54 protein-coding genes and 1 riboswitch (1 of these 55 running past the window's edge) are annotated in these 53,057 nt (G+C 68.3%); of the genes, 33 read left to right on the plus strand and 21 right to left on the minus strand.

What is annotated here, in order from left to right:
* Positions 1-635, plus strand: the 3' end of a protein-coding gene (gene abc-f, locus ACI3KS_RS09030; protein ID WP_404917399.1) for a ribosomal protection-like ABC-F family protein. Its footprint begins 1,024 nt before the window's first position; the window shows 635 of its 1,659 coding nt (coding positions 1,025-1,659); its start codon lies off the left edge, out of view; it ends in the stop codon at positions 633-635.
* 61 nt (positions 636-696) lie between these two features.
* Entirely contained in the window at positions 697-1,338 is a 642-nt protein-coding gene (locus ACI3KS_RS09035) for a DUF1345 domain-containing protein (RefSeq protein ID WP_404917401.1), read from the plus strand.
* Positions 1,339-1,390: 52 nt separating this feature from the next.
* On the opposite strand, the gene ACI3KS_RS09040 is transcribed toward ACI3KS_RS09035, so the two are convergent.
* Positions 1,391-1,687, minus strand: coding sequence for a Fe-S cluster assembly protein HesB (locus tag ACI3KS_RS09040; protein ID WP_404917403.1), 297 nt, complete (start codon positions 1,685-1,687; stop codon positions 1,391-1,393).
* Between the two features lie 165 nt (positions 1,688-1,852).
* Here ACI3KS_RS09040 and ACI3KS_RS09045 point away from each other — a divergent pair, with 165 nt between their 5' ends.
* Positions 1,853-2,380, plus strand: coding sequence for a Dps family protein (locus ACI3KS_RS09045; RefSeq protein ID WP_404917405.1), 528 nt, complete (start codon positions 1,853-1,855; stop codon positions 2,378-2,380).
* Positions 2,381-2,425: 45 nt separating this feature from the next.
* Here ACI3KS_RS09045 and ACI3KS_RS09050 read toward each other — a convergent pair whose 3' ends face one another.
* Positions 2,426-2,923, minus strand: coding sequence for a DUF6328 family protein (locus tag ACI3KS_RS09050; RefSeq protein WP_404917407.1), 498 nt, complete (start codon positions 2,921-2,923; stop codon positions 2,426-2,428).
* 32 nt (positions 2,924-2,955) lie between these two features.
* Positions 2,956-3,540, minus strand: coding sequence for a 1-acyl-sn-glycerol-3-phosphate acyltransferase (locus ACI3KS_RS09055; protein ID WP_404917409.1), 585 nt, complete (start codon positions 3,538-3,540; stop codon positions 2,956-2,958).
* Positions 3,541-3,646: 106 nt separating this feature from the next.
* On the opposite strand from ACI3KS_RS09055, the gene ACI3KS_RS09060 reads away from it, so the two are divergent.
* Positions 3,647-3,790, plus strand: coding sequence for a hypothetical protein (locus ACI3KS_RS09060; RefSeq protein ID WP_404917411.1), 144 nt, complete (start codon positions 3,647-3,649; stop codon positions 3,788-3,790).
* A 27-nt stretch (positions 3,791-3,817) separates the two neighbouring features.
* Here ACI3KS_RS09060 and ACI3KS_RS09065 read toward each other — a convergent pair whose 3' ends face one another.
* The gene (locus ACI3KS_RS09065) at positions 3,818-5,293 is read right to left on the minus strand and encodes a DHA2 family efflux MFS transporter permease subunit (protein ID WP_404917413.1); all 1,476 of its coding nucleotides are present in this window, start codon (positions 5,291-5,293) and stop codon (positions 3,818-3,820) included.
* A 173-nt stretch (positions 5,294-5,466) separates the two neighbouring features.
* Between ACI3KS_RS09065 and ACI3KS_RS09070 the strand changes: the two genes are divergently transcribed.
* Positions 5,467-7,545, plus strand: a complete 2,079-nt coding sequence (locus ACI3KS_RS09070; protein ID WP_404917499.1) for an ABC transporter ATP-binding protein — start codon at positions 5,467-5,469, stop codon at positions 7,543-7,545.
* Between the two features lie 27 nt (positions 7,546-7,572).
* On the opposite strand, the gene ACI3KS_RS09075 is transcribed toward ACI3KS_RS09070, so the two are convergent.
* The 7 genes from ACI3KS_RS09075 to ACI3KS_RS09105 form a co-directional block, all read right to left on the minus strand.
* Positions 7,573-8,346, minus strand: coding sequence for an SDR family NAD(P)-dependent oxidoreductase (locus tag ACI3KS_RS09075; RefSeq protein ID WP_404917415.1), 774 nt, complete (start codon positions 8,344-8,346; stop codon positions 7,573-7,575).
* A gap of 23 nt (positions 8,347-8,369) precedes the next feature.
* The gene (locus ACI3KS_RS09080; RefSeq protein WP_404917417.1) at positions 8,370-9,314 is read right to left on the minus strand and encodes a glycosyltransferase family 2 protein; all 945 of its coding nucleotides are present in this window, start codon (positions 9,312-9,314) and stop codon (positions 8,370-8,372) included.
* 89 nt (positions 9,315-9,403) lie between these two features.
* Positions 9,404-10,525 carry a cysteine desulfurase family protein gene (locus tag ACI3KS_RS09085; RefSeq protein WP_404917419.1) on the minus strand — a complete coding sequence of 374 codons (1,122 nt, stop codon included), beginning with the start codon at positions 10,523-10,525 and terminating at the stop codon, positions 9,404-9,406.
* Positions 10,525-11,376 carry a carboxylating nicotinate-nucleotide diphosphorylase gene (gene nadC, locus ACI3KS_RS09090; protein ID WP_404917421.1) on the minus strand — a complete coding sequence of 284 codons (852 nt, stop codon included), beginning with the start codon at positions 11,374-11,376 and terminating at the stop codon, positions 10,525-10,527. Before nadC ends, ACI3KS_RS09085 begins: the two co-directional genes overlap by 1 nt.
* Entirely contained in the window at positions 11,376-12,869 is a 1,494-nt protein-coding gene (gene nadB / locus ACI3KS_RS09095) for an L-aspartate oxidase (RefSeq protein WP_404917423.1), read from the minus strand. The genes nadC and nadB overlap by 1 nt, the downstream gene beginning before the upstream one ends.
* Before the next feature lies 1 nt (position 12,870).
* Positions 12,871-14,232, minus strand: a complete 1,362-nt coding sequence (gene nadA / locus ACI3KS_RS09100) for a quinolinate synthase NadA (RefSeq protein WP_404917425.1) — start codon at positions 14,230-14,232, stop codon at positions 12,871-12,873.
* Positions 14,229-14,939, minus strand: coding sequence for an NrtR DNA-binding winged helix domain-containing protein (locus ACI3KS_RS09105; RefSeq protein ID WP_404917501.1), 711 nt, complete (start codon positions 14,937-14,939; stop codon positions 14,229-14,231). The genes nadA and ACI3KS_RS09105 overlap by 4 nt, the downstream gene beginning before the upstream one ends.
* Positions 14,940-15,161: 222 nt before the next feature.
* On the opposite strand from ACI3KS_RS09105, the gene ACI3KS_RS09110 reads away from it, so the two are divergent.
* The 11 genes from ACI3KS_RS09110 to ACI3KS_RS09160 all read left to right on the plus strand — a co-directional run bounded on the left by ACI3KS_RS09110 (position 15,162) and on the right by ACI3KS_RS09160 (position 29,211).
* Positions 15,162-16,502: an extracellular solute-binding protein gene (locus ACI3KS_RS09110; RefSeq protein WP_404917427.1), complete on the plus strand. Its 1,341-nt coding sequence runs from the start codon at positions 15,162-15,164 to the stop codon at positions 16,500-16,502.
* A gap of 57 nt (positions 16,503-16,559) precedes the next feature.
* Positions 16,560-17,519: a carbohydrate ABC transporter permease gene (locus tag ACI3KS_RS09115; protein WP_404917429.1), complete on the plus strand. Its 960-nt coding sequence runs from the start codon at positions 16,560-16,562 to the stop codon at positions 17,517-17,519.
* Positions 17,516-18,415: a carbohydrate ABC transporter permease gene (locus ACI3KS_RS09120; protein WP_404917431.1), complete on the plus strand. Its 900-nt coding sequence runs from the start codon at positions 17,516-17,518 to the stop codon at positions 18,413-18,415. The genes ACI3KS_RS09115 and ACI3KS_RS09120 overlap by 4 nt, the downstream gene beginning before the upstream one ends.
* Before the next feature lie 38 nt (positions 18,416-18,453).
* Positions 18,454-18,548: riboswitch (glycine riboswitch) on the plus strand.
* A 234-nt stretch (positions 18,549-18,782) separates the two neighbouring features.
* A complete protein-coding gene (gcvT, locus tag ACI3KS_RS09125) occupies positions 18,783-19,889 on the plus strand; it encodes a glycine cleavage system aminomethyltransferase GcvT (protein ID WP_404917433.1) in 1,107 nt (368 codons plus the stop codon).
* On the plus strand, positions 19,886-20,266 hold the full coding sequence (gene gcvH, locus ACI3KS_RS09130) for a glycine cleavage system protein GcvH (protein ID WP_404917435.1): 381 nt from the start codon (positions 19,886-19,888) through the stop codon (positions 20,264-20,266). Before gcvT ends, gcvH begins: the two co-directional genes overlap by 4 nt.
* A gap of 60 nt (positions 20,267-20,326) precedes the next feature.
* Complete coding sequence (gcvP, locus tag ACI3KS_RS09135) at positions 20,327-23,170, plus strand: aminomethyl-transferring glycine dehydrogenase (RefSeq protein WP_404917503.1); 2,844 nt, start codon at positions 20,327-20,329, stop codon at positions 23,168-23,170.
* Between the two features lie 208 nt (positions 23,171-23,378).
* The gene (locus ACI3KS_RS09140) at positions 23,379-25,016 is read left to right on the plus strand and encodes an ABC transporter substrate-binding protein (protein WP_404917437.1); all 1,638 of its coding nucleotides are present in this window, start codon (positions 23,379-23,381) and stop codon (positions 25,014-25,016) included.
* Positions 25,017-25,120: 104 nt separating this feature from the next.
* A complete protein-coding gene (locus ACI3KS_RS09145; protein WP_404917439.1) occupies positions 25,121-26,047 on the plus strand; it encodes an ABC transporter permease in 927 nt (308 codons plus the stop codon).
* Positions 26,040-26,981, plus strand: a complete 942-nt coding sequence (locus ACI3KS_RS09150) for an ABC transporter permease (protein ID WP_404917441.1) — start codon at positions 26,040-26,042, stop codon at positions 26,979-26,981. The genes ACI3KS_RS09145 and ACI3KS_RS09150 overlap by 8 nt, the downstream gene beginning before the upstream one ends.
* Entirely contained in the window at positions 26,978-28,657 is a 1,680-nt protein-coding gene (locus tag ACI3KS_RS09155) for a dipeptide ABC transporter ATP-binding protein (RefSeq protein ID WP_404917443.1), read from the plus strand. Before ACI3KS_RS09150 ends, ACI3KS_RS09155 begins: the two co-directional genes overlap by 4 nt.
* Entirely contained in the window at positions 28,654-29,211 is a 558-nt protein-coding gene (locus ACI3KS_RS09160; RefSeq protein WP_404917445.1) for a PH domain-containing protein, read from the plus strand. Before ACI3KS_RS09155 ends, ACI3KS_RS09160 begins: the two co-directional genes overlap by 4 nt.
* Before the next feature lie 66 nt (positions 29,212-29,277).
* Here the strand turns inward: ACI3KS_RS09160 and ACI3KS_RS09165 are convergent, their stop codons facing one another.
* Positions 29,278-30,063, minus strand: a complete 786-nt coding sequence (locus ACI3KS_RS09165) for a CPBP family intramembrane glutamic endopeptidase (RefSeq protein ID WP_404917447.1) — start codon at positions 30,061-30,063, stop codon at positions 29,278-29,280.
* Between the two features lie 124 nt (positions 30,064-30,187).
* Here ACI3KS_RS09165 and typA point away from each other — a divergent pair, with 124 nt between their 5' ends.
* Both typA and ACI3KS_RS09175 read left to right on the plus strand, forming a co-directional pair.
* Positions 30,188-32,101: a translational GTPase TypA gene (gene typA / locus ACI3KS_RS09170; protein WP_404917449.1), complete on the plus strand. Its 1,914-nt coding sequence runs from the start codon at positions 30,188-30,190 to the stop codon at positions 32,099-32,101.
* Positions 32,102-32,314: 213 nt separating this feature from the next.
* Positions 32,315-33,214, plus strand: coding sequence for a phospholipase (locus tag ACI3KS_RS09175; protein ID WP_404917451.1), 900 nt, complete (start codon positions 32,315-32,317; stop codon positions 33,212-33,214).
* Positions 33,215-33,333: 119 nt separating this feature from the next.
* Here ACI3KS_RS09175 and ACI3KS_RS09180 read toward each other — a convergent pair whose 3' ends face one another.
* Positions 33,334-33,882, minus strand: a complete 549-nt coding sequence (locus ACI3KS_RS09180) for a helix-turn-helix domain-containing protein (protein WP_404917453.1) — start codon at positions 33,880-33,882, stop codon at positions 33,334-33,336.
* A gap of 93 nt (positions 33,883-33,975) precedes the next feature.
* On the opposite strand from ACI3KS_RS09180, the gene ACI3KS_RS09185 reads away from it, so the two are divergent.
* The 6 genes from ACI3KS_RS09185 (at position 33,976) to ACI3KS_RS09210 (ending at position 38,344) form a co-directional block, all read left to right on the plus strand.
* Positions 33,976-34,677, plus strand: a complete 702-nt coding sequence (locus ACI3KS_RS09185; RefSeq protein ID WP_404917455.1) for an AzlC family ABC transporter permease — start codon at positions 33,976-33,978, stop codon at positions 34,675-34,677.
* Positions 34,674-34,988, plus strand: coding sequence for an AzlD domain-containing protein (locus ACI3KS_RS09190; protein ID WP_404917457.1), 315 nt, complete (start codon positions 34,674-34,676; stop codon positions 34,986-34,988). Before ACI3KS_RS09185 ends, ACI3KS_RS09190 begins: the two co-directional genes overlap by 4 nt.
* A gap of 38 nt (positions 34,989-35,026) precedes the next feature.
* A complete protein-coding gene (locus tag ACI3KS_RS09195) occupies positions 35,027-35,431 on the plus strand; it encodes a histidinol dehydrogenase (RefSeq protein ID WP_404917459.1) in 405 nt (134 codons plus the stop codon).
* A 9-nt stretch (positions 35,432-35,440) separates the two neighbouring features.
* Positions 35,441-35,761 carry a ferredoxin gene (gene fdxA, locus ACI3KS_RS09200; protein ID WP_404917461.1) on the plus strand — a complete coding sequence of 107 codons (321 nt, stop codon included), beginning with the start codon at positions 35,441-35,443 and terminating at the stop codon, positions 35,759-35,761.
* Between the two features lie 3 nt (positions 35,762-35,764).
* Entirely contained in the window at positions 35,765-36,877 is a 1,113-nt protein-coding gene (gene dapC / locus ACI3KS_RS09205; protein ID WP_404917463.1) for a succinyldiaminopimelate transaminase, read from the plus strand.
* 171 nt (positions 36,878-37,048) lie between these two features.
* On the plus strand, positions 37,049-38,344 hold the full coding sequence (locus ACI3KS_RS09210) for a citrate synthase (protein WP_404917465.1): 1,296 nt from the start codon (positions 37,049-37,051) through the stop codon (positions 38,342-38,344).
* Positions 38,345-38,445: 101 nt separating this feature from the next.
* On the opposite strand, the gene ACI3KS_RS09215 is transcribed toward ACI3KS_RS09210, so the two are convergent.
* Positions 38,446-39,843, minus strand: a complete 1,398-nt coding sequence (locus ACI3KS_RS09215) for a DEAD/DEAH box helicase (protein ID WP_404917467.1) — start codon at positions 39,841-39,843, stop codon at positions 38,446-38,448.
* A 245-nt stretch (positions 39,844-40,088) separates the two neighbouring features.
* Positions 40,089-41,036 (minus strand): 2,3,4,5-tetrahydropyridine-2,6-dicarboxylate N-succinyltransferase, encoded by a 948-nt coding sequence (dapD, locus tag ACI3KS_RS09220; protein WP_404917469.1) that lies wholly within the window; start codon positions 41,034-41,036, stop codon positions 40,089-40,091.
* Positions 41,037-41,099: 63 nt separating this feature from the next.
* Here dapD and dapE point away from each other — a divergent pair, with 63 nt between their 5' ends.
* The 3 genes from dapE to ACI3KS_RS09235 all read left to right on the plus strand — a co-directional run bounded on the left by dapE (position 41,100) and on the right by ACI3KS_RS09235 (position 43,641).
* Complete coding sequence (gene dapE / locus ACI3KS_RS09225; RefSeq protein ID WP_404917471.1) at positions 41,100-42,173, plus strand: succinyl-diaminopimelate desuccinylase; 1,074 nt, start codon at positions 41,100-41,102, stop codon at positions 42,171-42,173.
* Entirely contained in the window at positions 42,155-43,372 is a 1,218-nt protein-coding gene (locus ACI3KS_RS09230) for a hypothetical protein (protein WP_404917473.1), read from the plus strand. Before dapE ends, ACI3KS_RS09230 begins: the two co-directional genes overlap by 19 nt.
* A 95-nt stretch (positions 43,373-43,467) precedes the next feature.
* Positions 43,468-43,641 carry a DUF3117 domain-containing protein gene (locus tag ACI3KS_RS09235; protein WP_071328210.1) on the plus strand — a complete coding sequence of 58 codons (174 nt, stop codon included), beginning with the start codon at positions 43,468-43,470 and terminating at the stop codon, positions 43,639-43,641.
* A 67-nt stretch (positions 43,642-43,708) separates the two neighbouring features.
* Here ACI3KS_RS09235 and ACI3KS_RS09240 read toward each other — a convergent pair whose 3' ends face one another.
* A complete protein-coding gene (locus ACI3KS_RS09240) occupies positions 43,709-44,344 on the minus strand; it encodes an O-methyltransferase (RefSeq protein WP_404917476.1) in 636 nt (211 codons plus the stop codon).
* Positions 44,345-44,433: 89 nt separating this feature from the next.
* On the opposite strand from ACI3KS_RS09240, the gene ACI3KS_RS09245 reads away from it, so the two are divergent.
* Both ACI3KS_RS09245 and ACI3KS_RS09250 read left to right on the plus strand, forming a co-directional pair.
* Positions 44,434-44,826, plus strand: a complete 393-nt coding sequence (locus tag ACI3KS_RS09245) for a twin-arginine translocase TatA/TatE family subunit (protein ID WP_404917478.1) — start codon at positions 44,434-44,436, stop codon at positions 44,824-44,826.
* Positions 44,823-45,431 (plus strand): hypothetical protein, encoded by a 609-nt coding sequence (locus tag ACI3KS_RS09250; protein WP_404917480.1) that lies wholly within the window; start codon positions 44,823-44,825, stop codon positions 45,429-45,431. The genes ACI3KS_RS09245 and ACI3KS_RS09250 overlap by 4 nt, the downstream gene beginning before the upstream one ends.
* Here ACI3KS_RS09250 and ACI3KS_RS09255 read toward each other — a convergent pair.
* From ACI3KS_RS09255 to ACI3KS_RS09270, 4 genes are read right to left on the minus strand one after another with little or no spacing between them, the layout of a single operon-like run.
* Positions 45,424-45,900 (minus strand): YcxB family protein, encoded by a 477-nt coding sequence (locus ACI3KS_RS09255; RefSeq protein ID WP_404917482.1) that lies wholly within the window; start codon positions 45,898-45,900, stop codon positions 45,424-45,426. The two genes, ACI3KS_RS09250 and ACI3KS_RS09255, sit on opposite strands and share 8 nt — an antisense overlap.
* A gap of 3 nt (positions 45,901-45,903) precedes the next feature.
* Complete coding sequence (locus ACI3KS_RS09260; protein ID WP_404917484.1) at positions 45,904-47,022, minus strand: Mrp/NBP35 family ATP-binding protein; 1,119 nt, start codon at positions 47,020-47,022, stop codon at positions 45,904-45,906.
* Positions 47,019-47,546 carry a DUF1003 domain-containing protein gene (locus ACI3KS_RS09265; protein WP_404917486.1) on the minus strand — a complete coding sequence of 176 codons (528 nt, stop codon included), beginning with the start codon at positions 47,544-47,546 and terminating at the stop codon, positions 47,019-47,021. Before ACI3KS_RS09265 ends, ACI3KS_RS09260 begins: the two co-directional genes overlap by 4 nt.
* Positions 47,546-48,802, minus strand: a complete 1,257-nt coding sequence (locus ACI3KS_RS09270; protein WP_404917487.1) for a magnesium transporter MgtE N-terminal domain-containing protein — start codon at positions 48,800-48,802, stop codon at positions 47,546-47,548. The genes ACI3KS_RS09265 and ACI3KS_RS09270 overlap by 1 nt, the downstream gene beginning before the upstream one ends.
* An 86-nt stretch (positions 48,803-48,888) precedes the next feature.
* Between ACI3KS_RS09270 and ACI3KS_RS09275 the strand changes: the two genes are divergently transcribed.
* Genes ACI3KS_RS09275 through ACI3KS_RS09290 form a run of 4 tightly spaced genes read left to right on the plus strand, consistent with a single transcriptional unit; the run spans position 48,889 to position 52,671 of the window.
* Positions 48,889-49,614, plus strand: a complete 726-nt coding sequence (locus tag ACI3KS_RS09275; RefSeq protein ID WP_404917489.1) for a general stress protein — start codon at positions 48,889-48,891, stop codon at positions 49,612-49,614.
* On the plus strand, positions 49,614-50,315 hold the full coding sequence (locus ACI3KS_RS09280; protein WP_404917491.1) for an alpha/beta family hydrolase: 702 nt from the start codon (positions 49,614-49,616) through the stop codon (positions 50,313-50,315). Before ACI3KS_RS09275 ends, ACI3KS_RS09280 begins: the two co-directional genes overlap by 1 nt.
* A complete protein-coding gene (locus ACI3KS_RS09285; protein WP_404917493.1) occupies positions 50,312-51,508 on the plus strand; it encodes a MalY/PatB family protein in 1,197 nt (398 codons plus the stop codon). Before ACI3KS_RS09280 ends, ACI3KS_RS09285 begins: the two co-directional genes overlap by 4 nt.
* Complete coding sequence (locus ACI3KS_RS09290; RefSeq protein ID WP_404917495.1) at positions 51,505-52,671, plus strand: MalY/PatB family protein; 1,167 nt, start codon at positions 51,505-51,507, stop codon at positions 52,669-52,671. The genes ACI3KS_RS09285 and ACI3KS_RS09290 overlap by 4 nt, the downstream gene beginning before the upstream one ends.
* Before the next feature lie 20 nt (positions 52,672-52,691).
* Here the strand turns inward: ACI3KS_RS09290 and ACI3KS_RS09295 are convergent.
* The coding region (locus ACI3KS_RS09295; RefSeq protein WP_404917497.1) for a M24 family metallopeptidase at positions 52,692-53,057 on the minus strand (366 nt) is incomplete at its 5' end.

Genomic DNA, 53,057 nt, shown 5'->3' on the forward strand with positions numbered 1-53,057 from the left:
AGTTGGAGCTGTCGCTCGCCGCGGCCCCGCGTTCGAGCTCGGTCGTCTCGACGCTCAGCTCGGCCGTCTACCGCCAGGGCGGCTTCACCCTCGGTCCTGTCTCGATCCAGGTGAACGCCGGCGAGCGCATCGGCATCACCGGGCCGAACGGGGCGGGCAAGTCCACCCTGCTCCGCGCCCTTCTCGGCACCCAGACCCCCGATGAGGGGGCAGCCAGCCTCGGCGCCAGCGTGGAGGTCGGACAGATCGACCAAGCGCGATCGCTGTTCATCGGTGAGCGACCATTGGCCGAGGCATTCGAGGCCCTGGTGCCGGAGTTCACGACCGCCGACGTCCGCACGCTGCTCGCGAAGTTCGGCCTCCGCGCCGATCACGTCGGGCGCGCCGTCGACGAACTCTCCCCGGGGGAGCGGACCCGCGCCGCGCTGGCGCTGCTGCAGGCGCGAGGGACCAACGTCCTCGTGCTCGACGAGCCGACCAACCACCTCGATCTTCCGGCCATCGAGCAGCTGGAACAGGCGCTCGACAGCTACGACGGCACGCTGCTGCTGGTCACCCATGATCGGCGGATGCTCGAGACCGTGCGACTCGATCGCCAGTGGCGCGTCGAAGACGGACGGCTCGCCGAGATCTGATCGCCGAGCGATCACGGCCTGGCTGAGGGCTCCCGCCCCCGGGTCTCGATAGCATCCACCCATGTCCTCGGCATCCGTCCGCACGTTCGTCCGCCTGCGTGCCCTCCTCTCGATCGGCTGTGGAATCGCGGCCGGGATCGCCGTGGGCGCGATTTTCGGAGTCGCCGCCGGCGTCCTCACCGGCTGGGGGGTGTTCGCGCTCGTCAACGTGATCTGGGTCCTGGCGCTGATCTGGCGGATGGATGCCGAGGCGACGAGGCAGCATGCGACGCTGGAGGCGCCGGGACGACGAGTCGCGCGGCTCATCTCCATCGCCGGCAGCGTCGTCAGTCTGAGTGCGGTGCTCATCGTCATCATCCAGGCTCGGGACGCCCCTCGAGCAGAGGAATACGTACTCGCCGGGATCGCCGTGCTCAGCGTCGTCTCGTCGTGGGCGCTCATCCACACGGAGTACGTGCTGCGCTACGCCCGGATGTACTACGCGGACCCGGTCGGCGGCATCGACTTCAATCAGCAGGAGGATCCCGAGTACACCGACTTCGTGTACTTCTCCGTCGGCCTGGGAATGACCTATCAGGTGTCCGACACGAACATCACCCGGAACGAGTTCCGTCGCGTGGTGATCGCACAGACCTTGCTCGGTTACATGTTCGGCACGGTCATCCTGGCCTCGATCATCAACCTCGTCATCGGCCTGGGGTGAACTCCGAGCGGTGCCGTCGTCTCGGCGCGCGCCATCCGCTCTGCCGGTGCTGTCATTCCGTCTGCGGGAGCACCGAGAACGACACCGCTCCCGTCTCGTCGATGCCCGCGTCGAGGACTTTGTCGTCGAGGGCGACAGCCGCGTCCTCGTCGATGAAGAGTCTCGTTCCGGCGAGCTGGACGATCTGATCGAACGGCTCGGGATGGTCCGCCACCAGTACCGCCAGGCGTGCCCCGCCGGGAGCCGCGGCGTCGGTCGAATGGATGCGGAGCCCGGCTTCCGGCGCCTCGCTCTGTCGGCTGACCAGCGTCGTCACGATGGAGGTGGCGTTATCGGTGAGGGTGAGCACGGGGTGTCCTTCCTATCGGTTCACGTCGCGGTCGCGGCATGTCCGGGGCCACGATCCCCGCGGACAGAGCGGCGAGCCACCCCCTTGTGTCGTCGGCGATCACGTGTCAAGGCCCTCCGTCGCGACGCTGTCGTCGCCCTAGCGTGACGGACAGGAGGACACACCATGGCACAGAAGAACACGACCCCCCAGCGCACAGCGAAGAAGACACGTCAGCAGAACGCCGAGGCCGGCTTCACCGCCTCTGCGGCGTTGGGTGAAGCCCTGCAATCCGTTCTCGTCGACCTGCTGGAACTCGCGAGCCAGGGCAAGCAGGCGCACTGGAACGTCGTCGGACGCAACTTCCGCGACACGCATCGTCAGCTCGACGAGATCATCGACGACGCTCGTGTCTTCAGCGACACCGTCGCCGAGCGGATGCGAGCTCTGCACATCGTGCCCGACGGGCGCAGCAGCACGGTCGCGGCCTCGACATCGCTCCCCGCGTTCCCGACGGGCGAAGTGTCGACAGAGGAGACGATCGACCTCGTCACCGAGCGCCTCGAGGCGGCGGTGCAGACCCTGCGTGACGTGCACGACGGGGTCGATGAGGAAGACCCCACCTCCGCCGATGTGCTGCACGCGATCATCGAGCGCCTGGAGCAGTTCGCATGGATGGTGAGCGCGGAGAACCGCACCCCGGCCGGGCGTTGACGAGCCGGAGGGCGGGCGCCGCTCAGGGCCCGCCCTCCGGTCCGCTCAGGAGCTCGCGTCCATGTGGCGCACGGTTCGGGGGAGCCACAGCCAGAGCGCGACCACCGCGACCAACGACACCACGAGGGTGACGATCCCCGCAGCTCGCGTCGTCGTGAAGTCCACGATCAGGGTCATCGCCCCGGCCGTCAGGATCCCGATCACGAAGAGGTCGATCCGCACGATCTTCGCGGCGATCCGCACGAGTTCCGGTTTGCGGCGGCGCCCGAACAGCGCCCGGTGCATTCCGACGGGTGCGAGGGCCAGCACTGTGGCGATCGAGGCGATGACGACGAGTGAGACATAGAGAGCGTGCTGTACCTCATCGAGATCCTCGAACCGCTGTTGGAAGGCGACGGCCAGCAGGAACCCGGTGAGGATCTGTGTGCCCGTCTGCATGACACGCAGCTCCTGCATCAGTTCGTCCCAGTTGCGGTCCGCGCGCTCGTTGGGCGTCTCGTCGCGTCCGTCAGCGCGGTCGTCGACGGGGGAGGAGTTGCTCATCCTCCCAGTGTCGTGACCTCGTAGGGGCGCGTCTAGGGAGTTGACACGGGCGGGGGCTCATCGCGGAGCCGCGGCACGGTCCGCCGCTCCGGGCGCACGCCCGACTTATCCGCGTAGAACGCGCGGATGCGATCCATGTCGGCGCGCATGTCGCCGCTGAGATCGAATGTCGGCCCGAGTCCCGTGGTCATGGTCGTCCTGTCGACGTACCCGAGGGTCACCGGCATCCCGGTCTCCCGGGCGATGCGGTAGAAGCCGCTCTTCCAGTATTCGTTGCCGCCCCGGGTTCCGTCGGGAGTGACCACCAGGCCGAACACCGCACCGGAACGGACATCGCGCACGACATCGGCGACGACACGGGCCGGATCGTCCCGATCGACGGGGATGCCGCCGATTCGGCGCATGATCGGACCGCGCCACCCGCGGAACAGGCTCTTCTTGCCCAGCCAATGCACGTCGACCCCCAGGCGCCACGCGATCGCGAGCATGAGGACGAAGTCCCAGTTCGACGTATGCGGGGCGCCGATGAGTACGGTCGGTCGTGTCGGTGCCGGCTCGGAGACGAGCTTCCAACGGCTGAGCATCCAGAACGAGCGGGCGACGAGTCGAGGGAGCATCCGTTCACGATAAGGGAGAGACGCTGTCGATCGGCCGTGCGTGCGGTGCTGCAGGAGGGGCCCGCACAAGCGAGCCGCATGTGCCGCACAGGCGTACCATCGAAGGATGGCTGAGACACAGGACCCCACGGTGCAGGACACCCCGAGTGTGCTCGCACCGCTGCCGGGTGCGCTGAACCTCCTCGACGACGCCGCCGTCGGATACTGCAGCGGCGGCGTCTGCCACTTCCCCGCGCCGAAGACGCAGTAAGTAGAAGACGCCGCCGCAGCGGTGCGATCAGTGGCCGGCGTGCATGCCCGGCTCACCGCTCTCGTCAGGCTTGCGGACGAACGCGCTCAGCGCGACCGCGGCCAACGAGATGATCGCGGCGATGAGGAACGCCATCCGCGCACCGGGGGCACCGGCCGCCGCTGTCGTGAGACCTTCCTGCTCGCCGGCGTGCAGGATCGCCGAGTACGTGACGGTGAGGACCGCGACTCCGGCAGCGCCCCCGACCTGCTGCAGGGTGTTCAGCACCGCAGAGCCGTGCGAGTACAGAGAGCGGTCGAGGGAACCGAGCGACGCCGAGAACAACGGCGTGAACGACATCGCCAGTCCGACCGACATCGCGGCCTGCACGATCATGAGCACCCACCACACCGTGTGGTCGCCGACGGTCGAGTAGTAGAACAGCGCTGCCGACACGATGATCGTTCCGGGGACCAGGAGGGTACGCGTACCGCGCGCGTCGTACACCCGGCCCATGATCGGTCCGAGAAGTCCCATGAGCACGGATCCCGGAAGCAGGATCAGACCGGACTCGAGGGCGTTGAGGCCGACGACCTTCTGCAGGTACTGGGGCAGGAGCGTCAGCGTGCCGAACATCGACAGAGCCAGGATCGTCATGATGATGACCGCGAACGTGAAGTTGACGGAACGGAAGACGCGCAGATCGAGCAGGGCGTCGTCGACGCGCTGCAGTACGAGCTGACGCCAGACGAAGAGCCCGAGAGCCACGGCACCGACGACGAGCGAGATGATGCCGGTCAGCTCTCCGGAGCCGCCGTGGCTACCGAACTGGCTGAGACCGAACACGATGCCGCCGAAGCCGAGGGCGGCCAGTGGGATGGAGATGACGTCCAGGGGGACCTTGCGCGTCTCACCGAGGTTGGTCATCCACTTCGCACCCATCGCCAGGGCGACGATCGCGATCGGCAGGACGATCGCGAAGAGGGCGCGCCAGTTCAGCGTCTCGAGCACGGCACCCGCGAGCGTCGGGCCGATGGCGGGAGCGAGAGAGATCACGAGACCGACGCGGCCCATCATGCGGCCACGGGACTGGGCGGGAACGACGTTCATGATCGTCGTCATCAGCAGCGGCATCATGATGCCCGTGCCTGCGGCCTGTACGACGCGTCCCAGGAGGAGCACCTCGAAGCCCGGTGCCACGAGGGCGATCAGGGTTCCCGCCGAGAACAGCGTCATCGCCGCGATGAACACCTGGCGGGTCGTGAACCGCTGCAGGATGAACCCGGTCGTCGGGATGATGACGGCCATGGTCAGCATGAACGCGCTGGTCAGCCACTGGCCGAGCTCGGGTGGGATGCCGAGATCGTCGTTGAGATGCGGGATCGCGATGCCCATGGTCGTCTCGTTGAGGATCGCGACGAACGCGGCGACGAGGAGCAACCAGATCACCCGCATGTCGCTGCGGGGGATGAGACCGGAGGGAGCGGGGGTCGTCGGGATGGAGCCGGTTTCGACGGCAGACATGGGCGGCCTCCAGAAGGCAGGAAGAAGAAGAGATCGTGCGAGCGCACCAGAGTCATAAAGCGTAACGGGGGCATCGGACATTTCATTCCGGATTCCCAGGAATCCGCTCACAGCGGAGTCTCCGCGGACCGAGCTCGATGTCGTCACCCCTGAGTACGCTGGCGGGTATGAGCATGGGCCACGGAATGGGCGGGGGACCCCGCGGCGGAGGCGGTTTCCGCGGCGTGGACGAAGACGCCCAACGGCGGCAGAACGCCGAGGCTCCGAAGATCGCCGGCCTCGGGCGCCGTGTCGTCGATCTCTTCCGGGCCTACCGCTGGCGGATCCTCGTGACCGCCGTGCTCGTCGTCGTCGGCGCCGGCGTCGCCGTCGTACCGCCGCTCATCGTGCAGCGCATCTTCGACGACGCGCTCTTCCCTCTCGATGGCGGTGCTCCCGAACTCGGACTCCTTCTCGAACTCGTGATCGCGATGATCGCCCTGTTCCTGCTGTCGGCAGCACTCGGCGTCGCACAGACATGGCTCACATCGACCGTGGGCAACAGCGTCACCGGCGACCTGAGGGGCCGGCTGTTCGAGCACCTCCAGGCGATGGAGCTCGGCTTCTTCACCCGAACCAAGACGGGCGTCATCCAGTCCCGCCTGCAGAACGACGTGGGCGGGGTGTCCGGAGTCCTCACGAACACGGTCACGAGCATCCTCGGCAATGTCGTCACGGTGATCGCCTCGCTCGTCGCGATGATCCTGATCGACTGGCGCCTGACCCTGATCGCCGTCGTGCTCATGCCGTTCCTCATCCTCGTGCAACGACGCGTCGGACAGGTCAGGGCGCGCATCGCCGGCGAGACCCAGGAGTCGCTCTCGGAGCTCACCTCGATAACGCAGGAGACCCTGAGCGTGTCGGGGATGCTGCTGTCGAAGTCGTTCAACCGGCAGCGCACCGAGTCGGAGCGCTATCAGTCCGAGAACCGCAACCAGGTGCGCCTCCAGGTGCGCCGGGCCATGAGCGGCCAGGGGTTCTTCGCGGTCGTGCAGGTGATCATGGCGAGCGTGCCGGCGATCATCTACCTCGTCGCCGGGTATCTGGTCGCCGGGGGTACGGGCGCCATCACCGCGGGGACGATCGTCGCGTTCACCACCGTCCAGGCGAGGCTGCTCATGCCCCTGATGGGGCTCATGCGGGTCTCCCTCGACCTGCAGACCTCCTCGGCGCTGTTCGCGCGCATCTTCGAGTACCTGGATCTCGTGCCCGAGATCCAGGACGCACCCGACGCGATCACGGTCGCCGAGGCTCCGGGACCGCGCGGGCGCATCGAGTTCGATGAGGTCGTCTTCCGTTATCCGGATGCGTCGGACGAGGCTCGACCCACGCTGCAGGGGGTCTCCTTCGTCGCCGAGCCCGGTCAGCACGTCGCGTTCGTCGGACCCTCCGGCGCAGGCAAGACGACCGTGCTGTACCTGGCTCCCCGTCTGTACGAGGCGCACGGCGGCTCTGTGCGGTTCGCAGGCGCCGACGTGCGCACGCTGACGCAGGCGTCGATCATCGACCAGGTCGGCATCGTGTCGCAGGAGACCTATCTGTTCCACGCGACGATCCGCGAGAACCTCATGTACGCCAAGCCCGGGGCGACGGAGGAGGAGCTCATCGCCGCCTGTACGGCGGCGAACATCCACCACATCATCTCCGGGTTCCAGGACGGCTACGACACCGTCGTCGGCGAGCGCGGGTATCGGCTGTCCGGCGGTGAGAAGCAGCGCATCGCGATCGCCCGCGTGCTGCTCAAGGATCCACCGGTGCTGCTGCTCGACGAGGCGACCTCGGCGCTCGACACGGTGTCCGAACGGGTCGTGCAGGAGGCGCTCGATGAGGCCGCCAAGGGGCGGACCACTCTGACGATCGCACACCGTCTGTCGACGATCATGGGGGCCGACGTGATCCACGTGCTCGACGCCGGACGGATCGTCGAGTCGGGCACGCACGCCGAACTGCTCGCCCTGGGCGGTCTGTACGCCGAACTGGCTGCGCAGCAGGTCGCCGCCTCGCGGGTGCTCGAGACCGAGACCGAGATCGAGGAGGTCGTGACGGGAGGCCTTGCTGCGGCCTTCGCCGACCGCCGTGCGGACAGGGCGCCCGAAGGGTCAGCGGGAGCGGATGCCGTCGCCGCGCTCACCGCCACGGTGCCGCTGCTGGATTCCAACCGCCCCGACGAACGGGTGCACCCCGAAGAAGGGGCGCACCCCGGCGAGGCATGAGTTGGCAGGTGCGGCGCCTGAGCGAACTCAGTGCGCCGACATGCCGCCGTCGACGAACAGCGAGTGGCCGGTGACGTAGGCGGAGCCTGCACCGGCGAGGAACACCGCCGCGCCGGCGAAGTCGCTCGGCAGGCCGTTGCGACCGATCATGGTGCGTGCAGCGAGGGTCGCGATCTTCTCGGGGTCTTCCTGCAGCCGCGCGTTGAGCGGCGTCAGCACGAACCCGGGGACGAGCGTGTTGCTCGTGACGCCGGTGCCGCCCCAGGCCTCGGCCTCGGAGCGCATGAGCGACTCCACCGCGCCCTTCGAGGCGCCGTAGATGCCGCTGCCGACGAACGCCCTGTGGGCCTGTTGGGAGCTGATGTGGATGAGCCGTCCGTAGCCTCGTTCGGCCATACCGACGGCGTAGCGCTGCCCCAGCAGGAACGGCGCGAGCGCGTTGACCGTCATGGTCGCGTCCCAGTCGTCCTCCGTGATCTCGGCGAACGGAGGGCGGATGTTGATGCCGGCCGAGTTCACGAGGATGTCGGGAGCTCCGTAGGGTTCGGCCGCGGCATCCGCGACGGCGTGGATGCCGGCACGGGTGCTGAGGTCGCCGATGACACCGACGGCCCGGCATCCGGCATCCGTCAACTCCTCGACGGTCTGATTGACGCGATCGGCGCCGCGCGCGACGATCACGGTCGATGCTCCGGCCTTGGCGAGGGCCACGGCGATGCCGCGACCGATGCCCGAGCTTCCTCCGGTGACGACGGCGGTGCGGCCCTCGAGGGAGAAGAGGTCGGCGAGATACGAGTTCATGGTGCTCCTGACAGCGGGGACGCTCACCAGGCGAGGGCGTCGGCGAGAGTCGGATCGGGGTGGGCGTCGGCAAACTCGGGAAGTGCCCTGAGCTCTGCGACGAACGCCGCGACCTCCGCGGAGTAGGCGGGGTCCGGGTGGGTGCCGGCGATCTCCTGGAGCGGAGGCACATCCATCGCGAGGATGAGCTCCAGCCTAGCCCGCACCGCTGCGCTGGCCCCTGCATCATGCAGAGTGCGGATGCCACCGCGCAGAGCGCCGAGATAGTCGCGCAGCACCGGCAGCCGCGCCTTGCCCTGGGTGATCGACGTGCCGTCGGCGCGCAGGCGCCAATGCACCGCGACGTCGGGGATCACGTCGAACGCACGCGCGCCGGTGTACATCCGCTGTGCGACGAGCTGATCCTCATAGGCGACGCCCTCGGGAAAACGCAGATCGTCCCAGAATCCGGTCCTGCTCACCTTCGACCAGGCGACGATGTTGGACGAGGCGTGCGGGTGCTCGACGATGGTCGTCGCGAGGCGCTGAGGATCGGTCGCGGCGGCGACCCACGGCTGCACCCGGCCGGACACGTACGTCGTGCCGTCGAAGCGCGAGCGGACGTACGCGGCGGCGACGAAATCGCTCTGGGTCGTCTGCAGAGTGGTCAGGAACCGATCGAGAGCGGTCGGAGAGAGTTCGTCGTCGCCGTCGAGGAAGCCGAGGAACGGCGTGTCCACGAGCTCGAGCGCGGCGTTCCGGGCGGCACCCAGTCCGCGGGAGTCGGGGTGCCGGATCAGTCGAAAGCGCGAGTCCTCGCGAGCCGCGGCGAAGATCTCGGCGGTGTCGTCTGTCGAGCCGTCGTCGACGAGAATGGCGGTCCAGCGCTGCTCGGTCTGGTTTCGGAGTGAGTCGAGGGCGGCCGGTGCGAAGGCGGCGATGTCGCGTCCTGGCACGATGATCGTCACGAGTGGGGCGGATCCAGTCACGTGCCGAGTCTATGGTCGGGGGAGTCCTTGGGCTCGTCGCTCAGGAACCGGGTTCCCGTCGCTGAGGGAGCGGAGCGAGACGAAGGATGTCAGCCTGCGACGGAGCGCACGGCTTCGACCACGAGCGCGGCAAGGCGTTCCGGGGCGTCGTCGGGAAGGGGAGCGCGCCCGAACGTGAAGCGCACCGACGTCTGGGCGACCTCCGGAGGGATGCCGCACGCGAGCAGCACCTGCGAAGGCTCGTCACTCCCCGCCGCGCACGCGGATCCGCTGGACGAGACCACTCCGCGACGCTCCAGTTCCAGCAGCACCGCCTCGCCGCTCGTGCCCGCGAACGTGAAGCTGGCCGTTCCGGGAAGCCGGTGCACCGGGTCTCCGGTCAGCGACGCGCGGGGCACAGCACCGAGCACTGCGGCGATGAACCTCGCTGTCGACGCGCCGACACGTGCCGACATCGAGGTGCGTTCCGCTTCCGCCAGCTCAAGAGCCGTCGCGAGCGCGACCGCACCCGCGACGTTCTCGGTGCCCGAACGTCGGCCCCGCTCCTGTCCGCCACCGTGCAGCAGCGGTTCGAGGGGCACACGTCCACGGACCGCCAGTGCGCCGATGCCCTTCGGCGCGCCGAGCTTATGACCTGCGATCGCGACGGCATCCGCTCCCAGCCCTGCCAGCGGCAGCCAGCCCGCGGACTGCACCGCATCGACATGCAGGGGAGCGCGGGCGGTCGCCGCGGCGATCGCCGCGACGTCCTGCACCGTGCCGATCTCGTTGTTGGCATGCCCGAGCGCGACGAGCGCCGTATCGTCCCGGATCGCCGCGGCCACGGCATCCGCGGAGATCCGGCCGACGGCATCGACCGGCAGAGCCGACACCTCGAAGCCATGGAACCGCCGCAGATACTCCACGGACTCGAGGATCGACTCGTGCTCGATCGGCGAGACGACGAGATGGCGACGCCCGGACGCCAGCGCGATGCCCTTCACCGCCAGATTGTTCGCCTCGGTGCCACCGCCGGTGAAGACCACGTCTCCCGCGCGCATGCCGAGCACCCTGGCGACCCTCGCTCTGGCGTCGTCGAGCGCGCTCGCCGCAGCCTCGCCCACCGTGTGGTGGCTCGACGGGTTGCCGAAGACGCCGCTGAGATAAGGCATCATCGCCTCGAGCACCTCAGGACGGACGGGTGAGGTCGCGGCGTGGTCGAGGTACAGCATCAGTCGATCCGCACGTCCAGACCCAGATCGAGAGCGCGCGCCGAGTGCGTCAGCGCGCCCACCGAGATCACATCGACGCCCGTGGCGGCGATTGCGGCGACGGTGCCCAGGTCGACGCCCCCCGAGGCCTCGACCTGGGCGCGATCGCCGATGAGCTCCACGCCTGCTCGCAGGTCGTCGAGAGAGAAGTTGTCGAGCAGAACGGTGTGCGCTCCGCCATCGAGGACCGCGGAGATCTGGTCGAGGCGGTCGACCTCGACGACCACGTGCGTGGTGTGCGGCAGCCGCGACAGCGCCTCTCGGAGCGCGGTGCCGAGATCCACCCCTGAGCGCTGCAGGACCGCGAGGTGATTGTCCTTCGCCATCACGGCATCCGACAGCGAGTACCGATGATTGCGGCCGCCGCCCGATGCCACGGCATGCCGTTCGAACGCCCGCAGGCCCGGTGTGGTCTTGCGGGTGTCGGCGATGCGGGCGCTGGTTCCCTCGATCGCCCGCACGTACTGCGCGGTGACCGTCGCGATCCCGCTCATGCGCTGCGTGAAGTTCAGTGCGATCCGCTCGGCGGTGAGGATGCTGCGCGCAGAGCCGGACACCGATGCCAGCACATCGCCCTGCTCGAACTCGTCGCCGTCGCCGACGTGCACGTCGATCACGACCGCGGGATCCGTCAGTCTGAACGCCGCGGCGAACACATCCCCTCCGCTGAAGACGCCCGACTCGCGTGCGACGAGATCGGCGGTCGCTGTGGCGTCAGCAGGCAGCAAAGTCGTGCTGGTGAGGTCGCCCCACGGGGCGTCCTCTTCGAGGGCCGCGCCCACGACGCGGGTGACGATGGCGGTGGTGAGCATCAGACTCTCTCCAGTTCGGGGGCTTCGAGGTGGTGGGCGCCGACGCCGACCGAGCGGGTGAGCGCCGCCGTCGCCGTCGCGTCGGCCAGCAGCAGAAGGTTCGCGTCTTCGTGCTCCGCCGCGGACGCGGGGGCGGGGGCACCCGCACGCCAGGCGCGGAGCAGACCCCGTGCGTGCTCGAGCCCGCGAGTGGTGCGCAGCAGACCGACCTCGTCCCACATCAGTTGCTGCAGAGTTGCTCGAGTGAACACGGAGGCGGTCCCGTCGACGTCGCGATCCGAAGCGAGACGAGGGACGGTCGCCGACGGGACCTGCCCGTCGGCGACCGCAGGCCATGGTGCGCTCAGCGCAGCCGCGGCGCGCGCGCCGAAGACGGCTCCTTCGAGCAGCGAGTTGCTGGCGAGTCGGTTGGCGCCGTGGACGCCGGTGCGCGCGACCTCGCCGACCGCGAAGAGGCCGCGCAAGTTCGTGCGGCCGTGGAGATCCGTCGTGACGCCGCCCATCAGATAGTGTGCGGCCGGCGTGACCGGGATCGGCTCGACCGACCAGTCGAACCCCCGCGCGCGCGTCACGCGGTCGATGGTCGGGAATCGCTCGCGCAGCCGGTCGGCACCGAGCGCGGTCGCATCGAGCCGGACCGGACCTCCCTGCGCAGCCGAACGTCGCGCGATCGCTCTGGCGACGACGTCACGCGGCGCGAGTTCGCCGTCGGGATGCGAGTCGAACACGAATCGTCGGCCGTCGTCGTCGACCAGCGTCGCGCCCTCGCCGCGCACGGCTTCGGAGATGAGGAAAGCGGGGCCCGATGCGAGCACGGTCGGATGGAACTGCACGAACTCGAGGTCATCGACGCGGGCCCCCGCACGGATCGCCGCAGCGATGCCGTCGCCGGTGGCGCCGAGCGGGTTCGTCGTGTGCGCGTACAGCTGCCCCGCCCCGCCGCTTGCGAGCACGACGGCATCCGCCTGCAGCTCGCTCTCGACTCCGTCGCGCAGAAGACGGATGCCGTGCACCGCGCCCTCCGTGACCAGGAGGTCGACGAGGAACGCCTGCTCGATGATCGTGATCGTCGTCCCTCGCACGGCCGCGACGAGGGCGCGCGCGATCGCGGCGCCGGTGGCATCGCCACCGGAGTGCACGATCCGTGCGCGGCTGTGCGCGGCCTCGCGACCGAGCAGGAGCTCGCCGTCGGGGCTGCGATCGAAGGCCACCCCACGGGCGATCAGCTCGGCGATGCGTTCGGCGCCGTCGCGGACGAGCACATCGACGGCCGCGGGATCGGAGAGTCCTGCACCGGCATCCATCGTGTCCGCGGCGTGCCGTTCGCGGGAGTCCCCGGGGCCGTACACGCCGGCGACACCGCCCTGTGCGAGCGGAGTGCAGCCGTCGCCCAGAGCGGTCTTGGTCACGATCGTCACGTGCTCACCGGCCTCGTGCGCGTGCAGGGCAGCGGTGAGGCCGGCGATGCCGGAACCGACGATGACGACGTGCATGTCAGGCCCCCACCGCGACGGGCGGCTTGGCTGCCAGCATCCGCTCCAGGGCGACCCGCGCCGGTGCGGCGACGTCGTCGGAGACCGTGATCCGGTTCGGAGTGCGCCCGGCGACGAGCTCCTCGAGCACCCACGCGAGGTAGCCGGGGTGGATGCGGTACATGGTCGAGCACGGGCAGACGACCGGGTCGAGGCAGAAGATCTCGTGCTGTGGATACTGTGCGGCGAGCCGTCGGACCAGGTTGATCTCGGTGCCGATCGCGAAGGTCGCAGGCGTGGTGGCGGCGTCGATCGCCTTGCGGATGTAGTCGGTGGAGCCTGCTTCATCGGCGGCATCGACCACCTCCATCGGGCACTCGGGGTGCACGATCACGCGGACACCGGGGTGCTCGGCGCGTGCCTGGTCGATCTGCGCGACCGTGAAGCGGCGGTGCACCGAGCAGAATCCGTGCCACAGGATGACCTGCGCCTCGGCGAGGTCTTCGGCGGTCGAACCGCCGAGCGCCTTGCGCGGGTTCCACATCGGCATCCGCTCGAGCGGCACGCCCATCGCCTTGGCGGTGTTGCGTCCGAGGTGCTGATCGGGGAAGAACAGCACGCGGCGTCCGCGTGCGAAGGCCCACTCCAGCACGGTCGTCGCGTTCGACGAGGTGCACACGATGCCGCCGTGCCGGCCGACGAAGCCCTTGATCGCCGCAGAGGAGTTCATGTAGGTGACCGGGATCACGGGCACCCGACCCTCGTCATCCACCGCGTCCATGTCGCCGTAGATCTCGGCGAGCTGCTCCCAGCAGTCCTCCACCTGATCGATGTCGGCCATGTCCGCCATCGAACACCCGGCCGCGAGGTTCGGCAGGATCACCGCCTGGTCGGGGGTCGACAGCAGATCGGCCGTCTCGGCCATGAAGTGCACCCCGCAGAACACGATGGCCTCGGCATCCGTGCGCCCCTTCGCCGCGGTCGCGAGCTGGAAGGAGTCGCCGACGTAATCGGCGTGACGGACGACCTCCTCGCGCTGGTAGAAGTGCCCCATCACGACCACGCGATCGCCGAGTGCGAGCTTCGCGGCGCGGATGCGCGCGTCGAGCTCGGCCTCCTCCGCCTCGCGGTATTCGAGGGGCAGCTCGCCCTGGCGTGGGGATCCCGTCGGGATCACGTCGCCCATCGACGAACCGGGTCCGTAGCCGGGCCGCGTGTCGAAGTCCCAGGGGCCGACGGCGAGATCGGTGCTGCAGATCTCATCTGTCGACGCGCCGGTCACGATCGCCTGGAGCTGGTGATCGACGGAGGGGTCGATGCGGGGTGCTTCGGCAGGCTCAGCAACCCGGAGTGCAGGGGCAGAAACCCAGGTGGGAGGGGTCATCGGATGCTCGTTTCCTCGGGGCCGAGCGGGCCGCGATCGGCCAGCGCGACATCGGTGTTGTAGCGGTACAGACGTGCAGGGCGGTGGCTTCCGGTGCGGAAGTCATCGGTGGGGAGGAGGTTCCCCGACGTCTCGACCTGACGGCGGAAGTTCGCCGGGTCGAGGGTGCGCCCGAGGATGGCTTCGTAGGCCTCTCGGAGCTCGGCGAGCGTGAACTCGGCCGGGAGGAACCCGTGCGCGACGCGGCTGTAGCCGACCTTGTTGCGCAGGCGCCAGAGCGCGTAGTCGACGATCCGGGTGTGATCGAAGGCGAGCTCTGGCAGGGAGTCGATGTCGAACCAGCGCACGTTCTCGGGGGCGAGCCCGGATGCGCGATGCGCGGCGATCTGGGCGTCGACGTCGTCCTGACGCAGCAGCGCCCAATACACGATCGATACGACGCGGGTGGGGGAGCGGTCGACGGCCCCGAAGGCGTAGAGCTGCTCGAGGTAGCTGGGGGAGAGTCCCGTGGTCTCGGCCAGGGTCCGCGCGGCGGCATCGACCGGTGACTCTGCCGCGGTCAACCACCCGCCGGGAAGCGCCCATTGCTCGGCGAACGGCTCGCGGGTGCGCAGCACGAGAGGCAGCGCGAGCACGGGTGTGCCCGCCTCGGTGCGACGCAGTGTCAGGATGACGGTGGAGACGGCCACGCGGATGCTTTGAGTCATAAGTACCTTAACCTCCGAGTCCATCTTAGTGTCGTCCACACCTTTAGTGCGCATTCGGATCGCTGTGGCCGAAACGTTATGCACGCCCTCGCCGGAGCATTGTCACCCGGGGGTGAATTTGTTAGGTTACTGTCCTAACAAACCCCTCCCGGGGTTTGCACGGGTCCTCGACAGCCCGTATCCCCAGCCCTCCTGCACTGCAGCACCGAGAGGAACCACAGCATGATCCGATTTGGAAGGCGACCCGTCGCCCTCGCAGCACTCGCGGGGGCATCCGTCCTCGCGCTGACCCTGACGTCGTGCTCAGGTGACGGAGGAGGGGCTGGCGCGGCCGAGGCCACCGGCTTCGACACCGACGCCGCACAGGGCCAGGACATCACGTTCTGGGTCATGGGCGGTGACACACCCGACGAAGCGCGCGAGTACCTGGTCGACGCATACGCCGATGCGACCGGCGGCACGCTGACGATCGAACAGCAGGACTGGAGCGACGCGCTCACAAAGCTCACCAACCAGCTCCCGGATGCCGCGAACACTCCGGACGTCACCGAGATCGGCAACACGTGGTCGCCGACGTTCACCACCGCCGGCGCGTTCACCGATCTCAGCCCGATCTACGAGGATCTCGGCGGAGACAAGCTGCTTCCCTCGTTCGTCGAGGTCGGAGAGGTCGACGGCAAGCAGTACGCACTGCCCTATTACTTCGGTTCGCGCTACATCACGTACCGCAAGGACATCTGGACGGCCGCGGGCCTCGAGGTCCCGACGACCCTCGCCGAGTTCGGTGACTCGGTGAAGCAGCTGCGCACCGACGCGCAGTCGGGCTTCTACATCGGAGGCCAGGATTGGCGCAACGGCATCTCCTGGATCTTCGCGAACGGCGGCGAGCTCGCCGTCGAGGACGGCGGCACCTGGAAGTCCTCGCTCTCGGACCCGAAGTCCATCGAGGGACTCGAGCAGTTCCAGGACATCTTCGAGAACGCCTCGAACGCACCGGCGACGGAGGACGACTCGACTCCCTGGATCAACATCAACAACGACAAGAACGGGGCGGCGCCCACCGCCGCCACGATCATCGCTCCCGGCTGGGCGCACTGGTCGGTCGGCGACTACACCGGCGAGAACGACGAGGGCGCGGAGGTGCGCGAGTGGAACGACGCCACGTTCGGCGTCTTCCCGCTTCCGGGTGTCGAGGAAGGATCCGTCGCACCGGTGTTCGCGGGTGGCTCCAACGTCGCGATCTCGGCCAAGAGCGAGAACCAGGCGGGCGCCAAAGAGCTGATGCGGATCATCTTCTCCGACGACTACCAGGCACTGCTCGCGAAGAACGGCCTCGGCCCGGCCAACGTCGACTTCGTCGGCGACCTCGGTGACGACCAGTTCGCACAGGCGCTCGTCGACTCCGCCCTGGGGTCGAAGCTCACGCCCGCAGCGCCCGGTTGGGCGGCGGTCGAAGGGCAGAAGATCCTGGAGGAGTTCTTCGGCAAGGTCGCCGACGGCGGTGACGTGACCGAACTCGCGAAGGAGTACGACGCGAAGATCGACGCCATCATCAACGGCTGATCCATCGGCCCGGGGCGCACCTGCGCCCCGGGCCCCTTCTAGACAGGCATCAACGACATGGCCGGTTCCGTCGTCTCTCCTCCTCGCCGCCGCGGCGGCGTCTCCTCGCCCGAGGCCGCGGTGCGCCGCGCAAAGATCGCGCCCTACCTGCTCATCCTCGGCGCGGTGCTCGTGCTGCTGCTCGGCATGGGATACCCCGTGGTGTGGCAAGTCGTCACGTCGTTCCAGAAGTACGGAGCGATGCAGCAGCTGGGCGGCAAGGCTCCGGACTTCGTCTGGTTCGCCAACTACATCGCGATCGCTCAGAACGGCACATTCTGGGCGGTCACCGCCCGCTCGGTGGTCTTCTGCCTCGTGACGGCGTTCATCACGATCGTCGTCGGAGTGCTGCTCGCCCTGCTCATGACCAAGGTGCATGCGGTCGCGCGATTCGCGCTCCAGATCGCGCTCCTGCTCGCCTGGGCGATGCCCGTGATCGCCGCGATGACCGTGTTCATCTGGCTCTTCGACCGCCAGCGCGGCGTCGTGAACCATCTGCTCAGCCAGATCCCCGGCATCGACATGATCGGGTTCAACTGGATCGGGTCGACCCCTCTGCTGTTCTTCACCGTCGCGTCGATCATCATCGTGTGGATGTCGGTGCCGTTCGTCGCCTTCTCCGCCTATGCGGGGCTCACCCAGGTGAGCGGCGAGGTGCTCGAAGCCAGCCAGCTGGACGGTGCGGGAGCTCTGCAGCGATTCCGATTCATCATCTTCCCCGTGCTGAAACCGGTGATCGCGATCGTGCTGCTGCTGAACCTCATCTGGGATCTGCGCGTGTTCGCCCAGATCACTCTGCTGCAGGATGCCGGTCCCAAGTCGACCGACTACGACCTGCTCGGCACCTATATCTACAAGACCGGCGTCGCCGGCCTCGACTTCGGCGGCGGTGCCGCGATGTCGATCTTCGTGCTCACACTGACCATCGCCCTGAGCTGGTTCTACGTGCGGGGCCTCGTCAAGGAGGAGACCCGATGACCGCGCTCGCCACTCCCGTCCGTGCTCCCGAGAGGTCGGAGGCCCGGGGCACGACCCCGTCGCGCCGGCGCCCCCTCCGCATCGGGATGCTGCTGCTCAGCATCCTCGCCGTCGTGATCGCCGCGATCTGGGCCTTCCCCGTCTACTGGATGATCAACTCGTCGATGCTCTCGACAGCGACGCTGGAGTCGTCGACGCCGACGTTTGTTCCCATCGGCGGGTCGCTGTCGAACTTCGAGAAGGTCCTCAGCCCGTCGTTCTTCTCGGCGCTGGCCGTCAGCGTGGGGGTCACCCTGCTCTCGGTGGCCGTCTGTCTGACCTTCGCGTTCCTCGCCTCGATCGCGATCAGCCGCTTCCGGTTCCGGGGGAGGGTGTCGTTCATCGTCACGATCCTGCTCATTCAGATGCTTCCGGCCGAGGGGCTGTTCATCGCGCAGTACAAGATGATGTCGAGCCTGGGTCTGCTCAGCAACGTGCTGGGCCTGAGCATCCTCTACGTCGCGGCGGTCGTGCCGTTCACGATCTGGATGCTGCGCGGATTCGTCGCCGGCGTGCCCGCCGAGCTCGAAGAAGCGGCGATGATCGACGGCCTCAGCCGCACGCAGGCCTTCGTCCGCATCACCCTGCCCCTGCTCGCTCCGGGACTCGTGGCATCCGGTGTGTTCGCGTTCCTGCAGTGCTGGAACGAGTTCACCGTGGCCCTGGTCATCATGGAGAACAACCGCACGCTGCCGCTGTGGCTGCGCGGATTCGTGCAGCAGAGCGCGACCCAGGCGATCGACTGGGGACAGGTGATGGCGGCCTCGACCATCGTCGCGATCCCGGTGATCATCTTCTTCGTGATCGTGCAGGGACGCATGACCAGCGGCCTGGTGGCGGGTGCGGTGAAGGGCTGACGGCCGGTACACTGACAGCACAACCGAACACAGGCCGCACGACCCACGCGGGAGAGCTCCGGCGAATTCAGCCGGGCACCGAAGGAGCAAGCCTCCCCGCCAATCTCTCAGGTACGCGTACCGCGTGAGTCCGGCCACTCTGAAAAGCGATTTCAAGCAAAGCGAGAAATCGGGTTGAGCGAGGGCGTTCGCGCCCGAGTCGAAACCCCGGCGACCTGCACTCCGCGAGTCTCCACCTCGTCCGCCCACGGATCCGCCGACGGTGAAAGCCCGAGCATCCGGGCGAAGCTCTCAGGCCCATGACAGAGGGGGAGTTCCAGGGGACGGCGATCTCGTCGTTCCACCCGCCCACGCACGGGAGAACTCCATGTCCGATCAACGGTTCACACCACTCAGAGAGCGCCACGAGGCTCTCGGCGCCTCGTTCACCGACTTCGGCGGCTGGCAGATGCCGGTGCGCTACATCTCGGATCTCGCCGAGCACCACGCGGTGCGGCAGGCCGCCGGCATCTTCGACATCTCGCACATGGCCGAGTTCACCGTGCGCGGTGCGCAGGCCGGCGAGTTCCTCGACTACGCTCTCGCCGGGCGCCTGTCGGCGCTGGCTGTGGGCAAGGCGAAGTACTCGCTGCTTCTCGCCGAGACCGCCGGCATCATCGACGACGTCATCGTCTATCGCCTCGAGGACGACGACTTCCTCGTCATCTCCAACGCGGGGAACCGGGATGCCGTGCGCGAAGCGCTGCTCGCCCGGACCTCCGACTACGACGTCGTGATCACCGACGTGTCCGACGACTACGCGCTGATCGCCGTGCAGGGGCCGCAGGCCGAGACGATCCTCGCCGCGACCGCCGGCATCGGCGACGTCAGCATCCCGTGGAGCGAACAGCGCTACTACGCCTGGGCGACGGCGACCTATGCGGGCCGTCCGCTCCTGCTCGCGCGCACCGGCTACACCGGTGAGGACGGCTTCGAACTGCTCGTCACCGCGGCCGATGCCGCGACGCTCTGGGACCAGATCCTCGCGGCGGGTTCGCCCCTCGGTCTCATCCCGGCAGGGCTCGCGGCTCGCGACACGCTGCGCCTCGAGGCGGGGATGCCGCTGTACGGGCATGAGTTGACCCTCGACACCAAGCCCGCGCAGGCCGGCCTCGGACGTGTCGTCGTCACCGCGAAGGAGGAATTCGTCGGCAAGGACGCCGTCGAACCCGCAGCGGACGCCCCCGTGCTCGTCGGTCTGGTCGCCGAGGGCAAGCGCGCGGGACGCGCCGGCTACAGCGTCGTCGACGAGGGCGGAGCAGTGCTCGGCGAGATCACCAGCGGCGCGCTCAGCCCGACTCTCGGCCATCCGATCGCGATGGCCTACGTGACCCCCTCTTCCGCAGACGAGGGCGCCGCAGTATTCCTAGATGTGCGGGGGACCAGGATCCCCGCGACCGTGACCGCTCTGCCTTTCTACCGGAGGACCAAATGACCGACCTCAGCGCACTCACGTACACCGAAGAGCACGAGTGGATCGATGCCTCGGCGGGCTCCGTCGTGGCCATCGGGATCACCGACTACGCGGCCGAGAAGCTCGGCGACGTCGTGTTCGTCGAGCTCCCCGCCGTGGGCACCGAGATCACGGCGGGGTCCGTGGTCGGTGAGATCGAATCGACCAAGTCGGTCGGCGAACTGTACGCACCCGTCAGCGGCACGGTCGTCGAGATCAACGACGCCGTCGTCGACGACCCCTCGCTCGTCAACGCCGAGCCGTTCGCCGCCGGCTGGCTCATCAAGGTCTCGGTCACCGACGGTGCGCTCGATGGCCTGCTCGACCGTGACGCCTACGTCGCGCTGACGGAGGGCTGATCCCGAGTGGTCTCCTTCGCCGATCGTCACATCGGAACGCCCGAGTCCGCACAGCGGCAGATGCTCGAGGCTCTCGGCATCGCATCCGATACCCGCACCCCCGTCGATGCCCTCATGCGGCAGGCCGTGCCTGCGGCCATCTTCACGGAGGCGCGCACCGACAGCGTGATCCCGCGCGCCGCGAGCGAGACCGAAGCGCTTGCGGAGCTGCGTGCGCTCGCCTCACGCAACACGGTCAACCGTCCGATGATCGGCCTGGGCTACTACGGCACGATCACGCCCAGCGTGATCCAGCGGAACGTGCTCGAGAACCCCTCGTGGTACACCGCGTACACGCCCTACCAGCCAGAGATCTCCCAGGGTCGGCTCGAGGCGCTGATCAACTTCCAGACGATGGTCGCCGATCTCACGGGGCTGTCGACCGCGAACGCCTCGATGCTCGACGAGTCGACGGCCGTCGTCGAGGGGATGCTGCTCGCGCGCCGCGCCTCGAAGTCGGGGTCGAACATCTTCGCCGTCGACGCCGATGCGTTTCCGCAGACGCAGGCGCTGCTGAAGAGCCGGGCGGATGCCGTGGGCATCGAGCTCGTGACCGTCGATCTCGCGGGCGGCGCTGAGCTTCCCGCCGAGCTCTTCGGCGTGTTCATCCAGTACCCGGGAGCGTCCGGCCGGGTGTGGGACCCGACGGGCGCGATCGACGCCGCGCATCTCGCCGGCGGTCTCGCGGTCGTCGCGGCAGATCTGCTCGCGCTCACGCTGATCTCCTCGCCGGGGTCGCTCGGCGCCGATGTGGCGGTGGGCACGACCCAGCGCTTCGGCGTGCCGATGGGCTTCGGAGGACCGCACGCCGGCTACATGGCCGTGCGCGCGGGGCTCGAGCGTCAGCTGCCCGGCCGCCTCGTCGGAGTGTCGGTGGATGCCGATGGCAAGCCGGCCTACCGCCTGTCGCTGCAGACCCGCGAGCAGCACATCCGCCGGGAGAAGGCCACCTCGAACATCTGCACCGCTCAGGTGCTGCTCGCGGTCATGGCCGCGATGTACGCGGTGTACCACGGGCCCGACGGGCTAAAGGCGATCGCCGAGGAGACCGCCGGCAAGGCGGCGACGTTGGCGGCGTGGCTGCGCGAGGCCGATGTCGACGTCGCGGACGGCGCGTTCTTCGACACGATCGAGGTGCGCGTCCCGGGACGTGCGGATTCCGTCGTCGCCGCGGCGCACGCGTCGGGTCTGCTGCTGCGCGCGACGTCCGAGGACGTGGTCGGCGTGTCGATCGACGAGACGACGACTTACTCCGATCTCGTCGCGGTCGCTCATGTCTTCGGGGCAGCTCCCGCCGGCGGAGGGGTCGCATTCGGCAGGACCTGGTACTCGACGGGCCTGAAGGACTCGATGCGGGCCTGGGGCGCTCTGCGGCGCACGGACGAGTACCTCACCCACCCGGTCTTCCACGTGCATCGCAGTGAGACCGCCATGATGCGGTACCTGAAGAGCCTCGCCGACCGCGACTACGCGCTCGACCGCGGCATGATCCCACTGGGGTCGTGCACGATGAAGCTGAATGCCGCGACCGAGATGGCTGCGATCACGTGGCCCGAGTTCGCCGGCATCCATCCGTTCGCGCCTGCATCCGACGTCGGGGGCTATCTCGACCTGATCACCCAGCTCGAGGGCTGGTTGGCCGAGGTCACCGGGTACGACGCGGTCTCGCTGCAGCCGAACGCGGGTTCGCAGGGCGAGCTCGCCGGTCTCCTCGCGATCAGGGGCTACCACCTTGCGAACGGCGACGACCAGCGCACCGTCTGCCTGATCCCCTCGTCCGCACACGGCACGAATGCGGCCTCGGCCGTGCTCGCCGGGATGAGGGTCGTCGTGGTCGCCTGTGACGAACTCGGCAATGTCGACCTCGGCGATCTTCGCGCGAAGATCGACGCCCACGCGGCGGAGCTCTCGGCGCTCATGATCACGTACCCGTCGACGCACGGCGTGTACGAGCAGGACGTCGTCGAGATCACCTCTACCGTGCACGATGCGGGCGGTCAGGTCTACGTCGACGGAGCGAACCTCAACGCGCTGCTCGGCTACGCGCGCTTCGGCGACCTGGGCGGCGACGTCTCTCACCTCAACCTGCACAAGACCTTCGCGATCCCGCACGGCGGCGGCGGACCCGGTGTCGGTCCCGTCGCGGCCAAGGCCCACCTCGCGCCGTTCCTGCCCTCGCACCCTCTCGCGCAGCGCGCCGAGCACGCCGGGGGATACGTGTTCGAGGGCGGTCCGATCTCCGCGGCGCCTTATGGCTCGGCCGGCATCCTGCCGATCTCCTGGGCCTATGTGCGCATGATGGGCGCCGACGGCCTGCGCGACGCCACGGCCGCCGCCGTGCTCTCGGCGAACTACATCGCCACGCGTCTCGGCGAGCACTACCCGGTGCTCTACACGGGCGAGAACGGCCGGGTCGCGCATGAGTGCATCCTCGACCTGCGACCGCTCAAGGAGGCCACCGGCATCACGGTCGATGACGTCGCCAAGCGGCTCATCGACTACGGCTTCCACGCGCCGACGATGTCGTTCCCGGTCGCGGGAACGCTCATGGTCGAGCCGACGGAGTCGGAGGACCTCGGCGAGATCGAGCGCTTCATCGAGGCCATGATCATGATCAAGGCAGAAGCGGATGCCGTGGCGGCAGGTCGTTGGCCTGCCGATGACAACCCGCTGGTCGGCGCACCGCACACCGCGGTCTCGCTGATCGCGGGGGAGTGGACGCACGCGTACACCCGCGAGGAGGCCGCCTACCCGGTGCACGCCCTCATCGCAGGTAAGTACTGGCCTCCGGTGCGACGCATCGACCAGGCCTACGGCGACCGCAACCTCGTGTGCGCGTGCCCTCCGGTGGAGGCCTTCGCCTGACGTCACTCGATCTGTGAGCTGCACGGCGCCGTTCCTCCTCCTGGGGGGACGGCGCCGTCATGTTTCCGCCGGGGGTCAGTTAGATCGCAACTCAGTAACAGTTCATTCACTTTGTTCAGGCGGGTGCCGAACCCCGGGTTAGTCTCGACTATCCCTGCACGCTCGACGACGCGTGTGCAGATTGCTAGAACTCCCTGGGAGGAACAAAGTGAAGCGCAACAAGATCGCCCTTGCGGGCACCGCGCTGTTCGCGATCGGCGCCCTGGCGCTCGCGGGCTGCGCGAGCGGCGGAGGCAACGACTCGGGTGACTCGGGCAACGGCGGCGCAGTCGACGCCGATGCCATCATCACCACGAACGGCTCCGAGCCCGAGAACCCGCTGATCCCGACCAACACCAACGAGGTCGGCGGCGGAAAGATCCTCGACGAGATCTTCGCTGGGCTCATCTACTACGACGCCGACGGCGCTCCGGTCAACGACGTCGCTGAGTCGATCACGACCGAGGACCCGCAGAACCTGACCGTCAAGATCAAGGAAGGCCTGACCTTCACCGACGGCGAAGAGGTCACGGCCGACAACTTCATCAAGGCGTGGAACGAGGGTGCGAAGCTCTCCAACGGCCACCTGTCCAGCTACTTCTTCGAGGACATCGAGGGCTTCAGCTACGACGAGGACACCGAGCTTACGGGTCTGAAGCAGGTCGACGACTACACCTTCACGATCGCGCTGAACAAGCCGGCCTCCGACTTCGCACTGCGCCTGGGCTACTCGGCCTTCTATCCGCTGCCCGACGTGGCCTTCGAGGACATGGAAGCCTTCGGTCAGAACCCGATCGGCAACGGCCCGTACATGATCGACGGCGAGGACGCCTGGCAGCACGACGTGCAGATCGACCTGGTCCGCAACGACGACTACGAGGGTGGGCGCAAGGCGCAGAACGGTGGTCTGACGATCAAGTTCTACGCGACCCAGGAGGCCTCGTACGCCGACCTGCTGTCGAACGAGGTCGACGTCATCGACCAGATCCCGTCGAACTCGCTCGCGATCTTCGCTGACGAGCTCGGCGACCGCGCCGTGAACCAGCCGTCGGCCGTGTTCCAGTCGTTCACGATCGGCCAGTTCCTCCCGCACTTCTCGGGTGAAGAGGGCAAGCTGCGTCGCCAGGCGATCTCGATGGCGATCAACCGCGAGGAGATCACCAAGACGATCTTCTCCGACAGCCGCACGCCTGCGTCGGACTTCACGTCGCCGGTCATCGACGGCTGGTCGGACTCGGTCCCCGGCAGCGAGGTTCTCGCGTACGACCCCGAGAAGGCGAAGGAGCTGTGGGCCGAGGCCGACGCCATCTCGCCGTGGGAGGGTGACTTCAAGATCGCCTACAACGCCGACGGCGGGCACGACGCATGGGTCGACGCGGTGAGCAACAGCATCAAGAACACGCTCGGCATCGAGGCATCCGGCGACCCGTACCCGACTTTCCAGGATCTGCGCACCAAGGTCAACGACCGCACGATCACCACGGCAGCCCGTTCGGGTTGGCAGGCCGACTACCCGGGTCTGTACAACTTCCTCGGCCCGCTCTACGCGACCGGCGCAGGCTCCAACGACGGCGACTACTCGAACCCCGAGTTCGACGCCGCCATCGAGGCCGGCATCAGCAACCCCGACGCCGAGGCGCAGCTCGAGGACTTCACGAAGGCGCAGGAGATCCTCTTCCAGGACCTCCCCGCGATCCCGCTGTGGTACTCGAACGTGACCGGTGGCTTCAGCGAGAACGTCGACAACGTCACGTTCGGCTGGAACTCGGTTCCGCTGTACTACGAGATCACCAAGGCCGGCGAGTAAGATCTAGCGCGGTACTTCACCCATGAGGCGGTGACGATTCGTCGTCACCGCCTCATGGGCTGTCCGCATTATCTTCTTACTTCCCCTCAACGAAGGGACAGCGGATGCTCGGTTACATTCTGAGACGTCTTCTGCAGGTGATCCCGGTCTTCTTCGGAGCCACCCTGCTCATCTACTTCCTCGTGTTCGCCATGCCCGGCGACCCGATCCTCGCGCTGTTCGGCGACAAGACCCCGAACCCGGCGGTCGTCGAACAGCTGCGCGCGCAGTATCATCTCGACCAGCCGTTCCTGGTGCAGTACTGGTACTACATCACCGGCGTCTTCCAGGGAGACCTCGGCGACACGTTCTCCGGTCGGCCGGTGTCGGCAGTCCTTGCGGCGACGCTGCCCGTGACGGGCCGACTCGCCGTCATGGCGATCGCGATCGAGTTCACGCTGGCGATCATCATCGGCACGATCTCGGCCCTGCGCAAGGGCAAGATCTTCGACAACGTCGCGCTCATGATCGCCCTCGTCGCGATCGCGATCCCGATCTTCGTGATCTCGTTCCTCGCCCAGTACTTCCTGGCCATCCAGCTCGGCTGGTTCAAGCCGACGGTGGGAGCCGACAACGACTGGGGCGGTCTCTGGCTGCCCGCGATCGTTCTCGGCTTCAGCTTGTACGCGGTCAGCATGCGTCTGATGCGCAGCTCGGTCATCGACACGTTGAATCAGGACTGGGTGCGCACGGCCTACAGCAAGGGGCTCTCGCGTCGTCGCGTCATCCCCGTGCACGTGCTGCGCAACTCGCTGATCCCCGTGATCACGAACTCCGCCACGAACTTCGGTGTGCTGCTCGTCGGCGCGACCGTCACCGAGGGCATCTTCAACGTCCCCGGTGTCGGAAACACGCTGTTCCAGGCGATCAGCCGCGGAGAGGGACCCACGGTCGTCTCCTTCGTGACGGTGTTCGTCATCCTGTACGTGCTGGTGAACCTGCTCATCGACCTGCTCTACGGTCTGCTCGACCCGAGGATCCGCTATGCCTGAGCCCACGAATCCGAATCACTTCGTCGCCCCGGTCGACACGACGGCCATCGCTGTCGACGCCGTTCGTATCGCGGAGAAGCCCAGCAACCTATGGCGTGATGCGTGGAGAGATCTGCGCGGACGCCCCCTGTTCTGGTTCTCCGTCGTGCTCGCGGTGTTCTTCCTCGTGATGGCGGTCTGGCCGACGCTCTTCACTCAGGTCGACCCCCGTGCGTGTGTGCTGGCCGACAGCAACGGCGGACCGGCGGCCGGACACATCCTCGGCTTCACCTTCCAGGGGTGCGACATCTATGCGCGGATCATCTGGGGAGCGCAGACCTCGCTCTCGGTGGGGCTCATCGCCACGGCGATCTCCTCGCTGCTGGGACTGATCATGGGTGCGCTGGCCGGCTTCTACGGCGGCTGGCTCGACGGCCTGCTCTCGCGCGTCGGTGACATCTTCTTCGCGATCCCGTACATCCTCGCGGCGGTCGTCGTGATGACGGTCTTCCGCGACGGACGCACGGTGTGGACGCTCGCGTTCGCGATCGGCGCGTTCGCCTGGGCCTCCACGGCCCGGGTCGTCCGCGCCGAGGTGCTCCGCGTGCGGCAGGCTGACTTCGTCATGGCATCGCGTGCGCTCGGGCAGTCGAAGTTCAGCACCCTGCTGAACCACGTCATCCCGAACGCGATCGCGCCGCTGCTGGTGGTGTCGACCCTCGGCCTCGCTGCGGCGATCGTCGCCGAAGCGACGCTGTCGTTCCTCGGAGTCGGTCTCGGCAGCGACGTGATGTCGTGGGGTAATGACATCAGTAAGGCGCAGAGCTCGCTGCGAGTCGCCCCGATGGCTCTCATCTATCCGTCGATCGCCCTGACCCTCGCGGTCCTGGCTTTCGTGACCCTGGGTGAGCTCATCCGAGACGCCCTCGACCCGAAGGCGAGGGCCCGCCGATGAGCGACCGCGTCACAGAGCAGCAGCCGCTGCTCAGCATCCGCGATCTGAAGGTCGCGTTCCGCACGCAGGAGGGCCTCAGGGAGGTTCTGCACGGCGTCAGCTTCGACATCCTCCCGGGCGAGACCGTTGCGATCGTCGGCGAGTCGGGCTCGGGTAAGTCGACCACCGCGACGGCGATCGTCAACCTGCTGCCGGGCACCGGAACCGTCACCGGCGGCTCGATCACCCTCGAGGGTCGCGAGCTGACCACGCTCAGCCGCACCGCGATGGAGGGGGTGCGCGGCCGTGACATCGGCTTCGTGCCGCAGGACCCGATGTCGAACCTGAACCCCGTCTGGAGCATCGGCTTCCAGGTCAAGGAGGCGATCCGTGCGAACGGAATCGCCCAGGGTCGCCAGGCCGTCAAGGAGCGCGCCATCGAGGTGCTGAAGCAGGCGGGTCTCGCCGACGCCGAGCGCCGTCTGCACCAGTTCCCGCACCAGTTCTCCGGAGGCATGCGCCAGCGCGCGTTGATCGGGATCGGCCTCGCCGCCGACCCGAAGCTCCTGATCGCCGACGAGCCGACCTCGGCTCTCGACGTGACGGTGCAGCGCGTGATCCTCGATCACATGGCCTCGCTCACCCGGGACAAGGGCACCTCGGTGCTCCTGATCACCCACGACCTCGGCCTCGCCGCCGAGCGCGCGGACAAGATCATCGTCATGAACGGCGGCAACATCGTCGAAGCGGGGCCCAGCCGCGTGATCCTCGAGAATCCGCAGCACCCCTATACGCAGCGACTGGTGGCTGCGGCGCCCAGCGTCGCCTCGCAGCGGATCCAGGCCGTCGTCGAGGACCGGGGGATCGAGACCCTCGAGGATCTCGCCGACATCCCGCCGACGGTCCGCGTCTCGGAGCTCACCAAGGACTACAAGATCCGACAGGGTGGTTTCCGCAGCGAGGACTTCCGGGCGGTCGACAGCGTCTCGTTCGAGATCCCGAAGGGCAAGACGCTCGCACTGGTCGGTGAGTCCGGCTCTGGCAAGTCGACCGTGGCGAAGATGGTGCTCAAGCTCGAAGAGCCCACCAGTGGCACGATCGAGATCGACGGCAAGGACGTGTCGCGGCTGTCGACGGCCCAGTCGTTCGGACTGCGTCGTCGCATGCAGCCGGTCTTCCAGGACCCGTACGGCTCGCTCGATCCGCTGCGCAACATCGGCAACACCATCGCCGAGCCGCTGCAGATCCACGGCGTCGGCGACCGCGCCTCCCAGCGCGAGCGCGTGGAGGAGCTGCTCGACCAGGTCGCGCTGCCGCGCGTGCTGGCGACGCGGTATCCGAACGAGCTCTCGGGGGGTCAGCGTCAGCGCGTCGCGATCGCGCGTGCTCTTGCGCTCAAGCCTGACATCATCGTGCTCGATGAGGCCGTCTCGGCTCTCGACGTACTGGTGCAGGACCAGGTCCTGCAGCTGCTCGCCGAGCTGCAATCGGAGCTCGACCTCACCTACCTGTTCATCACGCACGACCTCGCGGTCGTCCGCGTGTCGAGCGACCTGGTGTGCGTGATGGAGAAGGGCCGCATCGTCGAGCAGGGAACCGTCGACGAGATCTTCGCCAATCCGCAGCAGGAGTACACCGAGCGACTGCTGCAGGCGATCCCTGGCGCATCGATCACCCTCGGCGGTCACGGCGCGTGACGGTCGAGTCCCGACCCGAGGCCGCACGGGTTCACCGTGCGACCTCGGGGACGCTGTCCTTCGCGCTGAGCGCGCTGCTCGTGGTCTTCCTCCTCGGCGATGTCGTCGTGCGGACGGGCTGGGGGCAGATGCTCCTGCTCGCCCCCTGGCTGCTCCTCGGGCTCTGGGTCGTCTACGAGGTCGCCTTCGTCTCGATGGTGCGCATCGACGCCGACGGCGCCCTGGTTCAGAACATGCTGCGTCGCACGTCGTTCGGATGGCGTCGGGTGCGCGACATCGACCTGCGGTGGCAGTTGGTCTTCAGCCTCGATGACGGCACGGAGCTCACCTCGTACGGAGGGCCGGCGAAGGCTCGTCCGCCGCGTCGGACGAGCGACGGAGCGGCGAGTGCCCCGACGGCGGTGCGGACGCTCACCGACATCCGCGACCGCTGGGAGGCGGCGCCCGCATCAGCGGATGCTGCGATCGCCCGCACCTGGGACATCCCGGCGCTGATCGCCCTCGTCGTCATCGTGCTGTGGGCTGCGGCATCCGTCGTCATCACGGCATCCTGAGTCCGCGCGGCATCCCGAGCCCGTCCCGAGTCCCGCCCGCGTCCTGACTCCGCCCGGCGGAGTGGCTCAGACGGGCAGTCCGAACAGCTCGGGCCAGGTCGCTGCGGCCCAGGGATAGCCGACGAACACGGTCGCATCGATCGCGAAGTGCGCGACGAGGAACGGCAGCAGTCGTCCTGAGCGCTGGAACAGCCAGCCGAACAGCAGCCCCATCGCGAAGTTGCCGATGAAGGCCCCTGGCCCCTGGTAGAGGTGATAGCTGGCGCGCAGCGCTGAGGTCGTGACGATGATCACCCACGGGCTCCAGCCCAGTTCGCGCAACCGGGCGAAGAGATAGCCGAGCACGACGAACTCCTCCTGCAGCGCGGCGCGTGCGGCACTGAGCAGCAGCACGGGCACGGTCCACCAGTAGGCGTCGAGACCCGCCGGGTTCACCGCGACGAACAGCCCGAGCGCGCGCCCGACCAGATACAGGCCGAGTCCGGGGATGCCGATCGCGAGGACGAGGAGCACTCCCTTCGCCGTGTCCCGGCCGAAGCGGGTGCCGTCGAGTCCCAGACGCCCCAGATGCGGACGCGAGGTCTGCCACAGCAGGAAGCAGACCAGCAGGACCGGCACGAGCGAGAAGCCGATCGACAGCACCTGGTAGATCAGGTCGAAGATCTCGCGGTCGCTGCGCGAGGGATTGAGCGTCGTGGTCTGATCGGCCAGCGGCGTGCTGTCGGTCAATCGGTACGCGAACTGGACGATCGCGTAGACCGCCGACTGCCCGAGGCCGAGCGCCAGGACGATGGCGATCTCCCAGCGGATACGCGATCGCGACGGGGCAGGGGAGGGAGCGAGGCCGGTCACGCCACCGATCGTACGGCCACTGGTCAAGAACACGCTGCGTGCGTACGGTATCCTGGAACGTCGGCCCTTTAGACAGGCTCAGGGGACCGCGCACCTTTCCCACCACCTGTTTAGGACCTCCTGCATGGCGCACGCCCTCCGTTCAGACCTCCGCAACGTCGCAATCGTCGCTCACGTCGACCACGGCAAGACCACTCTCGTCGACGCGATGCTCCGCCAGACCGGCTCGTTCGGCGAGCATGCTCACGTCGAGGAGCGCGCCATGGACTCCAACGATCTCGAGCGTGAGAAGGGCATCACGATCCTCGCCAAGAACACGGCGATCACCTACAAGGGTGCGCACGCCGATGGCAAGGAGATCACCATCAACGTGATCGACACCCCCGGCCACGCCGACTTCGGCGGTGAGGTCGAGCGCGGTCTCTCTATGGTCGACGGCGTCGTGCTGCTCGTCGACGCCTCGGAGGGCCCGCTGCCGCAGACCCGCTTCGTGCTGCGCAAGGCGCTCGAGGCCAAGCTGCCGGTCATCCTCCTCGTGAACAAGACCGACCGTCCCGACGCGCGGATCGCCGAGGTCGAGGAAGAGGCGCACGACCTGCTGCTCGGTCTCGCCTCCGACCTCGTCGACGACGTGCCCGACCTTGACGTCGACGCTCTGCTCGACGTGCCGGTCGTCTACGCCTCGGGGCGGGCCGGTGCCGCGTCCCGCAACCGCCCCGCCGACGGAGCCCTGCCCGACAACGACGATCTCGAGCCGCTGTTCGAGGCGATCCTCGAGCACGTCCCCGCTCCGGCATACGACGACGAGGCTCCGCTGCAGGCCTGGGTCACGAACCTCGACTCCAGCCCGTTCCTCGGCCGCCTCGCGCTGCTCCGCGTCTTCAACGGCACGCTCAAGAAGGGCCAGACCGTGGCCTGGGTGCGCTCCGACGGCACCACGAGCAACGCGCGCATCACCGAGCTCCTCAAGACCCGCGCCCTCGAGCGCTACCCCGCCGAAGAGGCCGGCCCCGGTGACATCGTCGCTATCGCCGGATTCGAGAACATCACCATCGGTGAGACGATCGCCGACCCCGAGGACGTCCGCCCGCTGCCGGCGATCACGGTCGACGACCCCGCCATCTCGATGACGATCGGCACGAACACCTCGCCGCTCATGGGCAAGGTCAAGGGCCACAAGCTCACCGCTCGCATGGTGAAGGACCGCCTCGACCGCGAGCTAATCGGTAACGTCTCGCTCAAGGTCGTCGACATCGGCCGTCCCGACGCCTGGGAGGTCCAGGGGCGAGGTGAACTCGCGCTCGCCATCCTCGTCGAGAACATGCGCCGTGAGGGCTTCGAGCTGACCGTGGGCAAGCCGCAGGTGGTCACGAAGAAGATCGACGGCAAGACCTACGAGCCCTTCGAGCACCTAACGATCGACACGCCGGAGGAGCACCTCGGCGCGATCACGCAGCTTCTCGCGAACCGCAAGGGCCGCATGGAGAACATGACGAACCACGGCACCGGCTGGGTGCGCATGGAGTTCATCGTCCCGTCGCGCGGCCTCATCGGCTTCCGCAGCGAGTTCCTCACCACGACGCGCGGAACCGGCATCGCCAATGCGATCTCCCACGGCTACGAGCCGTGGGCGGGCCAGATCACGACCCGTCAGAACGGATCGATCGTCGCCGACCGTCAGGGCGTCGTTACCCCGTTCGCGATGATCGCCCTGCAGGAGCGCATGTCGTTCTTCGTCCAGCCCACGCAAGAGGTCTACGAGGGCATGGTCATCGGTGAGAACTCGCGCGCCGACGACATGGACGTGAACATCACCAAGGAGAAGAAGCTCACCAACATGCGTTCGGCCACGGCCGACAACTTCGAGTCGATGACGCCTCCGCGCCTGCTGACGCTCGAGGAGAGCCTCGAGTTCGCCCGCGACGACGAATGCGTCGAGGTCACGCCCGAGTCCGTGCGCATCCGCAAGGTCATCCTCGACCAGACGGTCCGTGGCCGCGAGGCATCGCGCCTGAAGCGTCAGGACGCCAACGCCTGAGTGCTGGCTGAGAGGTCGCCCAGCGTGGCCTCCATGTGAAGGGTCCCGCATCGCCGATTCGGCGGTTGCGGGGCCCTTTTCTCATGGAACATCCAGGTGATCAGGATTTTCCATACAGGGTATCGATGCAGGATCGTTCACTTGCGCCCGGGGTCTGCTCCCGATGAGTCCCCTGAAAGGCGTACGACGACCCGAAAGTCGAATTCTCCTCACATGATCCATCACACCCGCGCGCTTCGGCGCGCCTCCGAAGCGGCATCCGCCCGCGCCGCCGTCACCGCCCGACGTCCGAAGATCATCTTCGGAGCGAGCGCCGCGGCCCTGCTCGGCATCACCCTCACGGTCGGCGTCATCAGCACCCCTGCCATCGGCGATGAGACGGCCGATCCGATCACCGCGGTCGCGCAGCTCGTCTCCGGCGATGCGGGGGAGGAACGATTCGCCGACCCGGCCGTCATCCCGCTCTCCGAGGCTGAGACGGCCATCACCGCTGCCGGTGATCTCAGTTCGACGGTGCTCGACTCCGGTCTCGACGTCGGTGATGTCGCCGTCGCGATCGACACCACGGAATTGCAGGACGAGGTCGAGGCGCTGCGCACGCGCTCCGAGCTGTCCAGCATCGCCCTGGTGATCCGCACCGCCTCGCTGCGCGAGAACACGCAGGACGTGGTCACGGAGACGGCTGCTCTGCAGACCGCGTTCACGGCGGCGCAGGAGAAGAAGGCCGCAGACGACGCCGCTCAGGCGGCAGCAGAGCAGGCCGCGGCCGAAGCCGCTGCGCAGGCGGCGGCGCTCGCGGCGGCCAACACGCCGGACGGTGCCCGCGCGACCGCCCAGCAGATGGCCGCAAGCGAGTACGGCTGGGGATCGGACCAGTTCTCGTGCCTGAACTCGCTGTGGAACAAGGAATCCGGCTGGAACTACCAGGCCTACAACCCGTCCGGTGCCACAGGCATCCCGCAGGCGCTTCCCGGCAGCAAGATGGCCTCCGCCGGCAGTGACTGGGAGACCAACGCCACCACGCAGATCGCCTGGGGCCTCGGCTACATCTCATCGGTCTACGGAACGCCCTGCAGTGCGTGGTCGCATTCGCAGGCCATGAACTGGTACTGAACGTCATCCCCACGGCACGATGGCCCTCTGCTCTATGCAGAGGGCCATCGTCGCGCTACCTGCTCGCTGTCGTGGCGTCGACCGGACTCTTCCTTCGCCTCGGGCGGCCGCTGACTGACTCAGCGCAGCTCGGAGATCAGCACCGCTCGGGTGCCGGGCTCGATCGCCTCGAAGATGTGCGGGACGTCCCCCGGATAGGTGAGGTAGTCGCCGGGTGCGAGCGTCTCGGGGCCGTCCAGCGGGCCGATGCGTCCCCGGCCCGAGATGAGCACGACATGTTCGACCGTACCGGGGTGATGCGGATCGGACAGGCGCGGATCTCCCGGCTCGGCCTGGATCAGGTAGACGTCGCGGCGTGCCCCCGGAGGACTGGCCGACAGCAGGGTGGCGCTGTAGGCGGATGCTGCCGATGGCACGCCCGCGAGATCGTCGGCGCGGATGAGCGTCGGAGAGTTGGCCTGCTGATCCACCAGTACGGCGAAGGGGACCCCCAGTGCCACCCCGAGAGCCCAGAGGGTCTCGACGCTCGGGTTGGCCGAGCCGCTCTCCAACTGCGACACCGTCGCCTTGGAGACGCCGGCGCGACGCGCGAGTTCCGACACCGACAGCGAGGCGGACTCGCGCTCACGTCGGAGCGTGCGAGCGATGCGGCTGCGGAGATCATCCATTCGTTTATCATGCCAAACGTTCGTTCGCTTGACTATCCGATCCGTCGCGTTCAGAATGATGATCATGCGTTCAGTGAATCGAACGGTGGAACGGTGACCGCCGGACGCGAGGTCTGGCGGGAAGCCCTCGGCGTCGTGCTCGCGACCAGTGCCTACGGCATCTCCTTCGGTGCGCTCGCCGTCGCGGCCGGCCTCGATGTCTGGCAGGCCTGCGTGCTCAGCCTGCTCATGTTCACCGGGGGATCCCAGTTCGCCTTCGTCGGCGTGTTCGCGGCCGGAGGTGTCGCGGCACTGCCCTCGGCGATCGCGTCTGCCGTGCTCCTCGGAGTGCGCAACATCGCATACGGCATGCGCATGTCGCCGATCATCGGCGGGGGAACCCTGCGGCGAGCGGCGGCCGCGCACTTCACGATCGACGAGTCGACCGCGGTGGCGATCGCCCAGGGCGATCCGAGGCTGCGCAGGCTCGGGTTCTGGATCACCGGGGTGGGCATCTTCGTCGGCTGGAACGCGACCACTCTGATCGGTGCCCTGGTGGGCGACGTGCTCGGCGATCCGAAGGTCTGGGGACTGGATGCCGCGGCAGCCGCGGCGTTCCTCGCGCTGCTCTGGCCGCGGCTGAAGCGGCGCCAGGCGATCGTCGTCGGCGCTGCGGCTGCGGTCGTCGCGGCATCCCTCACTCCCGTCCTCATGCCGGGGCTGCCGGTATTGGTCGCTGCGGGGGTGGCTGTCCTCGTCGGATGGTTCAACTGGTTCTCGGGACGGTCGGCGGCGGAATCCGAGGTGAGGGCATGACGCTGTGGGGTGCGATCCTGCTCGCCGCGGTGATCTGCCTCGGGATGAAGGCCGCGGGCTATCTCGTATCGCCGAAGGTGCTCGAGGCGCCACGCCCGGCGCGTATCTCCGATCTGCTGACCGTGGCGCTCCTCGCCGCCCTCGTCGCAGTGCAGACGCTGGGTTCCGGCCAGGCGATCCTCGTGGATGCGAGGGTGCCGGCGCTCCTGGTCGCTGCGGGACTGCTGTGGCTGCGCCAGTCCTTCCTCGTCGTCGTGTTCGCCGCCGCGCTGGTGGCAGCGCTCCTCCGGCTCACCGGCCTCGCGGCCTGACCCAGCAGCCTCATCGACCGCCCGCGTAGGATCGTGGGGTGAAGTGGGTCTCGAGAGCGCTGTCCTGGATCGCGGCGGCCGTTGTCGGCGGTGTGTTCGGCATTGCGGGAACGATCGCGCACAGCCTCACCTGGGGACCGATCCCCATCGGACTCATCGTCGGAACGATCGCGTGCGGTGCGATCCTCGTGGCGATCCGTTCGCTGACGCACGACCGCGCCGCGACCGTCGCCGCAGGCGCGGGCATGGTGGGGATGCTGCTGCTGATCTCGGGCGTCGGTCCGGGGGGATCCGTCGTCGTCGAGAACACACCGGCAGGGCAGATCTGGATCATCATCGTCGGCGCCCTGGTGCTCCTCGCCGTCGCCTGGCCACGACTGCGGCGGCTTCCCGCGAGTGCTCCGACCGCCCCGTCGGCATCCGATCAGGACCTGCCCGCGTAGACTTGCACCGTGACGTATGTGATCGCTCTTCCGTGTGTGGATGTCAAGGATCGTGCCTGCATCGACGAGTGCCCCGTTGACTGCATCTATGAGGGTGAGCGTTCGCTGTACATCCATCCGGACGAGTGCGTCGACTGCGGTGCGTGCGAGCCGGTGTGTCCTGTCGAGGCGATCTACTACGAGGACGACCTGCCGGATGAATGGCAGGACTACTACAAGGCCAACGTCGAGTTCTTCGACGAGATCGGCTCCCCCGGAGGAGCCGCGAAGGTCGGTGTCATCGCCCACGACCACCCGATCATCGCCGCGCTCCCTCCTCAGGGGGAATGACCGGTGAGTGTCCGAGACCTTGCGGACTACCCGTGGGACGCGGTCGTTCCGCTCAGGGAGCGAGCAGCGCAGCATCCTGACGGTCTCGTCGACCTGTCGATAGGCTCTCCGGTCGACCCGACGCCCGAGATTATCCGCCGCGCCCTCGCCGAGGCCACGGATGCGCATGCCTACCCGCAGACCGTCGGCACGCCGGCGCTGCGCGAGGCGATCGTCGACTGGTATGCGCGGCGTCGCGGCGTGCCGGATCTCACGGTCGACAACGTGATCCCGACGATCGGGTCGAAGGAGTTCGTCGCGCTCCTGCCGACGCTGCTCGGCCTCGGTGCCGGAGACATCGTGGTGCATCCGCGCGTCGCGTACCCGACATACGACGTCGGCGCCCGGGTCGCGGGTGCGACTCCGCTGCCCGCTGACGACCCCGCCGACTGGCCCGAGGGGACCAAGCTCGTCTGGATCAACTCGCCAGGGAACCCCGACGGGCGCACCTGGACCGTCGATGAGTTGCGCGCCGCGGTCGAACGCGCCCGCGAACTCGGTGCGGTGCTGGCCAGCGACGAGTGCTACGCGGAGCTCGGCTGGGACGGGGAGTGGGCGACCGAGCCCATTCCGTCGATCCTCGATCCGCGAGTGACCGGCGGCAGCCGGGCGAACCTCCTCAGCGTCTACTCGCTCAGCAAGCAGTCGAATCTCGCCGGGTACCGGGCCGCCTTCGTCGCAGGATGCGCGCGCATCGTCGGAGAGCTCCTCACCGCCCGCAAGCACCTGGGGCTGATGCCTCCGGCTCCCGTGCAGCAGGCGATGACGATCGCCCTGCGCGACGACGAGCACGTCCGTGCCCAGAAGGAGCTGTACCGGGAGCGCCGCGACCTGCTGCGACCGGCTGTCGAAGCGGCGGGGTTCCGGATCGACGGCTCCGAAGCAGGTCTCTATCTCTGGATCACCGAGGGGCGGGATGCCTGGGAGAGCATGGCGCGCCTCGCCGATCTCGGCATCCTCGCGGGGCCGGGGCCGTTCTACGGCGACAGCTCGACCGAGCACGTACGCCTGTCGCTGACCGCGCCCACCGAGCGCATCGCGGACGCGGCGCGGCGTCTCTCGGCATCCGCTTTGTAGGTTCGGTCACCCTGTGTCGCATCCTTTTGGCGGATGTCACAGTTGGCCTGCGCTCCTACTAGGCTGTAAAAGCGATTCGGTCGTGATCCGACCAGGCGCGTGATCCGACCAGGAGCATTGCGCCAGGACATCGCCACTTCCGGCTTGATCAACACTCTTGAGGAGGCCCGCGTGAGCGCAGGTGCAGAGCAGCCCGCAACGGCGAAGCTGACGATCGGTGAGACCACCGCAGAATTCCCCATCGTGCGCGGCACGGCCGGGCACGACAGTATCGACCTCTCCACCCTGACCCGCCAGACGGGCTACACGGGACTCGACTACGGCTTCGTGAACACGGCGTCGACGAAGTCCTCGATCACCTACATCGACGGCGATCAGGGCATCCTCCGCTACCGCGGCTACCCGATCGAGCAGCTCGCGGGCCACACCAGCTACCTCGAGGTGGCCTGGCTGCTCATCTACGGCGAGCTCCCCTCCGCATCGGAGCTGAGCGAGTTCGACGAGAAGATCCGTCGCCACACGCTGCTGCACGAGGACCTCAAGCGCTTCTTCTCCGCACTGCCGCACACCGCGCACCCGATGTCGGTGCTGTCGTCGGCCGTGGCGGCCCTCTCGACCTACTACGAAGGTCAGACCGACCCGCACAACCCCGAGCACGTCGAGCTCAACATGATCCGCATGCTCGCGAAGCTGCCGGTCATCGCGGCCTATGCGCACAAGAAGAGCGTCGGCCAGGCATTCCTGTATCCGGACAACTCGCTCGGGTTCGTCGAGAACTTCCTCAAGCTCAACTTCGGAGTCCACTCCGAGGAGTACGAGGTCAACCCGGTCATGTCGAAGGCGCTCGAACTGTTGCTGATCCTGCACGAGGACCACGAGCAGAACGCCTCCACCTCGACGGTGCGTCTGGTCGGTTCGACCGGTGCGAACCAGTTCGCCTCGGTCTCGGCCGGCATCCAGGCGCTCTCCGGCCCGCTGCACGGTGGAGCGAACGAGGCCGTGCTCACGATGCTCGGTCAGATCCGCGAGTCCGGTCAGAGCGTCTCCCGCTTCGTCGAGCGCGTGAAGAACAAAGAAGAGGGCGTGAAGCTGATGGGCTTCGGGCATCGGGTCTACAAGAACTACGACCCGCGCGCCAAGCTCGTCAAGGCCGCAGCCGACGACGTGCTGACCTCGCTCGGTGTCTCGGATCCGTTGCTCGACCTCGCCAAGGAACTCGAGGAGATCGCGCTCGAGGACGACTACTTCCGCGAGCGTCGCCTGTACCCGAACGTCGACTTCTACACCGGCGTCATCTACAAGGCGATGGGCTTCCCGACGCGTATGTTCACCGTGCTGTTCGCGATCGGACGCCTGCCGGGGTGGCTCGCCCAGTGGCGCGAGCTGCAGCTCGACCCGCAGACCAAGATCGGCCGCCCGCAGCAGCTGTACGTGGGCTCGCCGGAGCGCACCTTCCAGCGCGGCTGAGAGACCCTCGAAGACGAAGAGAGCGGATGCCGACCGGCATCCGCTCTCTTCGTCTGTCGCCGCCCACACGTCATGTGGCGTGCGGAAGAGCTGACGCCGGGTCAGCGCCCCTGGCCGCCGCGGCCACCCTGGGGGCGACCGCCGCGTGCACCGGGCTGACCCTGGCGGGCTCCGCCCTGAGACTGGCCGGCCGCAGCACCCTGGCCACCGCCGGAGCGGCGGCGGCGACGACGTGCCGGGGGCGTGGTCGCTCCGGCCTTCTCGCCACCGGCGGGGCGCTGCTTGGGTGCCTGACGCTGCGGCGCCTGGACGGGAGCGGGACGGACGTGCGGGGCACGCTCAGGGACGAGCTCGGTGACCGCATCGGCGGTGAGCGCCTCGAGCGGAGCGGTGATCGCCGCCTTGCGAAGCAGGTCCTTCACGTCGCGGCGCTGCTCGGGCAGCACGACGGTCACGACGGTTCCGGCGGCGCCGGCACGGGCCGTGCGTCCTGAGCGGTGCAGATACGCCTTGTGCTCCATGGGCGGGTCGACGTGGACGACGAGGTCGACGTTGTCGACGTGCACGCCGCGAGCGGCGACATCCGTCGCGACGAGCACACGCACGCCGCCGTCCTCCGGCGCGGACGAGAATGCGCCGAGGTTCCGCTCCCGCGCGTTCTGCGAGAGGTTGCCGTGCAGGTCGACCGCGGGGATGCCGGCAGCAGTGAGCTGCTTGGCGAGCTTCTTCGCCTGGTGCTTGGTACGCGTGAACAGGATGCGACGACCCGTGCCCGAGGCGAGATCGCGCACGAGGGTCGTCTTGTTCTCGGTCGAGTCGACCACGAGCACGCGGTGGGTCATCTCGCCGACCGGCACGCTGGCCTCGTCGACCTCGTGGCTCACCGGGTTCGAGAGGAACTTGCGGGCGAGCGAGTCGATGCCGCGGTCGAGGGTCGCGCTGAAGAGCAGGCGCTGCCCGCCGGCGGGGGTCGCCTGCAGGATGCGGGTGACGCCGGGGAGGAAACCGAGGTCCGCCATGTGGTCGGCCTCGTCGAGCACGCTGACCTCGATGGCGCTGAGCTTCACGATCTGCTGCTTCATGAGGTCTTCGAGGCGGCCGGGGCACGCGACGACGATGTCGACGCCACCGCGAAGCGCCTGCTCCTGCGGGCGCTGGCTGACCCCACCGAAGACGGTGGTCACCTTGAGGCCGGCAGCCTCGGCCAGCGGGGCGACCGTCGCGGCGATCTGCGTGGCGAGCTCGCGGGTAGGAGCGAGCACGAGTCCGCGCGGGAGACCGGCACGACGCCTGTGGCCGGACGCGGCGAGGCGGGCGACGAGGGGAAGCGCGAAGGCGATGGTCTTGCCGCTGCCGGTGCGACCGCGACCGAGCAGGTCGCGTCCGGCGAGCGAGTCGGGAAGCGTGTCGCGCTGGATCGCGAATGCTTCGGTCTTGCCCGAGGCGGACAGGACGGCGGCGAGTTCGGCGGGAACGCCGAGATCGAGGAAGGAAGGCATGGAGGCTCCGTGAGCGCGCACGTCGAGCGGCGCGCGGGTTTCGTGGTGGGGTGGGCGACGGCGCGGGAAGGGCGCATCGGTTCGCCGTTCGAAATGGCCAGGCGTTCGCTGGTTGTGGGAGCAGAGTGATGCTCGCTTCGGTCTTCGGAGACCCCGTTACGACGACGACGTTGCTCTGGCTGTGCAAGAGCAACGCCCCGAGTCTATCAGGGACTCGGGGCGTCGGCCGGGGAACGACTCAGGTTTCAGGCGTGCAGCGCCTCGTTGAGCGTCACCCCGACGCCCTTGCGCTGTACTGCTTCGACCGCGCCGCTGAGCGAGTTCCGGCGGAACAGCAGTCCGTTCTGCCCCGAGAGGTCTGCGCCCTTGACGACCTTGCGCGTGCCGTCCGCGGTGAGCGGCGAATCGGCGAGGACGATCTTGGTGCCGGCGGTGACGTAGAGCCCCGCCTCGACGACGCAGTCGTCGCCGAGCGAGATGCCGATGCCGGCGTTGGCGCCGAGCAGGGTGCGAGCGCCGATCGAGACGCGATGCGCGCCACCACCCGAGAGCGTGCCCATGATGGATGCTCCACCGCCGATGTCGCTGCCGTCGCCGACAACGACGCCCTGCGAGATGCGCCCCTCGACCATCGAGGCGCCGAGCGTGCCGGCGTTGAAGTTCACGAAGCCCTCGTGCATGACCGTGGTTCCGGGGGAGAGGTGCGCGCCGAGCCGCACACGAGAGGCATCCGCGATGCGGACGCCGGCGGGCTGGACGTAGTCGGTCAGCCGCGGGAACTTGTCGAGGCCCGCCACCTGGATGCCGGCGCGCTGGAGCTGCGGTCGCAGCCGGTTCGCGTCATCGGGGTGCACGGGACCGGCGTTCGTCCACGCGACGTTGGGAAGATGCCCGAAGATGCCGTCGAGGTTGAGGTTGTTGGGGCGCACCACCAGGTGCGACAGGGCATGCAGGCGCAGGTAGGCGTCGGCCGTCGACGCCGGTGCCGCGTCGAGATCGATCATGAGGTGGATGCTCTCGACGGTGACGTCCCGACGCTCGTCGGGGCCGATCAGATCCGCCAGTGCGGCGGAGGACGCCTGCGCAGCCGTCGGCTGGCCGACGCCCACCTCCGGGAACCATGCATCGAGGACGGTGCCGTTGCCGGCGATCGTCGTGAGACCAGTACCCCATACGGTGCGCGCATCAGTCATGCCTCCACGCTAGCGTTCTCGGCTGTGCCGGATCGGCATGTGTCGGCTGAGTAGGCTGAGCACATGGTGCTCGATCTGACCGTGTCCTCCGTCGACCTCACCCGCGCGATCTGCGACATCCCGAGCGTGTCGGGCGATGAGAAGACACTGGCGGATGCGATCGAACAGGCGGTCTCCGCCTGCCCGCACCTCGAAGTGCTCCGTCACGGCAACACCATCGTCGCCCGCACCGATCTCGGCCGCGCGCAGCGCGTCGCGATCGCAGGGCACATCGACACCGTGCCGATCAATGCGAACCTGCCGATCCGCGACGTGATCGTCGATGGAGAGCCGTATCTCTGGGGGCGCGGAACGGTCGACATGAAGGGCGGCACGGCCGTGCAGCTCAAGCTCGCCGCCGAGCTCACCGATCCCGTCGTCGACGTCACATGGATGTGGTACGACAACGAGGAGGTCGAAGCCTCGAAGAACGGCCTGGCACTGCTCGCCGCGGATCGTCCTGACCTCTTCGCCGCGGATTTCGCCATCCTCGGCGAACCCTCCAACGGCGAGGTCGAGGGCGGATGCAACGGCACGATGCGCGCCGTGGTGCGCACCCACGGGGTCCGGGCGCACGCCGCCCGTGCATGGGTGGGGGAGAACGCCATCCATCGCGCGGCTCCGATCCTCGCCCGTCTCGCCGAGTATCGGGCTCGCGAGGTCGAGGTCGACGGGCTTCTCTACCGCGAGAGTCTCAGCGCGGTCCGGATCTCCGGGGGTGTGGCCGGCAACGTCATCCCCGATGAGTGCGAGGTGGAGATCAACTACCGCTTCGCGCCGAGCAAGACGGCGGCCGATGCCGAAGCGCATCTGCGCGGTGTGCTCGCGGGCTTCGAGCTGGAGGTGACGGATGCCGCGGAGGGTGCACGGCCGGGGCTCGATGCGCCGATCGCGCGGCAGTTCGTCGACGCCGTGCGCGCCCAGCCCCGCCCCAAGTACGGATGGACGGATGTGGCCCGGTTCTCGGCGCTCGGCATCCCCGCCGTGAACTACGGGCCAGGCGACCCCCATCTCGCGCACCACGACGAGGAGCGCGTCGCGGTCGCGCAGATCGTCGCCGTCGAGGACGGGCTGCGCGCGTGGCTCACCTCGCGCTGAGCGCTGCACGACGCTGGGCGGGGCTTCCGCACGCGGCGCGCATCGCGATCATCTACATCGTCGCGCGTACGATCACCACGCTGTTCCTCATCGCCGCGGCATCCGCATCGACGTCGCTGTCGCGATTCGGCGCCGAACCCGGTCTCGCGTCGTTCGTGCTGGGCTGGGACGCGCAGTGGTACTGGACCGTCGCCGAGTACGGCTACCCGACCGAGCTGCCCCTGACCGATTCCGGAGAGGTCGCCGAGAACGCCTGGGCGTTCATGCCGGTTTTCGCATATGTCGCGAAGATCGTCGGCATGCCTTTCGGAGCCTGGGGGCCCGGCGCCTTCCTGATCTCGATCGTCGCCGGTTACTTCTCGTGTCTCGCGCTGCATCGTCTGCTGCGGGAACGGATCGGACGAGGAGCCGCGACCTGGGCCGTGGTCTTCTTCAGTGCCGGGCCCCTGGCAGCGATGTTCCAGGTCGGCTATGCCGAGTCCCTCTTCCTGCTGCTCCTGTTCCTCGCGCTCGATGCGGTCGCGCGTCGACGCTACGCCTGGCTGTACCTGTTGGTGCCGGTGATGGCGTTCACCCGGCCGGGGGTCCTCGCCTTCGCGCTCTATCTGGGACTGCACGGCATCCTGCGGTGGTGGCGCCGACGGGACGACCCGTTACCCTCCAGCCACGTCCTGCACATCGTCGCCGCGGGAGCCCTGGCCACCGTCTGCGGATTCGCGTGGCAGGTGATAGCGGCCGTCGCGACGGGCGATCCCGGTGCGTACCTGGCGACCGAGCTCTCCTGGAGGCGCAACTGGCTGGCGGGAGGCGTCGAGGGCTTCGTCCCGTTCGAGGGGTGGATTCAAGCGTCGCAGTTCTGGTTCGCGCAATGGGGGATGCCGCAGGCGTGGGGACCCGTCGCTGTCGTCCTGATCGTCGGCGGAGTCGTGGCGACGCTGCTGTGCTCGCGCTCGGTGCGCGCTCTGGGCGCCGATCTGCGCCTGTGGAGCGCGAGCTATCTGCTCTATCTGCTCGCTGTGTTCTTCCCGCAGTCGAGCACGTTCAGATTGCTGCTGCCGATCTCGCCCCTCTGGGGAGCGGTCGCCGTCCCTCGTTCCCGGCTGTGGAGGATCGGCGTGCTCGCCGCCTGTCTGCTCGGTCAATGGACGTGGATCCACGCCGTCTACGCGCTCGGGAACACGTTCTGGCAGGTTCCGTGAATGTAAATGATCGGTGCATTTCTTCACGCGCGACCACCCGCTCTCGGTGACTACCGATAAACTGGTGCCACACCACCGGAGGAAAAGGAGCCACGATGGCAGCGATGAAGCCGAGGACCGGAGACGGACCCATGGAGGCCGTGAAAGAAGGACGACTCATCATCGTGCGTGTTCCGCTCGAGGGCGGCGGTCGCCTGGTCGTCTCCGTGAACGACGCAGAGGCGAAGGAGCTCCACGACGTGCTCGGCGCGGTCGTGGCCCCGGCCTGACATCCAGACTCTGCAGAGAGGGCGGCGGATCCGAGGATCCGCCGCCCTCTCTGTGTATCCGAGTCGTTCAGTCCGCGTCGACGCTGATGAGCTGCAGCAGGCCTTCTCCGGAGGTCGACACCGTGGCCAGAACGGCCGACGACTCCTGGGTCTCCTGCACGAGCGACCGGAACGCTGACGTGATCTCGTCGCGCTGCACGGGATCGGCGACGCGTCCGCCCGCGAGAACCCGCGGCACGAGCACCATGCCGCCGGTGCGGACGAGCCGAAGCCCGTGCTCGACGTACTCGATCACGTTCTCGGCATCGGCGTCGATGAGCACGATGTCGTAGGAGGCCTCGTTCATGCGGGGGAGCACGTCAGCCGCACGCCCGGTGATGAAACGGGCGCGGGTGGCCGGAATGCGCGCCTCAGCGAATGCCTGACGGGCGGCCGCGAGGTGCTCCGGTTCGTTGTCGATCGAGGTGAGGACGGCGTGCGGCGCCCCACGCAGCAGCCACAGGCCTGACACCCCGGCACCCGTGCCGATCTCGACGATGGACCGTGCGGATGTGGCGGCGGCGAGCACGGCGATCTGCGATCCGACGGCGGGGCTGACCGGGGCGGCACCCAACTCCACAGCGTGCGCGCGGGCGCGGGCGATGGCGGCGGGTTCCACGATCGACTCACGGATGAATCGCGCGTTCGCGTCGTGCTCGCTCATGGCCTCGTTCTCCTGCCTGCGTTCGGGTCTTCACAAGGTTATGCGCTCGGCGGGCGACGGGACGGCAGGCGCGGCGGTAGCCTGGACAGATGCAACTCGGGATCTCATTCGAGAAGATTCTGCTGATCGGTCTGATCGCGGTTCTCATCGTCGGCCCCGACAAGCTGCCGAAGTACGCCGAGTCCTTCGCCAAACTCGTGAGACGGGCCGGGGAGATGCTCCGCGACACCAAGTCGCGCGTGCGGGAGGAGATGGGCCCCGAGATCGACGACGTCGACTGGCGAAAGCTCGACCCTCGTCAATACGATCCGCGTCGGATCATCCGGGATGCGCTGTTCGAGGATGCTGCGCCGGCCGCGGCGGCGACTGCAGCGGCGCGGACGGCCGCATCCGCCGCTGAACAGGCCCCGGCGCGGCCGAGGATCGTCCGCGAGGAGTTCTCGCGGAGCAGCCCGCCGCCTTTCGACGTCGAAGCGACGTGACCCTGGGCGCGGCGGCGCAGCGGCAGAAGGACCGGGTCGCGCTGGGCGCTGCGGCGTTGTCCGCGATCGCCGCGGCACTGGTCTGGATGCTCTGGGTCGTGCCCATCGCGGCGTCCGTCGAGCGCGCCGAGCCGCAGCCGATCGGCACGAGCGTCACGGTCGAGCTCGACGGCGGGCAGGCGGCCGGCATATGGGCGACGGGCCGTGCGGCCTGGCTGGGAACCGCCGAGTGCCTGGTGGTCGGCCCGGACGGATCGGAGCTGCCCCTCACCGCCGGGCCGTCCCTGAACTGGGAGGACACGCTCTGGTGGATCACGCCCCGCGCCGGTTTCGAACAGATCCTGCGGTTCACGTCGACGTCATCGGGGACCTACGAGGTGCGGTGCGCCGACGGGCTCGACACGTACGACGGCGAGTTCCTCGTCGCCGGCGACACATTCGGCGCAGGTGCGATCGGGCTGGGACGCGGCGGGTCGAGCGATTTCCCCATCGGTGCGATCCTCGCCTTCTGCGCCGTCGTGCTGCCGCTGTTCTCCGTGCTGATCGTGCCCGTCATCGCGCTGCGCAGGCTCCGCGACCGTCGCAGGTCCGGCCGACTCAACTGATCGACGCGCGCAGCGACACGATGTCGTCATCGCTCAGCAGCGCGCGCGGGACGGCGGTCGCCACCGATGCGTCGCGCACCTTGAAGAGCACGGCGTCGCGACCGACGCGCATGCTCTGGAAGGTGCTGTAGGGGATCTCCGAGGTGCGCGTCGCCGCACCGATGCGCAGCGCGGTCTCTCCGACGGACACCCAGACCCTCGACCCCGGCGGCATGGCCGCGCGCACGGCACGTCTAGCGTTCGCGACGGTCAACCACACCGCATATGCTCCGAGAGCGATCACCGCGTAGGGCAGCCATGCGGAGAGGGCGTCGGCCCCGGGGGCTCCGGCGCCGAGAAGACTCACTGCGAATGCGGCTGCGAGCACGACCCACATGACGAGCGCCCAGGGACGGGTCAGCGAGTAGATCGAGGCATCGCGCGCCATGCGTCGCAGCAGGCCCTCGTCGATCGTCAACGCGGCGTTCATCGATCAGGCGAGAGTCATCGGCAGCGAACGACCGGAGAGGCCGCGCCCCTGCGATGCGAGTGTGCGCGCCAGATCGCGGATCGCCGTGGCGGCGGCATCCGTCGGGTCCCCGAGGACGACAGGCATACCCGCGTCCCCGCCGATCCGCAGCGCGGGGCTGAGCGGGATCGAGGCGAGGAGGTCGACCGGAGCCTCGACCGAGAGGGCCTCGGCGACAGCGGCACCGCCTCCCGAGCCGAACAGGTCGATGACCGATCCATCCGGGAGGGCGTATGGTCCCATGTTCTCGATCACGCCGATCACGCGCTGTCCGGTCTGACGTGCCACGAGGCCGCTGCGGATGGCGACGTCCGCGGCCGCCGCCTGCGGCGTGGTCACCACGAGCACCTCGGCGTGGGGGAGCAGCTGCCCGATAGAGATCGCGATGTCACCGGTTCCCGGCGGCATGTCGATCAGAAGGATGTCGAGATCGCCGAAGAAGACGTCGGTGAGGAACTGCTGCACGGTGCGGTGGAGCATCGGTCCGCGCCAGGCGACGACGGCTTCGCCATCGCGGAGGAACATGCCGATCGAGACGGTCTTCACGCCGTGGGCGACCGGAGGGAGCATGAGGTCGTCGATGCGCGTGGGCTGCGTGCCGGGCGCGACTCCGAGCAGACCGGGAATCGAGAACCCGTGCACATCCGCATCGACGAGTCCGACCGAGAGCCCCTGCTCGGCGAGGGCGACCGCCAGGTTCGCCGTCACCGTCGATTTGCCGACACCGCCTTTGCCGCTCGAGACGAGAATGACCCTGGTCAGCGAGTCGGGACCGAACGGCATCTGCCGCGCGGGGCGGCCGTCGCGGAGCTTCTCGGTGAGGGCTTTGCGCTCGGTCGGGGTCATCACGCCGACCTCCACGTCGACCCCGGTGATCCCCGGGACCGATGCCGCCGCCGCGCGTACGTCGCTCTCGATCTTCGACGCTGCAGGGCAGCCCACGATCGTCAGCGAGATCGCAACGCGTGCATGCCCGCCGTCGACTCGCACCTCGCGCACCATGTCGAGGTCGCCGATGGGGCGACGCAGCTCAGGATCCGACACCGCCGACACGGCCGAGAGCACTGCATCAGACGCCGTCATGAGGCCTCGCCGCGGTCGTCGCCGCGATCCCGGTCGCCCTCGAGCTCGGCCAGGAGGGCCTTCAACTCGTGGCGCAGCACGTCACGGGTCACCGCCTGGGAGTTGCGCTCCTCGAGCGACATGCGCAGCGCGACGATCTCCCTCGCCAGGTACTCGGTGTCGGCGAGGTTCCGCTCGGCGCGCTGACGATCCTGCTCGATCTGCACCCGGTCACGGTCGTCCTGACGGTTCTGGGCGAGCAGGATCAGCGGCGCGGCGTACGACGCCTGCAGCGAGAGGATCAGAGTGAGCGCGGTGAAGCCCAGGGCTGCGGAGTCGAATCGCCACCAGCCGTTCTGCTCGGCGAGAATCGTGTATCCGATCCAGAGCACGCAGAACAGGGTGAGGATCGTGAGGAAGGTCGGGGTGCCCATCGCCCGCGCGATCCACTCGGTGAATCGTCCGAACCGGTCCCTCGAGGCCGGCCTCTGGCGTGTGGCACCGCGTCCGAGGGGAGCATCCAGGCGTGCACTGTTCTTCGCCATCAGCGCACCTCCGTCGGGGCGTCGCCGTCGTGCGATCGCCAGTCGTCGGGGAGCAGGTAGTCGAGCACGTCATCGACGCTGATCGCGCCGACGAGACGGTGCGCGGCGTCGATCACCGGCAAGGAGACGAGATCGTAGCTCGCGAGCATGCGGGCCACCTCGGCGGCGGATGCCGTCACCGGAACGGGCTCGAGGCTGTCGTCGACGATCGCGCCGAGCCGCTCGTGCGGCGGGTAGCGCAGCATCCGTTGGAAATGCACGACGCCCAGGAGTCGCCCCGTGGGCGTCTCGAACGGCGGGAGGGTCACGAAGACCGCGGCGGCCAGAGCGGGGTGCAACTCGTGCCGTCTGATCAGGGCGAGCGCCTCGGCGACGGTCGCATCGGCGGAGAGGATGATCGGCTCCGGCGTCATCAGGCCGCCGGCCGTGTCAGGGCCGTAGCGCAGCAGGTTCCTGACGTCCTCGGCCTCTTCCGGCTCCATCAGCTCGAGCAGGTGCTCCAGCCGGGTGGGCGGGAGCTGCGCGAGGAGGTCTGCGGCGTCGTCGGGCTCCATCTGATCGAGCACGTCTGCGGCGCGCTCGTCTCCGAGCCGGTCGAGGATGTGGACCTGATCGTCTTCGGGCATCTCTTCGAGCGCGTCGGCGAGCCGGTCGTCCGGCAGTTCCTCGGCGACCTCGAGGAGGCGTTTCTGTGGGAGATCGAGAAGGGTGTTCGCGAGGTCGGCGGCATGAAGCTCGGCATAGGAGGCGACGAGCTGCTCCGCGGACTGCGCCTCGCCTGCGACTCTCTGATCGGAGACCTCGTTCCACGCGGCGAACGTCGTCGGCCCCTTCGCGAACGGCGAGGCGCTGGTCTTCGGCCGACGCAGGAAGAGCTGGCTGATCGCCCACTCACCGAGCCGGTTCGGTTCGATCGCCACGTCTTCGATCACGGCAGAGCCGCTGCCGTCGACGAGTTCCACCCGCCTGCCGAGGAGCTCCGCGAGCACTCTCACCTCGCCCGCGCGTGGCGAGAAGCGGCGGACGTTGATGAGACCGGTGCTGATCACCTGGCCGGCGCGGATCGAGGTGACCCGCCCGATCGACAGGAAGACCTGACGTCGACCGGGGATCTCGACCACGAGGCCGATCACCCGCGGAGCCGCGGTACTTCGATACACGATGACGACGTCCCGGACTTTGCCGAGCCGGTCGCCCACGGGGTCGAAGACGGCGCACCCGGCGAGGCGCGCGGCGAATACCCGTTGTGTGCTCACCTCTCCAGCGTAGTGCGCGGCCCCTGAGCGCAGAGGGCGTCCGGCGCGCACAGCCCGCGCAGGAAACAGCGTGGAAGAATGGCGGGATGAGCATGTTGAACCGCCCAGCGGCGAGCAGCGAGACCGGCGAGGTGGTCGCGTCGATGCGCGACTACGAGAGCGCGCAGAAGGCGGTCTCGAAGCTGATCTCCGAAGACGTCCCGGCGCGCGAGATCGCGATCGTCGGTCAGGGCGTGCGCACGGTCGAGCGGGTCACCGGTCGCCTGGGTTACGCCGCCGCCGCTCGCTCCGGCGCGATCAACGGCGTGCTCATCGGCTTCTTCCTGTCGGCGATCCTCGTTCTGGGCAATCCCGAGGTGCCGATGCAGCTCTTCATCGGCGTGGTCTTCATCGGCGTCGCGCTCGGAATGATCCTCAGCCTCGCGACGTACGCCATCGTGCGACGTCGCCGAGACTTCGCGAGCGTCACCCAGTTCGCGGCCGACCACTACGAGGTCACGGTGCTGCCCGCCTCGGCGGCGAAGGCGCGCAAGGCCCTCGGCGCAGCCGTGCGGCAGACCACCGTCGTGCGCCCTCCGGTGAACCTCGATGAGCCGCCGCGGTACGGTGAGCGGCTGCCGGTCGGCGGCGCGCCGCAGGCCGCGCCGGTCGCGGAGCCGGTGATCCCGCCACGCCCCGCAGACCCGGTGCCCGCGGAGAACCCGGTTCCTGCGGAGCCGCCGGCCCACGCGGCGGAGCAGTCCGCCGAGGCCCCGCCCGAAACCGATGCCGCAGAGCCGGATGCCGCGGAGAAGCCCGCAGAGAACTCCTGATGGCGCAGGCCGTCACGATCGAGGTCGAACTCCCGAGCGGCAGCGCACGCCTGTCGGGCGACTGGGTCCAGGGCGGCCGAGACGACACGATCGTCATCGCCCACGGCGCCGGCGCCGGCAAGAACCACCCATTCCTCGTCGGTTTCGCGGATGCATTGAACGAGGAGGGCTTCTCCACGCTTCGCTTCAACTTCGCGTATGTGGAGCAGGGACGACGGATGCCGGGACCGGCGGCGCACGCGATCGCGGCCTGGTCGGCCGTGATCGGGTCCGCGCGCGCCCGGGTCCCCTCCGCCCGCGTCTGGGCGGCGGGGAAGTCTTACGGCGGGCGTATGGCGTCGATGGCAGTGTCCCAGGGGCTCCTCGTCGACGGCCTGATCTACCTCGGTTATCCGCTGCACGCGCCCGGCAAGCCCGAGAAGCCGCGCGCCGAGCATCTGCCGGCCATCCGGGTGCCGCAGCTCTTCCTGGAGGGGACGAACGACCCGTTCATCCAGCCGCTCTCGCAGTTCGACGAGGTCGTTGCCACCTGTCGGGATGCGCGGGTCGAGTGGGTCGACGGCGGAGGACACAGCTTCGAGGTGAAGGGGCGCACACGCGCAGCATCCGATGTCGGTGCCGATCTGGCGCCTGTGGTGGCGGAGTTCGTCGACGCGGCCGGGCGCCGCACGGATGAGTCGACCGAAGAGGAGAAGGCATGAGCATCGCGGAGGACTTCGACAGGATCGGGATCGAGCGGCTCCGCGAGGTCGGCAGCGTCAAGTGGTCGATGTTCCCCGACACGATCGGCGCGTTCGTGGCGGAGATGGACTTCGGCACGTCTCCGGCGATCGAGGCGGCTCTGCGACGGTCGATCGACGACAGCCTCTTCGGATATCTTCCCGCCCGGCTCGCTGAGGACATGTCGGCGGCGTGCGCGCGGTGGCAGGAGAGCCGTTACGGGTGGCGCGTATCGGCCGATCGGGTCAAGCCGGTGCCGGACGTGCTGGCGGCGCTGCGCGCCACGATCGACCACTATTCGGCTCCGGGATCGAAGGTCATCGTGCCGACACCCGCCTACATGCCGTTCCTCAGTGTGCCGAAGATGCACGATCGCGAGATCATCGAGGTCCCCATGCTCGTGGAGCAGGGGCGGTACGTCCTCGATCTCGAGGGCATCGATCGGGCCTTCCGCGACGGCGGCGGGCTGCTTCTGCTGTGCAACCCCGGAAATCCCGTCGGACGGGTCTTCGACCGGGACGAACTGGTGAGGGTCAGCGAGATCGTCGCGGCCCATGACGGCCGCGTGTTCGCCGATGAGATCCACGCGCCGCTCGTCTTCTCTCCGCACCGGCACATCCCGTACGCGAGCCTCAGCGAGGTCACGGCAGGGCACACCATCACCGCGACGTCGGCCTCGAAAGCATGGAACATCCCCGGCCTGAAGGCTGCGCAGGTCATCCTCTCGAACGACGACGATGCCGAGGTCTGGGCCCGCCCCGAGGTCTCGTGGAACGAGCACGGCGTCAGCAACATGGGCGTCGTCGCGACCATCGCCGCGTACGACGAGAGCGGCTCCTGGCTCGACGAGACGATCGGGTACATCGATGGCAACCGCCGGATGCTGGGCGAACTGCTCGCCGAACTGATCCCCGGAATGGGCTACTCGGCTCCGGAAGGCACGTACATCGCCTGGCTCGATGCGCGTGCGCTGGAGATCGAGGGCTCGCCCGCTGAATTCCTCCGGGAGCACGCAGCGGTCTCACTCACCGACGGCCGCTCCTGCGGCGTCGCAGGGGCAGGCTTCCTGCGCTTCATCCTCGCCACTCCGCGGCCCATCCTCGAACGGGCCGTACGGCAGATCGCTGCAGCTCTCGACAGGAGGGGCTCGTCCTCGGAGAGGGCCGTGCGGTGAGCAGCGGGCACGAGTACGACAGCATCACCGTTGAACAACTGAGGGCGTCCGGCCGGTACAAGTGGACGACGTACCCGGACGCGATCGGGGCGTTCATCGCGGAGATGGACTTCGGACTCGCGCCCGAGATCGCGGAGGTGTTCACCCCTCCGCTCGATCTGCTGATGGGGTATCCGACCCCGGCGATCGTCGACGCGATGGCCGAGGCCTGCGCCCGCTGGCAGCGTGACGCCTATGGATGGGACGTGCCGGCGACGAGCATCCGTCCGGTCGGCGACGTGCTCATCGCCATGCGTGCGGCCATCGATCACTTCAGCGCGCCCGGATCGAAGATCATCCTGCCGACGCCGGCGTACATGCCGTTCCTGAAGATCCCGCCCATGCACGACCGCGAGATCGTCGAGGTCCCGATGCTCGTCGAGGACGGACGGTACGTCTTCGACATGGAAGGACTGGATCGCGCCTTCGCCGACGGCGGAGGGATGCTCATCCTCTGCAACCCGCACAACCCGACCGGGCGCGTGCACACGAGGGAGGAGCTGCTCGCGGTCTCGGAGATCGTGGAGCGGCACGGCGGGCGCGTCTTCTCGGATGAGATCCACGCCCCGCTCGTGTTCGCCCCGCACCGTCACGTGCCTTATGCGAGCATCAGCGCAGTGACCGCCGCGCACACCGTCACCGCCACCAGCGCGTCGAAGGCATGGAACCTCCCGGGGCTCAAAGCCGCGCAGGTGATCCTCACGAACGAGGCGGATGCCGCGGTCTGGGCGACCCCGGTCGTCACGCGCAACGAACTCCTCGCGAGCAACCCGGGGATCATCGCCAACACCGCGGCCTACGACCGCGCCAGGGACTGGCTCGCCGACACCCATGCGTATCTCGAGCGCAACCGCGCGCTGCTGAAGCGACTGCTCGACGAGCTCATCCCCGGCATCGGCTATGAGCCGGGCGAGGGCACCTACATCGCCTGGCTGGACGCGCGCCCGCTCGGGATCGAGGAATCGCCGGCGGACTTCTTCCGCGAGCACGCCGGAGTAGCCCTCACCGACGGCACCGCGTGCGGCGCGGTCGGCGAGGGATTCCTTCGATTCATCCTGGCGACTCCGGCTCCGATCATCGAGCAGGCCGTGCGCCGGATGGCCGACGCACTCGCCCGGCGCTGAGGGCTACTGGCGGAGCCGGCTCAGGCCCGCTGAACCCGGGCGATCCAGGCCTCGACCTCGTCTGCCGTGCGCGGGATACCCGCGGAGAGGTTCACCGGGCCGTCCTCGGTCATGAGGATGTCGTCTTCGATGCGCACCCCGATGCCGCGGTACTCGACGGGCACCGTGAGATCGTCGATCTGGAAGTACAGGCCGGGCTCGATCGTGAACACCATGCCCGGCTCGAGCAGTCCGTCGTAGTACATCTCGCGTCGGGCCTGGGCGCAGTCGTGCACGTCGATGCCGAGGTGGTGCGAGGTGCCGTGCACCATGTAGCGGCGGTGCTGGCCACCGGCATCCGCATCCAGTGCCTCCTCGGCGGTGACCGGGAGCAGACCCCACTCGGC

Origin of the sequence: Microbacterium sp. ZW T5_45, assembly GCF_044987415.1 — a bacterium.
Taxonomy (GTDB): Bacteria; Actinomycetota; Actinomycetes; order Actinomycetales; family Microbacteriaceae; genus Microbacterium.

What these genes read in the sequence shown, in the direction of transcription:
- ACI3KS_RS09075 (WP_404917415.1), bottom strand. Translation starts at nt 8,346, where the DNA reads ATGAACTCGTATCTCGCCGACCTCTTCTCCCTCGAGGGCCGCACCGCC.
- ACI3KS_RS09085 (WP_404917419.1), bottom strand. Translation starts at nt 10,525, where the DNA reads ATGCTGTACCTCGACCACGCCGCGACCTCACCCGTCCGTCCTGAGGTG.
- ACI3KS_RS09260 (WP_404917484.1), bottom strand. Translation starts at nt 47,022, where the DNA reads ATGACGGCGTCTGATGCAGTGCTCTCGGCCGTGTCGGCGGTGTCGGAT.
- ACI3KS_RS09215 (WP_404917467.1), bottom strand. Translation starts at nt 39,843, where the DNA reads ATGCCTTCCTTCCTCGATCTCGGCGTTCCCGCCGAACTCGCCGCCGTC.
- ACI3KS_RS09120 (WP_404917431.1), top strand. Translation starts at nt 17,516, where the DNA reads ATGACCGCGCTCGCCACTCCCGTCCGTGCTCCCGAGAGGTCGGAGGCC.
- ACI3KS_RS09065 (WP_404917413.1), bottom strand. Translation starts at nt 5,293, where the DNA reads ATGTCTGCCGTCGAAACCGGCTCCATCCCGACGACCCCCGCTCCCTCC.
- ACI3KS_RS09145 (WP_404917439.1), top strand. Translation starts at nt 25,121, where the DNA reads ATGCTCGGTTACATTCTGAGACGTCTTCTGCAGGTGATCCCGGTCTTC.
- gcvT (WP_404917433.1), top strand. Translation starts at nt 18,783, where the DNA reads ATGTCCGATCAACGGTTCACACCACTCAGAGAGCGCCACGAGGCTCTC.
- ACI3KS_RS09115 (WP_404917429.1), top strand. Translation starts at nt 16,560, where the DNA reads ATGGCCGGTTCCGTCGTCTCTCCTCCTCGCCGCCGCGGCGGCGTCTCC.
- ACI3KS_RS09055 (WP_404917409.1), bottom strand. Translation starts at nt 3,540, where the DNA reads ATGCTCCCTCGACTCGTCGCCCGCTCGTTCTGGATGCTCAGCCGTTGG.
- gcvP (WP_404917503.1), top strand. Translation starts at nt 20,327, where the DNA reads ATGCTCGAGGCTCTCGGCATCGCATCCGATACCCGCACCCCCGTCGAT.
- ACI3KS_RS09255 (WP_404917482.1), bottom strand. Translation starts at nt 45,900, where the DNA reads ATGAACGCCGCGTTGACGATCGACGAGGGCCTGCTGCGACGCATGGCG.
- ACI3KS_RS09240 (WP_404917476.1), bottom strand. Translation starts at nt 44,344, where the DNA reads ATGAGCGAGCACGACGCGAACGCGCGATTCATCCGTGAGTCGATCGTG.
- dapE (WP_404917471.1), top strand. Translation starts at nt 41,100, where the DNA reads ATGGTGCTCGATCTGACCGTGTCCTCCGTCGACCTCACCCGCGCGATC.
- ACI3KS_RS09280 (WP_404917491.1), top strand. Translation starts at nt 49,614, where the DNA reads ATGGCGCAGGCCGTCACGATCGAGGTCGAACTCCCGAGCGGCAGCGCA.
- ACI3KS_RS09110 (WP_404917427.1), top strand. Translation starts at nt 15,162, where the DNA reads ATGATCCGATTTGGAAGGCGACCCGTCGCCCTCGCAGCACTCGCGGGG.
- nadA (WP_404917425.1), bottom strand. Translation starts at nt 14,232, where the DNA reads ATGACCCCTCCCACCTGGGTTTCTGCCCCTGCACTCCGGGTTGCTGAG.
- ACI3KS_RS09235 (WP_071328210.1), top strand. Translation starts at nt 43,468, where the DNA reads ATGGCAGCGATGAAGCCGAGGACCGGAGACGGACCCATGGAGGCCGTG.
- nadC (WP_404917421.1), bottom strand. Translation starts at nt 11,376, where the DNA reads ATGCTCACCACCGCCATCGTCACCCGCGTCGTGGGCGCGGCCCTCGAA.
- ACI3KS_RS09045 (WP_404917405.1), top strand. Translation starts at nt 1,853, where the DNA reads ATGGCACAGAAGAACACGACCCCCCAGCGCACAGCGAAGAAGACACGT.
- ACI3KS_RS09190 (WP_404917457.1), top strand. Translation starts at nt 34,674, where the DNA reads ATGACGCTGTGGGGTGCGATCCTGCTCGCCGCGGTGATCTGCCTCGGG.
- ACI3KS_RS09175 (WP_404917451.1), top strand. Translation starts at nt 32,315, where the DNA reads ATGATCCATCACACCCGCGCGCTTCGGCGCGCCTCCGAAGCGGCATCC.
- ACI3KS_RS09050 (WP_404917407.1), bottom strand. Translation starts at nt 2,923, where the DNA reads ATGAGCAACTCCTCCCCCGTCGACGACCGCGCTGACGGACGCGACGAG.
- gcvH (WP_404917435.1), top strand. Translation starts at nt 19,886, where the DNA reads ATGACCGACCTCAGCGCACTCACGTACACCGAAGAGCACGAGTGGATC.
- dapD (WP_404917469.1), bottom strand. Translation starts at nt 41,036, where the DNA reads ATGACTGATGCGCGCACCGTATGGGGTACTGGTCTCACGACGATCGCC.
- ACI3KS_RS09035 (WP_404917401.1), top strand. Translation starts at nt 697, where the DNA reads ATGTCCTCGGCATCCGTCCGCACGTTCGTCCGCCTGCGTGCCCTCCTC.
- ACI3KS_RS09245 (WP_404917478.1), top strand. Translation starts at nt 44,434, where the DNA reads ATGCAACTCGGGATCTCATTCGAGAAGATTCTGCTGATCGGTCTGATC.
- ACI3KS_RS09285 (WP_404917493.1), top strand. Translation starts at nt 50,312, where the DNA reads ATGAGCATCGCGGAGGACTTCGACAGGATCGGGATCGAGCGGCTCCGC.
- ACI3KS_RS09155 (WP_404917443.1), top strand. Translation starts at nt 26,978, where the DNA reads ATGAGCGACCGCGTCACAGAGCAGCAGCCGCTGCTCAGCATCCGCGAT.
- ACI3KS_RS09070 (WP_404917499.1), top strand. Translation starts at nt 5,467, where the DNA reads ATGGGCCACGGAATGGGCGGGGGACCCCGCGGCGGAGGCGGTTTCCGC.
- ACI3KS_RS09275 (WP_404917489.1), top strand. Translation starts at nt 48,889, where the DNA reads ATGAGCATGTTGAACCGCCCAGCGGCGAGCAGCGAGACCGGCGAGGTG.
- ACI3KS_RS09150 (WP_404917441.1), top strand. Translation starts at nt 26,040, where the DNA reads ATGCCTGAGCCCACGAATCCGAATCACTTCGTCGCCCCGGTCGACACG.
- typA (WP_404917449.1), top strand. Translation starts at nt 30,188, where the DNA reads ATGGCGCACGCCCTCCGTTCAGACCTCCGCAACGTCGCAATCGTCGCT.
- ACI3KS_RS09060 (WP_404917411.1), top strand. Translation starts at nt 3,647, where the DNA reads ATGGCTGAGACACAGGACCCCACGGTGCAGGACACCCCGAGTGTGCTC.
- nadB (WP_404917423.1), bottom strand. Translation starts at nt 12,869, where the DNA reads ATGCACGTCGTCATCGTCGGTTCCGGCATCGCCGGCCTCACCGCTGCC.
- ACI3KS_RS09265 (WP_404917486.1), bottom strand. Translation starts at nt 47,546, where the DNA reads ATGGCGAAGAACAGTGCACGCCTGGATGCTCCCCTCGGACGCGGTGCC.
- ACI3KS_RS09105 (WP_404917501.1), bottom strand. Translation starts at nt 14,939, where the DNA reads ATGACTCAAAGCATCCGCGTGGCCGTCTCCACCGTCATCCTGACACTG.
- ACI3KS_RS09180 (WP_404917453.1), bottom strand. Translation starts at nt 33,882, where the DNA reads ATGGATGATCTCCGCAGCCGCATCGCTCGCACGCTCCGACGTGAGCGC.